Annotated in this window: 32 protein-coding genes and 1 pseudogene (1 of these 33 running past the window's edge); 19 read left to right on the forward strand and 14 right to left on the reverse strand. The window is 61.4% G+C overall.

Annotated features, from left to right (window positions below):
- Window positions 1-14: 14 nt before the first annotated feature.
- Window positions 15-482: a hypothetical protein gene (locus AC3A4Z_RS08535; protein ID WP_498711196.1), complete on the reverse strand. Its 468-nt coding sequence runs from the start codon at window positions 480-482 to the stop codon at window positions 15-17.
- 92 nt (window positions 483-574) lie between these two features.
- Complete coding sequence (locus tag AC3A4Z_RS08540) at window positions 575-1,333, reverse strand: FadR/GntR family transcriptional regulator (RefSeq protein WP_498711197.1); 759 nt, start codon at window positions 1,331-1,333, stop codon at window positions 575-577.
- A gap of 96 nt (window positions 1,334-1,429) precedes the next feature.
- On the opposite strand from AC3A4Z_RS08540, the gene AC3A4Z_RS08545 reads away from it, so the two are divergent.
- Genes AC3A4Z_RS08545 through AC3A4Z_RS08555 form a run of 3 tightly spaced genes read left to right on the forward strand, consistent with a single transcriptional unit; the run spans window position 1,430 to window position 4,493 of the window.
- A complete protein-coding gene (locus AC3A4Z_RS08545) occupies window positions 1,430-2,308 on the forward strand; it encodes a carbon-nitrogen hydrolase family protein (RefSeq protein ID WP_498711198.1) in 879 nt (292 codons plus the stop codon).
- Window positions 2,309-2,317: 9 nt separating this feature from the next.
- Window positions 2,318-3,667, forward strand: coding sequence for an APC family permease (locus tag AC3A4Z_RS08550; RefSeq protein WP_498711199.1), 1,350 nt, complete (start codon window positions 2,318-2,320; stop codon window positions 3,665-3,667).
- Window positions 3,668-3,713: 46 nt separating this feature from the next.
- A complete protein-coding gene (locus tag AC3A4Z_RS08555) occupies window positions 3,714-4,493 on the forward strand; it encodes a carbon-nitrogen hydrolase family protein (protein WP_498711200.1) in 780 nt (259 codons plus the stop codon).
- A 20-nt stretch (window positions 4,494-4,513) separates the two neighbouring features.
- Here the strand turns inward: AC3A4Z_RS08555 and AC3A4Z_RS08560 are convergent, their stop codons facing one another.
- From AC3A4Z_RS08560 to AC3A4Z_RS08570, 3 genes are all read right to left on the reverse strand, one after another.
- On the reverse strand, window positions 4,514-4,969 hold the full coding sequence (locus tag AC3A4Z_RS08560) for a GIY-YIG nuclease family protein (protein ID WP_498711202.1): 456 nt from the start codon (window positions 4,967-4,969) through the stop codon (window positions 4,514-4,516).
- Between the two features lie 247 nt (window positions 4,970-5,216).
- On the reverse strand, window positions 5,217-6,803 hold the full coding sequence (locus AC3A4Z_RS08565) for a GmrSD restriction endonuclease domain-containing protein (protein WP_498711203.1): 1,587 nt from the start codon (window positions 6,801-6,803) through the stop codon (window positions 5,217-5,219).
- Between the two features lies 1 nt (window position 6,804).
- Complete coding sequence (locus AC3A4Z_RS08570) at window positions 6,805-7,353, reverse strand: hypothetical protein (protein WP_498711204.1); 549 nt, start codon at window positions 7,351-7,353, stop codon at window positions 6,805-6,807.
- Window positions 7,354-7,813: 460 nt separating this feature from the next.
- Here AC3A4Z_RS08570 and AC3A4Z_RS08575 point away from each other — a divergent pair, with 460 nt between their 5' ends.
- The 8 genes from AC3A4Z_RS08575 (at window position 7,814) to AC3A4Z_RS08610 (ending at window position 38,100) form a co-directional block, all read left to right on the forward strand.
- Window positions 7,814-10,933 carry a DEAD/DEAH box helicase gene (locus AC3A4Z_RS08575; RefSeq protein WP_498711427.1) on the forward strand — a complete coding sequence of 1,040 codons (3,120 nt, stop codon included), beginning with the start codon at window positions 7,814-7,816 and terminating at the stop codon, window positions 10,931-10,933.
- 129 nt (window positions 10,934-11,062) lie between these two features.
- The gene (locus tag AC3A4Z_RS08580; protein WP_498711205.1) at window positions 11,063-13,984 is read left to right on the forward strand and encodes a helicase-related protein; all 2,922 of its coding nucleotides are present in this window, start codon (window positions 11,063-11,065) and stop codon (window positions 13,982-13,984) included.
- A gap of 1 nt (window position 13,985) precedes the next feature.
- On the forward strand, window positions 13,986-18,572 hold the full coding sequence (locus AC3A4Z_RS08585; RefSeq protein WP_498711206.1) for an Eco57I restriction-modification methylase domain-containing protein: 4,587 nt from the start codon (window positions 13,986-13,988) through the stop codon (window positions 18,570-18,572).
- Window positions 18,572-24,931: a DEAD/DEAH box helicase gene (locus AC3A4Z_RS08590; protein ID WP_498711207.1), complete on the forward strand. Its 6,360-nt coding sequence runs from the start codon at window positions 18,572-18,574 to the stop codon at window positions 24,929-24,931. The genes AC3A4Z_RS08585 and AC3A4Z_RS08590 overlap by 1 nt, the downstream gene beginning before the upstream one ends.
- Window positions 24,931-27,150, forward strand: a complete 2,220-nt coding sequence (locus AC3A4Z_RS08595; RefSeq protein WP_498711208.1) for a 3'-5' exonuclease — start codon at window positions 24,931-24,933, stop codon at window positions 27,148-27,150. The genes AC3A4Z_RS08590 and AC3A4Z_RS08595 overlap by 1 nt, the downstream gene beginning before the upstream one ends.
- A 160-nt stretch (window positions 27,151-27,310) precedes the next feature.
- Window positions 27,311-29,698 (forward strand): HelD family protein, encoded by a 2,388-nt coding sequence (locus tag AC3A4Z_RS08600; protein WP_498711209.1) that lies wholly within the window; start codon window positions 27,311-27,313, stop codon window positions 29,696-29,698.
- Window positions 29,699-29,865: 167 nt separating this feature from the next.
- Entirely contained in the window at window positions 29,866-35,343 is a 5,478-nt protein-coding gene (locus AC3A4Z_RS08605) for a DUF3320 domain-containing protein (protein WP_498711210.1), read from the forward strand.
- 174 nt (window positions 35,344-35,517) lie between these two features.
- Complete coding sequence (locus AC3A4Z_RS08610) at window positions 35,518-38,100, forward strand: DUF4268 domain-containing protein (protein WP_498711211.1); 2,583 nt, start codon at window positions 35,518-35,520, stop codon at window positions 38,098-38,100.
- Window positions 38,101-38,162: 62 nt separating this feature from the next.
- On the opposite strand, the gene AC3A4Z_RS08615 is transcribed toward AC3A4Z_RS08610, so the two are convergent.
- Window positions 38,163-38,390, reverse strand: a complete 228-nt coding sequence (locus AC3A4Z_RS08615; RefSeq protein WP_498711212.1) for a hypothetical protein — start codon at window positions 38,388-38,390, stop codon at window positions 38,163-38,165.
- A 79-nt stretch (window positions 38,391-38,469) separates the two neighbouring features.
- On the reverse strand, window positions 38,470-39,795 hold the full coding sequence (locus AC3A4Z_RS08620; protein ID WP_498711213.1) for a hypothetical protein: 1,326 nt from the start codon (window positions 39,793-39,795) through the stop codon (window positions 38,470-38,472).
- A gap of 252 nt (window positions 39,796-40,047) precedes the next feature.
- On the opposite strand from AC3A4Z_RS08620, the gene AC3A4Z_RS08625 reads away from it, so the two are divergent.
- The 5 genes from AC3A4Z_RS08625 (at window position 40,048) to AC3A4Z_RS08645 (ending at window position 46,881) form a co-directional block, all read left to right on the forward strand.
- Complete coding sequence (locus tag AC3A4Z_RS08625) at window positions 40,048-40,674, forward strand: DUF4230 domain-containing protein (RefSeq protein WP_498711214.1); 627 nt, start codon at window positions 40,048-40,050, stop codon at window positions 40,672-40,674.
- Window positions 40,675-40,956: 282 nt separating this feature from the next.
- Complete coding sequence (locus AC3A4Z_RS08630; RefSeq protein WP_498711215.1) at window positions 40,957-41,544, forward strand: hypothetical protein; 588 nt, start codon at window positions 40,957-40,959, stop codon at window positions 41,542-41,544.
- 470 nt (window positions 41,545-42,014) lie between these two features.
- Entirely contained in the window at window positions 42,015-42,821 is an 807-nt protein-coding gene (locus AC3A4Z_RS08635; protein WP_498711216.1) for a DUF2510 domain-containing protein, read from the forward strand.
- On the forward strand, window positions 42,818-44,614 hold the full coding sequence (locus AC3A4Z_RS08640) for a DUF262 domain-containing protein (protein ID WP_498711217.1): 1,797 nt from the start codon (window positions 42,818-42,820) through the stop codon (window positions 44,612-44,614). Before AC3A4Z_RS08635 ends, AC3A4Z_RS08640 begins: the two co-directional genes overlap by 4 nt.
- On the forward strand, window positions 44,611-46,881 hold the full coding sequence (locus tag AC3A4Z_RS08645; protein WP_498711218.1) for a DUF262 domain-containing protein: 2,271 nt from the start codon (window positions 44,611-44,613) through the stop codon (window positions 46,879-46,881). Before AC3A4Z_RS08640 ends, AC3A4Z_RS08645 begins: the two co-directional genes overlap by 4 nt.
- A gap of 651 nt (window positions 46,882-47,532) precedes the next feature.
- On the opposite strand, the gene AC3A4Z_RS08650 is transcribed toward AC3A4Z_RS08645, so the two are convergent.
- Entirely contained in the window at window positions 47,533-47,949 is a 417-nt protein-coding gene (locus AC3A4Z_RS08650; RefSeq protein WP_498711219.1) for a hypothetical protein, read from the reverse strand.
- On the opposite strand from AC3A4Z_RS08650, the gene AC3A4Z_RS08655 reads away from it, so the two are divergent.
- Entirely contained in the window at window positions 47,948-48,070 is a 123-nt protein-coding gene (locus AC3A4Z_RS08655; protein WP_498711220.1) for a hypothetical protein, read from the forward strand. The two genes, AC3A4Z_RS08650 and AC3A4Z_RS08655, sit on opposite strands and share 2 nt — an antisense overlap.
- 14 nt (window positions 48,071-48,084) lie before the next feature.
- Here the strand turns inward: AC3A4Z_RS08655 and AC3A4Z_RS08660 are convergent, their stop codons facing one another.
- The 4 genes from AC3A4Z_RS08660 to AC3A4Z_RS08675 are packed head-to-tail and all read right to left on the reverse strand — an operon-like array spanning window position 48,085 to window position 54,815.
- Window positions 48,085-49,323: a Wadjet anti-phage system protein JetD domain-containing protein gene (locus AC3A4Z_RS08660; RefSeq protein WP_498711221.1), complete on the reverse strand. Its 1,239-nt coding sequence runs from the start codon at window positions 49,321-49,323 to the stop codon at window positions 48,085-48,087.
- Window positions 49,313-52,720: an ATP-binding protein gene (locus AC3A4Z_RS08665; protein WP_498711222.1), complete on the reverse strand. Its 3,408-nt coding sequence runs from the start codon at window positions 52,718-52,720 to the stop codon at window positions 49,313-49,315. The genes AC3A4Z_RS08660 and AC3A4Z_RS08665 overlap by 11 nt, the downstream gene beginning before the upstream one ends.
- Window positions 52,717-53,376 carry a DUF4194 domain-containing protein gene (locus AC3A4Z_RS08670; RefSeq protein ID WP_498711223.1) on the reverse strand — a complete coding sequence of 220 codons (660 nt, stop codon included), beginning with the start codon at window positions 53,374-53,376 and terminating at the stop codon, window positions 52,717-52,719. Before AC3A4Z_RS08670 ends, AC3A4Z_RS08665 begins: the two co-directional genes overlap by 4 nt.
- Window positions 53,373-54,815 (reverse strand): DUF3375 domain-containing protein, encoded by a 1,443-nt coding sequence (locus AC3A4Z_RS08675; RefSeq protein ID WP_498711224.1) that lies wholly within the window; start codon window positions 54,813-54,815, stop codon window positions 53,373-53,375. Before AC3A4Z_RS08675 ends, AC3A4Z_RS08670 begins: the two co-directional genes overlap by 4 nt.
- A gap of 178 nt (window positions 54,816-54,993) precedes the next feature.
- Between AC3A4Z_RS08675 and AC3A4Z_RS08680 the strand changes: the two are divergent.
- Both AC3A4Z_RS08680 and AC3A4Z_RS08685 read left to right on the forward strand, forming a co-directional pair.
- Window positions 54,994-55,244 (forward strand): annotated as a pseudogene (locus AC3A4Z_RS08680) (2,3-butanediol dehydrogenase); the annotation flags it as partial.
- A gap of 150 nt (window positions 55,245-55,394) precedes the next feature.
- The gene (locus tag AC3A4Z_RS08685; protein WP_498711428.1) at window positions 55,395-56,639 is read left to right on the forward strand and encodes a S8 family serine peptidase; all 1,245 of its coding nucleotides are present in this window, start codon (window positions 55,395-55,397) and stop codon (window positions 56,637-56,639) included.
- 133 nt (window positions 56,640-56,772) lie between these two features.
- On the opposite strand, the gene AC3A4Z_RS08690 is transcribed toward AC3A4Z_RS08685, so the two are convergent.
- On the reverse strand, window positions 56,773-57,348 hold the full coding sequence (locus AC3A4Z_RS08690) for an HNH endonuclease (protein ID WP_498711225.1): 576 nt from the start codon (window positions 57,346-57,348) through the stop codon (window positions 56,773-56,775).
- A gap of 230 nt (window positions 57,349-57,578) precedes the next feature.
- Window positions 57,579-57,671: the 3' portion of a putative quinol monooxygenase gene (locus AC3A4Z_RS08695; protein WP_498711226.1), read on the reverse strand. It continues 225 nt past the right edge of the window; only the last 93 of its 318 coding nucleotides appear in the window; its start codon lies beyond the right edge, outside the window — the gene reads right to left on this strand; its stop codon occupies window positions 57,579-57,581.

Genomic DNA, 57,671 nt, shown 5'->3' on the forward strand with positions numbered 1-57,671 from the left:
GCATCACCGAAATCTCAATGGGTAACGGTGGGCGCAGGAGACTTGGACGTGTCGTCAGGTTGTGACTGCGCGCCGAGAATGCCAGCCCACCCACCGGAAAGCGCGCTCGCGGTGCCAAATACTGCCGCCCAAGCTGCGCGATGAAGGGAGCGGCGGGATAAGGTGACATGCTTCGCCACGTTCACTTCCTGAGGCTGCTGTAGCGATGCTTCCGACTCCCGGGCGCGCTTTAGAAGGGCGTCACGCTGATCAAATGCCTTCTTGGCCTCGGGCTGATTTCCTTGTATCGAGTATCTTTCACCTGCATCCTTGAGGGTGGCTGCGGCATCCCTTGACTCTTGCACTTCTTCGGTGGTGCGTTGGAAGCCGCTGAAGTCTTCGGTGGCTTGCGAGTGGTCGGAGTTGGCTGCCCAAAGGGCGAAGCCCAAAGCGGCGAGGGCGGCCGCCATGGAGAGGATTTCGAGAGCGATCATGATGCCCATGATGCCAGCCCGGCGAAAGCGGGTTCGCAGGTTGCACGATTTCGATCGGCTTCCGGGCACAGCAGCACCTGCGCTGGCACGTTAGCCAATATTCAGTGCGCTCCAGCTCTACCCTGCGCCAGCCCCATGAACATCGTCCGGTGCAGGATGTCCACGTGCTTCCGGGCCACCTCCACGGCGTCCTGAACGTCTCCGGCGCGGAGGGCGGCCAACAGGGCGATGTGGTCCTGGTTGGATTTGTGCAGCTTCTCGATGGGGTAGGGGATGAAGTAGTCGTAAAGCTCGGCGAGGGTCTCGTGATACACCTCGACGGCGGAGTCCAGGCACGATGCAGTGCCCACCAGTTGATGGAACTGCTCGTCCATCCGGTGGTAATAGGACCAGTCGGTCGCCTCAGCCATTTCGCGGGTCAGCCGCTCCAGCTCATCCAGCTGCTCCGCCGACGCATTGACCGCGGCATAGTGCGTCACCGCGCACTCGAACAACAGCCTTCGGTCCACCAGCCTGTTCACCGCCTGGGACTCAGCCGGCGAAGCCGAAAGTGACGCCAAAACCTCAGTAGGTGGCGCATCGGCAACGAACGTTCCGCCGGCCCGGCCGCGCCGGCGCACCACGACGCCCTGCTCCGCCAGGCTCGCCAAAGCACGCCTGGCAGTAATCGGGCTAACCGAAAGACCCAGGGCAACATCCTCCTGGTCGGGCAACCGCTCGCCGGGCTTCAGCAGCCCGAGCGAAATCGCCATCCCGATCCGCATTCGAACGGCGTCCATCGCACTGCGGCGCTCCATCCCGGACATCCTGCCGGCACTAAGGCGGGCGGGCTCGGCGGTGTCCTCCAGCTGACGGGTCATATCCGCTACTTTACGGCCCACCCCGGCCCCCTTCCCTTTATTGGATCATTCTGATCTAATATAACCCGGATCACACCCCAACGCGGAGAAAAACCCATGCAACGCATCCTTCCCCTCATCGCCGCCCAAGCCCGGCCTCGGCTCATTGGCGAACCCGTCTCGGGCTTCGCGGACGAAGTCAAAGCAGCCCTCGAAGCCCAGCCGCACAGTAAGCTCGTCGTCTTCCCCGAGCTGCACCTCTTCGGCGACGAAAACCCGGACCTGCAGCGCACGGAAATCCTTCAGGCGAGTGCCGAGCCCCTCGACGGCCCACGGGTCAAAGAGCTCAAGCGACTGGCGAAAGACCTCAACATCTGGCTGGTCCCCGGCAGCGTCTGCGAACGCGGCCCGGAAGGCCAGCTGTTCAACACCCAGCTGGTCCTGTCGCCGGAAGGGGAGCTCGCCGGCTACTACCGGAAGATCTTCCCCTGGCGCCCGTTCGAGCCGTACGACCCCGGCGACCGGTTCACCACCGTGGACCTGCCCGGCACCGGCAGGGTGGGCCTGAACATCTGCTACGACGCCTGGTACCCGGAGGTGTCCCGCCAGCTCGCCTGGATGGGCGCCGACGTGATCCTCAACGTCGTCAAAACCACCACCCCGGACCGCAAACAGGAACTGATCCTCGCCAAGGCCAACGCCATCGTCAACCAGGTCTTCATGGTCAGCGTCAACTGCGCCGGCCCCACCGGCCAAGGCAAAAGCATCATCGTGGACCCGGAGGGCAACACCCTCACAGAAGCAACAGACGATCAGCCGCAGCTGCTCACCGCGGAACTGAACCTGGCCGCCGTCGACCGCGTCCGCACACACGGCACGGAGAACCTCAACCGCCCCTGGTCGCAGTTCCGCGAGGGGGAGCCCGCCGTCGAACTTTCCGTCTACCAAGGCCGGATCAACCCGGCCACCTGGACACCGCCGTCCTACAAGCCCTAAGGAAACACCGTGACAACCACCCTCACCCGCACGCTGAAGCTGCCCTCACTGGTCCTGTTCGGGCTGGCGTACCTGACCCCCATCATCGTCCTGGGGATCTTCGGGATCATCGCCGAAACCACCGGCGGCGCCGCGCCCGCCGCGTACCTCGTGGCGCTCGTGGCCATGCTGTTCACCGCGCACAGCTACGGCCGGATGGCTGTCGCCCACCCCGTGGCCGGCTCCGCCTACACCTACGTCCGCCGCTCCATCGACCCCCGCGTCGGGTTCCTGGTGGGCTGGGCCGTCCTGCTCGACTACCTCTTCCTGCCCATGGTCATCTGGCTCATCGGCGGCTCCTACCTGACCGCCCAGTTCCCCGGCATCCCCATCGGCGTCTGGATCGTGGGCTTCATCGTGATCACCACGCTGCTCAACATCCTGGGCATCAAGGTGGCGGACAAGGCCAACTACGTGCTGATGGCGTTCCAGCTGCTGGTCCTCGTGTTCTTCGTGGCGCTGGCCGTCGGCAACGTAGTGTCCGCCAACGGTGCCGGGGGACTGGCCAGCGGGCAGCCATTCTTCAATGACACCGCCAGCTTCACCACCATCTCGGCCGGCGCCGCTATCGCCGCGTACTCGTTCCTGGGGTTCGACGCCGTCACCACCCTCACCGAGGAGACCATCAACCCGCGCCGCACCGTGCCCCGGGCCATCATGCTGGTGGCCCTGATCGGCGGCGGCATCTTCGTGGCGGTGTCCTACGTGACCCAGCTGGTCCACCCCGGCGGCGTGTTCGAGGACTCTGCGTCCGCGGCCAGCTCCATCGCCCTGCAGATCGGCGGGCAGCTGTTCGGCGCCGTGTTCCTGGCCGGCCTGGTGGTGGCGCAGTTCGCCTCCGGTCTCGCCGCCCAGGCCAGCGCCTCCCGCCTGCTGTACGCGATGGGCCGCGACTCCGTCCTGCCCAAGGCGGACTTTGGCAAGCTCAGCGAGAAGTTCCACACCCCGGTGGCGAACCTGGTCATCACCGGCGTCGTGGGCCTGATCGCGATCTTCCTGGACGTGGCCACGTCGACGTCGTTCATCAACTTTGGTGCCTTCACCGCCTTCACGCTGGTGAACGCCTCGGTGGTGTTCCACTATGTGCGCCAGCGCCGGGCCGGGCAGCAGCTGAACCCGGTGTCCTACGTGGTGGTCCCGGTGATCGGCGCGATTGTCTGCGCCTACCTGCTCTCCCAGCTGGACAGCAACGCCATTACGCTGGGACTGTCCTGGCTGGTGCTCGGCGTGCTGGTCCTGGCACTGATCACCCGCGGCTTCAAGGCCTCGCCGCCGGAAATGACGGCTACAGAGAAGGCTACGGTCGAGGCCGCCGCCTGACCCTGTCAGTTTGTAGTGTGGCCTGTTGGTTGAGGAAGGAACAGTCGTGAGGATTGCGCTGGGGCAGCTGGAGTCGGGCGCCGACATCCAGGCCAACCTCGCCGCGATCGACCGGTTCGCCGCCGAGGCAGCGGACGACGGCGCCGCGCTGGTCGCCTTCCCGGAGTACGCCACCTACGAGAAAAAGAAGGTGGACGCGACGTTCCCGGCAGTGGCCGAGCCGCTGGACGGTCCCGTCTGCCGGCAACTTGCCGACACCGCCCGCCGCCACCGCATCGCGCTGGTGGCGGGCGTGGTGGAAACCTCGGACGAGCCGGGCAGGGCGTACAACACTTTGGTGGCTTTCGCGCCCGACGGCGGGCGGCTGGCTTTCTACCGGAAGATCCATCTTTTCGACGCGCAGGGCTTCGGGGAGTCGACGTTCATCAAGCCGGGGCTGTCCACCGTGCCGGTGGTGTTCGGGCACGGGGGAGTGCGGTTCGGGCTGATGACCTGTTACGACCTGCGGTTCCCAGAGCTGGCGAGGTCGCTGGCCGACGCCGGCGCGGAGGTCCTGCTGGTCTGCTCGTCCTGGGTGCCGGGCGAGCACAAGACGGAGCAGTGGCTGGCGCTGAACGCGGCGCGGGCGATCGAGAACAGCGTGTACGTGGCGGGGGTGTGCCAGGCGCCGCCGGTCTCTGTGGGGCGGAGTGTGCTGGTGGATCCGATGGGGGTGGTGGAGGCGGACCTTGGGCTGGAGCCTGGGGTGCGGGCGGTGGAGGTTTCGCTGGAGACGGTGGACCGGGTGCGGGAGTCGTTCCCGATGTTCCGGCAGCGGCGGCTGTGACTCTTATCAGCTGACAACACTCATACGAGGTTTAGCGGTGGCAACCACTCAGCGCGCAGTGCGTTCTCCAAATTTTCAGCTTCTCTAGTGCTAGCGCACACAATCCATCCCACTTCACATTGAGCAAGCCACTGGTTCGCAACCGCGGTTTGGTCCGGTGTTATCACGCTTGGACGCTGACGTACGACGAATCGAGGGAGGCCTAGCTGGGCAGCTGCGATACTCGCCCTAAAAGTGCTGCGACTAAAATCGGTGCCTTGGGCGAAATGGGCTTTGAGGCGACCGCGCAGGCCATCGGCACCTAATGCTTTGCCTACATAAATAGGCTGCCCCTCCCTGAACCAGATGTACACCCCGGGCGCGACAGGAACCTCACGAGATGGCACGGGCAATTCGCGTGGTTTAATTCTTGATAAGGCATTTTCCCATTTATTCCCGGGGGCATTCTTCCCTGCCATACTGGTCTCCTTTGACATCTAGGTGAGTCCGGAACGGTCGTGCTGAATTTGTGCTTGAGGGGTCGAGCAGGCTAGTGCCTACTCATGACATACAAAGCGGTAAAACGCTCGCTGCGAGCACGGCGGAACCGGCGTGGGCGCCTTCCCCGATTACGGCACCTACGGCAAGAAAAAGCTGGATCAGATAAGCCGGGCCACCCACGAGCCGCTGACTTGTTAAGTGTGCTGGACGTCTGCGGCCACAGGCGGCCCCTATCGTAGTCCGTTAGTTCGTTTCGGCGGCTATCAGCTCGACGGGGACCTGCGCGCGTGATGACAGCTGCCGAGCAACCCTCTCAAGTCTTTGCTCTAGAAATTTAGCGGGATTCTTGAGAAGTTCCGGCGTCTCTATCAAATGCGAAGCCAAAGTAGCTGGTTGGAACTCGCCAAGGTCAGTTATCCCCGCTTTGGCAGTTTGACGCCCTACCAACAGCATTCCAAGAGTAAGAAGGTGAGCTGAGGAAATTTGTGACACATCCCTACCAAGGACGCTAACAGCCGCGATGTTACTGGCGTCGAAGAAGGCGGTGGGTACGCCCTCAACTGGGTCGATGGGTCCTGCGGTTGCTAAAAGGCAAAGTAGCCCCCGATGAAGAGAACCGAATTGACGCTTGTTGACAGAAAGCATTAGCTCCTTGTCCAGTTCAATCCGGTCGGGCAGCGGGTCACGGCCACCCAGGAGGGCCTGAAAATCCTCTACAGCCCGCGTATTGGACGCAACATCGTACCTTCCTTGGAAGACAGACTTCCAAAACCACGACTCTACAAACGACGTGTGACTGCCTAACTCTCCCTCCAGGGCCAGGCCCCCGAGGATGGACAACTGAACACGGAAAGGCATCCAGTCCGGATCTAGTACTCCGAGGCGTTGTTGGGCAAAAACGACAGCACGTGACATAGCTTCAACGCTCGGCTCCCACAAATCTCGAACGACGGTGCCTGGCAGCTCCAAGACGTCATGCTGACGAACGCTATGACGCGCCCGCAGCGCAATTAAGCTCAGAACCGGAAGCCCGTCACCCTCAAGGAAGGCGGCCAGTCCAGGGTGCTCACGTTGAGCGGTCTCCCAGCGGTGCCGGAGGTTGAAGTGTTGTGTGAAGGATTTAGCGACCATGAGATCGAAAGTCCCGAGCGCTTGACCCAGCCTGTTGACTCGTTCAAAGATCCTAGCAACGGCCTCAGGATGCACCTCATCATCAATTACAACGGCCGGTATCTCATATCGGTCCAAGCCAGAGAGAAAGTCGACGTATAGGTCGGTAATGCGCCGTTTCGTCTCGGTGTGAACCTCGTGCTCTAGGGCTTCATCCCGCCACGCGTAGAAAGCGGACGGACTTCTCAGTGCAGATACGGGCAGAAGATTGTGTTCATACTCCCGACGTGGATTGCCGTAGTAGCGCTCCCAACGCTTGCTTGGGACAGCGACGATAGCTTCTTCTAGGTCCTCGATGGTTTCCCTGTCGGATATAACGTCGAGACGTATGGCGTAGCGGAAGGAACCTCTCCCGTAGAGCGCTTGGTATAGAGAGGTCAGCCGTTGTTGCCCGTCCAGGACTACCATTTGGTAAGGAGGCGACGCTCGCGGCGCGCCTTCAATTTCGCGAACAGAAAAAAAGAACTGCGACTTGCCAGGGAGCAAGAGCAGACTGCCAATGGGCCATCCCGTTAAGCATGTGGCCAGTAACTGCTTGACTGCCCCATTGTCCCACTGAAAGTCGCGCTGAAATTCGGGTAGAACGATCCGGCCTTCATGTATTCCAGAAAGAATACGAGACAAATCGTAATTGCGACCATGAGTTTTTTCGAGTCCCACTTCACTCCTCGATCAAGTGATCGTCGTTTTCTTCGGCGCGGTCGGAATAGCGTGGAGCCTTTGAATTACTCTGGAACCTGTTTATCGAGTCATCTAGCCATTGAATGCTGGGATAGGTACCTCGGTCGGAGCGCAACAGAAGCACATAATTTTGACCGCGATGTCCGTCGAGGGGGTCAATAAACAAGGCGTAGCGTTGATCACACTTGAGATATGCGTGGCGCGCTGGGGCCTGAGTGGTGCGTATCACGAGACTGCTCTTCTTATGGCGTTTTGATTTTTTCCAGTCGTCCTCGACATCTTGAATGACTTCTTCGAGGATGCTTCTGTATGTTTTCGGCTCTTGACCCAGTTGGTTTGCGACGGTGTCAAGGTTGGAACTCGAAGGATCTAGAAAATGAAGCTCTACTTCCTTTGGTCTCTCAGTCGAGCGATCCAGTATGTGGTGCCAGATCAGAGTTCGAAACGATGAAGGATCATTCGTGTAGCACTGGATCGTTCTCGCAAACGGAACAAAACTTGCCCAGTCCACATTGTTGAGCGCTTGCATTCCATCGAGTCCAGATTCCACTAGTCGCCGATCGGAAGCCATGTATGACATCAAGTCTCGGGCTACTGTTTGCCGGAGAAAAAGATCGGAAACACCATTCACAAGGCCCACCGTTATTACAACAGCTCCAAATGTGGATACGAGGGCGCCCCAGGGAACAGGCAGTATCGTCGACCACCACATCAAGATCAGGCCAACTACGATACATGCGAGCACTATGAGCAGTACTCGTCCCGAAGTAGCCTTCATCGTTCCCCTTACCCTTGTGTCTTTGAACCGGGCACTTGTTCCTCCACGAGACGTTATTGGTTCTACACCGATGACGCCCTAGTGCGACACTAGCCGCAAGCGGTAGTAATCCAACAATTACGATCGGGGATTTCCTTTCGGTCTTCTTTGGCAAGAGTGCAGGAGCCCGTAGCCTAGCGAAGTGATCAACTTTGACGGCGAACAGGGACAGTTGCCTCCCGGCTTGTATGAATTGCTCAGTACAGATTCGCTCGCGCATCGTCTAAATAGCGATTTGGACCATGAGCCCACCTTCGTGCAGGTTGAAGATGAAGATGTCCCAGACATCCTGACCCGGCACGTTTGCGATGCCGTCCGGCAAGCCTTGGCAGCAGCTAAGCCAGCCCTCAGGGTCGGCCTAGCTAACCGGCTTCTTCGAGAACTGAGCACTACGGACCGAATCGTGGACGGCCCGGCCCAACTTCAGTCACTCCATCGCCCCGATGCACTCAAGCGCCGGCAGCTCCGCAGGCCCACGATAAGACTGAGCGACTCTGCACTTCTAACCAACAGCAAGGACGACCCGAACCTCGCGGCAGAACTCCGGGCCGAGATGGAGTCCGCCGACACAGTGGACCTTCTCTGTGCCTTTGTCCGCTGGACCGGACTCAGGCTCCTGGAGTCTGCCCTAGAGCAACTCAAGGAGCGCGGCGCCAAGCTCCGGGTCATTACCACCACATACATGGGTGCAACCGAACGCCGCGCCATTGACGAGCTCGTGAACAGGTACGGGGCCGAAGTCAAGATCAGTTATGAAACCCAGGCCACAAGGCTGCACGCCAAGGCCTGGCTGTTCCGCCGCAACACGGGCTTCGACACCGCCTATGTGGGAAGCTCCAACCTGAGTCAGGCTGCACTCCTGGACGGGCTGGAATGGAACGTCCGCCTCAGTTCCGTCGCGACGCCCGCCCTCCTGCAGAAGTTCGAGGTCACCTTCGACAGCTACTGGGAGCAGCGCGCCTTCCAAAGCTACGACCCGGAACGCGACGGCGAAAAGCTGGACGCTGCGTTGGAACGGAACGGCGGGCGTCGCACCGCGGCGCCGGATGCAACTACCGGTCTTGAGGTTCAGCCGTTCCTTCACCAGGAGGAGATGTTGGAGGACCTGGAAGCCGAGCGGCTCAAGGGCTTCAACCACAATCTCCTGGTCGCTGCCACGGGCACCGGCAAAACGGTTATCGCCGCTCTGGACTACAAACGGCTAAGCGAAACTGCCGGCAGAGACCTCAAACTACTCTTCGTCGCCCATCGTCAGGAGATCCTCAAGCAGGCAATGCGCACCTACCGCGACGTCATGCAGGACGGCGCCTTCGGTGAGCTCTACGTGGGGGACCACAAGCCGCAGAAGTGGAAGCACATCTTCGCGTCCGTCCAGTCACTGTCCTCCCTCGGCATCGAGCAGCTGGATCCGGACTCCTTCGACGTCGTCGTCATCGATGAATTCCACCACGCGATGGCGCCCACGTACCGCCGCCTGCTGGACCATCTGAAACCCCAGCAGCTCCTCGGACTCACGGCTACGCCTGAACGCGGTGACGGCGTCGACGTCGCCAAGCAGTTCTTCGATGGCCGGACCGCCAGCGAGCTGAGGCTCTGGGATGCATTGGACGCGGACCTGCTGGTGCCGTTCCACTACTTCGGTGTCTCGGACGACGTCGACCTGAGCCACTTGGAATGGAAACGCGGCAACTACGACACCACCCAGCTGAACGCCCTCTACACAGGGAACGACGCCCGCGCCGCCAAGGTCATCCGCGAACTCAGGGACAAGGTCACCAGCACGGACCAAATGCGGGCCATCGGCTTCTGCGTCTCCGTGCAGCACGCCCGCTACATGGCCGAGGTCTTCAACCGCGCGGGCATCGCCTCCGTCGCCGTCGACGGCAGCACTGACGACGCCGACCGCGCGGAAGCCCTGCGAAGCCTGGGCAAGCGGCAGATCAACTGCATCTTCGCCGTTGACCTCTTCAATGAAGGCCTGGACCTGCCGCAGGTGGACACCATCCTGCTGCTCCGGCCCACGCAGAGTGCCACGATCTTCCTCCAGCAGCTGGGACGCGGGCTGCGCCGTGCGGAGGGCAAAGCGGTGCTGACGGTCTTGGACTTCATCGGCCAGCAGCGCCGTGAGTTCCGCTTTGATCTGCGTTACAGGGCACTGACCGGCTACGGCCGAAAGGAGCTGGAGAAGGCTGTCGAGGATGAATTCCCGTACCTGCCGTCCGGCTCGCAGATCATGCTCGACCGGGTCGCGCAGAAGGTGGTCCTCGACAACATTAAGGCGCAGCTCCGGTTCAACCGGGCGCAGCTGGTCCGGGACATCGCATCGTACGCCGAGACCGAGCTGGAGGCCTATCTGGAGCGGTCGGGGAATGACCCGAAGACGATCTACCGGTCCACCAGGGACTCGTGGACCGGTTACCTCCGGCAGGCGGGGCTGATCGAAGGGCTCTCACCCCTGGAGACCGTGCTGCGCGGGAAGATCGAGGAGCTGTCGGACGCTGAGGAAAAGAATCTGCTGGGCCGCATGGCCGCGCTGATTCACGTGGACGATCCGGAACGTGCGGCCGCCTATTCCATGCTGGTCGCTCCCGACGCCCCCCGTTATGCGGAGCTTGGCATGCGCGAGCAGGCTTTTGCACGCATGCTTTTTTACACGCTGTGGGATGACGGCGGCGGGTTCAGAACGTACGACGACGGCCTGGACCACCTGCGCGGCTACCAGTTTGTTTGCCGCGAGATCCGCCAGGTGGCGAAGCTGGGGGTGGCGGCATCGAAACATGCAGCGAAGAGCCTTGGCGCAGGGTTGCAGCACATCCCGCTGCTGTCCCATGCCACCTACAGGCGGGAGGAGGTGTTGGCGGCGTTGCAGTACGGGTCACTGGAACAGGGCAAGAACGTCCAGCATCGTGAGGGCGTGGCGTGGTGTCCGGCGACTTCCACAGATGCCTTCTTTGTCACGCTGAACAAGGATGACAAGAAGCACTCGGCAACCACGATGTACAAGGACTACGCCATCAGCCCCGAACTGTTTCACTGGGAGTCGCAGAATGCGACATCGCCGACGAGCCCGACAGGACGCCGATATCTGGACCCGGCCTCCCACGGTTCGCGAATTCTGATCTTCACAAGGGACACGGCGGATGACGAGACTGGGCTGACAGTTCCCTACACATGCCTGGGGCAGGTGGATCACGTACAGCACTCCGGGGAAAAGCCCATCGCGATCACCTGGAAGCTCCATCGACCGATGCCCGCCGATGTGTATGCCTCAGCTGCTGCGGTTGCGCAATAACTGAAAATGTGAGGGATGGCCCGCTTTGTTCCCTTTGCCCGAGTAGATGGTTAGATGTGTCTTGACCCTTGGGTCACTGCTGCCTACGCCCTACCCGGCAGCTTTGGGGACAGAAGAAAGCAAGGATCAGTGTCAGCTCCAGTCAATGAGCAGGTCGAGTTCAACGTCGCACCAGGTTCCGTCGTTCACGTTCGAGACGAGGAGTGGCTCGTTACAGGCGTGGAGCAAACGGGTGACGGCCTCCTGATCAGAGTCCGTGGACTCAGTGAGCTTGTCCGCGACACAACAGCGGCCTTCTATAAGAGCCTGGACCAAATCGAAGTCGTCGATCCGGCAGAAGCCATCCCAGTTGCCGATGCGAGCCCAAACTACCGCCGCGCCCGCCTGTGGCTGGAGTCCACGTTACGTAAGACTCCCGTCCCGCAGGACCACGAGGGCCTCACCGTCTCCACCCGCATGCTCGCGGACAAACTCGAGTACCAGCGCATCGCAGTCGCCCGCGCTTTGGACCCACAGAACGTCCGCCCCAGGATCCTCATCGCAGACGCGGTCGGCCTCGGGAAGACGCTGGAGATTGGCATGATCCTGAGTGAGCTCGCCCGGCGCGGACGGGCGGAACGCGTCTTGGTGGTCACGCCCCGGCATGTCCTCGAGCAGATGCAGCACGAGCTCTGGTGCCGCTTCGCCCTCCCGTTCGTCCGCTTGGACTCGGCAGGCATCCAGAAGGTCCGCCAGACCCTCCCAGCAACGCGCAACCCCTTCACCTACTTCAAGCGCGCCATCATCTCGATCGACACCCTCAAGTCCGCCCGATACAAAGCGCACCTGCAGAAGATCCACTGGGACGCCGTCGTCATCGACGAGTCCCACAACCTCACCAACGCGGGAACGCTCAACAATGAGCTCGCGAGGATCCTCGCCCCCAACGCCGAGGCCCTGATCCTGGCGTCCGCAACCCCTCACAACGGCAAACAGGAATCCTTCGCCGAACTGATCCGTCTCCTCGACCCCACAGCCGTCCGCCCGGACGGCACCTTTGACGGAAACGACATCCAGCGACTCATCATCCGGCGTCACCGTCACAGTCCCGAGGTAGCCGCCGAGGTGGGCGCCAACTGGATGGAGCGCCTCGAACCGGACAACCGCCTGATCGCGGCAGGTCCTGCCGAGAATGCCGTCGCCCAGGAAATCGCAGATACCTGGCTCTACCCCCAAATCGGTTCCAGCCCCTACTCCGGCGCGAACAGCGCACTGTTCCCGTGGACACTCGCCAAAGCCTTCCTTTCAAGCCCGGCGGCGCTTCTCGAAACAGTCAAGGAGCGCCTCCGCAAGGTCGCAGACCGGAAGCTGCCAGCGGAACACCGGGAGCACGAAGCCCTTGAACGCCTTAGGGCCCTCACCGAGGAGTCGCTCAAGAGGCCCTCGGCCAAGTACCAGGAGCTCGCCCAGTACCTGAAGGGAATCGGCGTCGGTCCCAAGTCAAATATGCGCGCCGTCGTCTTTGCCGAGCGGGTCCCCACGCTCATGTGGCTCGAGCGCCACCTGCCAAAGGACCTCGGACTCAAGCCGGAGAATGTCCGCATCCTGCACGGCGGCCTCAGCGACGTTGATCAGCAGGAGATTGTCGAAAGCTTCAAGCAGGAGGCCTCACCCATCCGCGTGCTTGTCACGGGCGATGTCGCCTCCGAAGGGGTGAACCTTCACAGCCAGTGCCATCACCTCATTCACTTCGATATCCCGTGGTCGCTCATCCGCATCGAACAGCGGAACGGCCGTATCGACCGTTACGGCCAGAAGGAGAACCCCCAGATCACCACGCTCCTCCTGCACCCGGACCACGAGAAGTTCGCCGGAGATCTCAAGGTCATCACCCGCCTTATGGAACGCGAGCACGTGGCCCACGGCGCCCTGAATGATGTCGCTTCTCTTATGGGTCTGCACAGCGTAGAGGCAGAACAAAAAGCGATCCTTGCCGTCCTCGCGGGGAAGCAGGCAGAGGATCAGGTCGTGCGCACCGTCGAGGATGTCCTCGACCCAGCGCACACTGACGATGGTGCCTTCGGCGATTTCGACAGCTTCTTCGAGCAGCTCACCGCGGACGACGGCGGCGGCTCGCCCCGGGTGCCGACGGACGCCGGCGTAGGACTCTATTCGAGCGAGCTGGACTACCTCGACGACGCCCTCCACGAGGCCTTCGTTAACCCCGAAGAGCCACCCGGCAACGGCGCCGGGGGAGGAGTGAACTGGAGAGTGCACGCCCAGCACCAGATCGCAGAACTCGAGCCGCCCCGCGACCTTAAGCAACGGCTGGCGCACCTGCCGCAGGGCTATCTCAACGACCGCAAGGTCACCGAAAAGCTCAAGCTGGCCACATCCCTGGACAAGGGCCAGAACGAGCTCGACGCCGCCAAGAAGTCCGTTCCCGCGAAGGGGGAGAAAGCCACGACGTGGCCCGAAGCCCACTTCCTCGGCCCGCTACACCCCGTCCTCGAATGGGCCAGCGACCGCGCCCTCGCGTCGATGGCCGGCAACGAGGTTCCCGTGGTCCGCGCCGACGTAGAGGAGCCGAGGGTCCTCCTCATGGGCACACTGATGAACCGCCGCGGACAAGTCATCTCCCAGGCGTTCTTCGCGACGCAGGGCGGCGAGCTGGGCATCCCCGAGCAGATCGGAAGCCTCGCCGAGTACCTTCGGGAGATCGGCCTCACCGACAAGTCGATCAACACAGGGCCCGTCGCTGACGCCGCGTCGTACCGTCCGTACATCGCCCGCGCCGTCCAAAACACCACCGGCTCGCTCGACATCACGTTCGAGGCCGCTGCCCAGGCCGCCGACCATCGGCTCGGTGAATGGCACGACCGAGCGGACGCGTGGAGCGAAATCCATGGACAGCCACAGCTCCCCGGCATGAGTACACGGCGCCTCAAAGAGAACAAAGCGCGCGTTGAGCAGGAACAGGAGATCGTCTCCTCCCTTGCCCCAGACCGCCGCCTCGTGCGGCCGCTGCTCGTCGTTGTGCCCCTCAACACTCCTGCGGAAGGAGAGCGCTGAGATGCCCTCGTTCGATTCATTCGTCGTCGGCGAGGACTTCGTCAGCGAGCACTTCTTCACCACGGACACCACCAAAGCAGGCGAGTCCTTCCAGTCCGAGGTCATCAAGCTCCGCAAGCAATGGGACGATACGTCCAAAGAGGGACATGAGTCTCCGCTGGACCGCTTCCGGAAGGCCCGCGGCCAGCTCCAAATCGACCTCGGCACCCTCGCCGAGGAACCTGACAACGCCGCACGCATCTACCGGGACCTTCGCCAGTCGCTCGGTTTCCAAGGCCCAGGCACCATCTTCAAGGCCGAGCGCAGCGGTGCTGAGCTCGTCGCCCACGACGTCTGGTCCACCCCGAACAACGACGTCCTCTTCGTTGAAGCCCAGCCTGCCGACTCCCTCGAAGACGCCCTCGCCAAGGACCGCGGCGACCTCCTCCAGAAGCCTCTGGTGGACGACAAGGTAGCGAACTACTCGGCCAGCAAGCTCATCTCCGAGCTCTACCAGACTGATGAGCCGCCGCAATTCATCGTTCTCATGGCCGGCCGCTGGCTCATCCTGACCGAGCGGGAACGGTGGCCCGAGGGCCGGTACCTCGCCGCTGACGCACTGCTCGCCGTCGAACGCAACGACACCAAGCGCGGAGGCGAACTTGACCGCTTCCTTGCCGTCTTCGGGCGCGACTCACTCCACCCGGATGCGAGTGAGCAGATCTGGTGGAACGGCGTCATCGATTCCTCAGTCAAGCACACCGTGGGCGTCTCGAAGGACCTCCGCGAGGGTATCCGGCTCTCCATCGAAATCATCGCCAACAACGTTCTCACCCGCCGGACGGCAGCCGGACTCCCGAACGACGACGTCAATGGCCAGTCGCTCGCCAAGCAGTCCCTTCGCTTCTTGTACCGGATCTTGTTTCTCCTCTACGCGGAGGCGTCTCCGGAGATGGGAGTCATCCCCGTCGGCGACGAGCAGTACGACCAGGGCTACGGCCTGGACCGCATCCGTGAGCTCGTCCTCAATCCGATCACCTCGGAAAAGGCCAAGCGCGGGACCCATCTGTACGACTCCCTCAACCTCCTCTTCACCTTGGTGAACACGGGCCACCGGCCCAAGCAAGCGGACGACGCGCTCACCTTCGAAAACCTCGAGGCTGACCTCTTTTCGCCGTCCCGGACGGCGGACATCGACGGGGTTAAGCTCGGAAACGCCCCACTCCAGAAGGTCCTCGAGCACCTTCTGCTGAGCAAGGAGGCCCGCGGCAGGGATCGTGGCTTCATTTCTTATGCCGAGCTCGGCGTCAACCAACTTGGGGCGGTGTATGAAGGCCTCATGTCGTACACGGGCTCCATTGCGCAGGAGGACCTTCACGAAGTCGCCAAGGACGGTGACTCGTCCAAGGGCTCATGGGTTATTCCGGTAACTCGCTCCGCGGAGATTGATGCCAGGCATTTCGTCATGACGCAGGACGAGATCACTGGACAGCCCAAGGCCATCCTTCACCAGAAGGGCACCTTCGTCTTCCGGCTTGCGGGGCGCGAACGCCAGCAGTCGGCCTCCTACTATACACCCGAGGTACTGACGAAGTTCGTCGTCTCCCAGGCGCTCGAAGAGCTGCTCGACCAAGACGGTGGGACGACGCCCGCGGACGACATCCTCAAGCTCACCGTCTGCGAGCCCGCCCTAGGGTCGGGTGCGTTCGCTATTGAAGCTGTGCGCCAGCTCGCTGCAGAGTACCTCGAGCGCAAGCAGAAGGAGCTCGATGTCCGCATCCCCGCGGACGAGTACCCGCTCGAGCTGCAAAAGGTGAAGGCACAGATCGCCCTGCACCAAGTGCACGGCGTGGACCTCAACGCGACGGCGGTGGAGCTCGCCGAGGTGTCGCTGTGGCTGGACACCATGGTGGCGGGCTTGCAGGCGCCGTGGTTCGGCCTCCGGCTTCGCCGCGGCAACTCGCTGGTTGGGTCCCGGCGCGCGACCTATTCGGCTGCACAGGTCAGGGATAAGTCGTGGCTCACCTCTACGCCGCAGGATGCGCCCCTTAAAGGGCTGGTCGCCGGGTTGGAGGCGGACGACGACGATGCTGCCGTGGTTGGGCGGGTCCACCACTTCCTCCTCCCCGCCCAGGGGTGGGGCGCAGCTTCGGACGCTAAGGAGGTCAAGGACCTCGCTGGCGACGCGCAGAAGGTCCTCGGTGCGTGGCGCAAATCGGTGCGTGTGAAGCCAACGAAGCAGCAGGTCGACCGCATGCTCAACCTGTCGCGACGGGTCGAAACTCTGTGGAAGCTCACGCTGCGCCGCTTTGAGATCGCAGACCAGGAAGCCCGCCGGGACATCGACTACTTCGGCAAACCGCCGGTGCCTCAGCCTGACGAAAACACACGAGCGGTGACCCGAGGTGAAATCGAAGCGGCAATCAACGACCCAAACGGCGCCTACCAGCGACTCCGTCGCGTAATGGACGCCTGGAACGCGTTATGGTTCTGGCCGCTGACCCATCAAGCCACCAAGGGAGCCGTCCCGCCCAGTGTTGACCAGTGGCTCGAGGTGCTGGAAGCACTCCTCGGAAGGACCGGCAAGGAGTCCCGAATGGCGGGCCAGCGGGCCTTGAGCGCGGGTGCAAACTGGGATGAGCTGAACGACGCCGAGCACGCCGACCTCCAGCTCGCATTGGCGGGTGACGTAAAGAGTCTGCTCGCGGAGCATCAGTGGTTGTCTGTCTGCGACCGCGTCGCTCGGGACCAAGGGTTCTTCCACTGGGAGCTCGACTTCGCCTCCGTCTTCGGGCGTGGGGGTTTTGATCTGCAGGTGGGAAATCCGCCGTGGGTCAGGCCCGATTGGGACGAGAAGGCTACATTCGCTGAGTTCGATCCCTGGTGGCAGCTGGCAGAGAAACCGACTCAGTCGGAAGTGACTGCTAAGACGTTGCTCGCTCTGGCGGACTCCGATCAGTGCGAGTTCATGGTGTCTCAGGCAGCATCCATCATTTCGCTACGTGAGCATCTGACCGACATTGCAACGTACCCCGTCGTTTCCGGGCTACGGCCGGATCTCTACCGCTCATTCATGGAGAGAACGTGGGCATCCATGAGTAAGCACGGTGCTGTTGCATTGATCCACCCCGAATCTCATTTCACGGAAAAGAAGGCCGCAGGGCTCCGTGCAGAGACTTACAGACGGCTGCGGCGGCATTGGCAATTCATTAATGAGCTTTCCCTCTTCGAGATCCATCACCTGGTCTCATATGGCGTTCACGTCTATGGCCAGCGTCTAATGCGACCGCAGTTCCAGATGGCGTCGTCGCTCTACCACCCGGATACAGTTGCACGGTCGTTGGCACACGACGGCAACGGGCCGGTGCCGGGGCTCAAGGACGACGAGGGCAACTGGGATCTGCGGCCCCACCCGGAGCGCATTGTCGACGTCGATGAAACGGTGCTCGCTGTCTGGGCCGACATTCTCGACGAGCCTGGAACACCGCCAATGCAAGCTCGAATGGTCTATCCAGTAAACCGTGCCAGCGCGTCCGTGCTCGAGAAGCTGAGCAAGGCTCCTCGAGTTCGTGATTTGGGATTGCAGTATTCAAGCGGCTGGAACGAGACGACGGACCGCAAAAAGGGCTACTTCGAGGTCGGATCTGCGGTACCCGAGTCTTGGGACGACGTGATCTTGCAGGGCCCCCACTTCACTGTGGCTAACCCATTCGCAAAGCAGCCCAACCCGACGATGAAGAACAACCTCGACTGGACTGAGATCGACCTCGAAGCCCTCCCGGTAGACTTCATCCCCCGCACGAGTTATCAGCCAGACGGCGACCGGACTCGCTACAACTCGGACTATGGGTCTTGGGTGGGGCAAGACGGCCAGGTTCCGCAACGTTCGCTGTACCGTGCGGTTTGGCGTCGCATGGCAGCGATAACCGGATCCCGGACCCTGCATTCGAGTATCGTGCCGCCGGGGACAGCAGGGGTGGATAACGTGTACCAAGCCGCCATCATCAATGACGATGGCGAGGAGAAGCTCGTCTTTCTTGTCGGCGTGATGTCGTCCGTCGTTGCGGATTACTTGGTCAAGGTCAGTGGGGCGTCAAAGATCAACTTCGAGAACATCCAGAACCTCCCTTCAGTCGAGCCAGGAATAATTCGTCGAGAGATTGTTGACAGGACGTTGCGTCTCATCGCACTGACGGCGTCCTATGAGGATCTCGTTCGTTCGGTATTAGGTATCGATTGGGTGGCCGCCTGGCCAGCGCGAAAGGACCTCGACAGGAGGGAGTGCCTCGTTGAGATCGATGCACTGACTGCCCTCGCCGTCGGGATGGATAGTAACGAGCTCGAAATCATTTACCGCACTCAGTTCCCCGTCCTCGCGGGATACGAGCGTTCGGACCTGTACGACTCAAACGGCCGTAAGGTCCCCGGCGAGATGAACAAGCTGTACCGCCAACGCGGCGAGGACCTGACACTCGAGGAGAGGACTTGGACGCATCCACAGAGCCAAGTCAAGTACATCTTCGAGTTCCCGTTCGTCTCGTACGACCGTGAAGAGGACATGCGTAAGGCCTACGCCCACTTCGAGAAGCTCTTGGCGGAGAAGAGCTGATGGCAGTCCTCCTGCCCACACATCAAGTCGAGGGCCTCCAGGCTGGGCTGATCGACTACCTGTCCACAACGTTCGCCCTCACCGATCGGGATGCGCGCAACGGCCTGCAAGGGTTCCTTCAGGATCGGCAGGACGGGATATTCAAGGGTCCGTTCGTGCGGCTCAGGCTTCCGTTCGAGCCTGCTGCCGTTGGGTGGCGGGATAGCCTCGACTGGCACAAGGGATTCGCACCGTACGGCCATCAGGCGCTGGCTTTTCAGAGACTGACGTCAAAGCCAGAGGTTTCGGCAGGCTCAACTACCTTGGACAGCGTTTTTCGGCGGCCGGAACCAACCCTGGTCACCACCGGCACGGGGTCAGGCAAGACCGAGTCCTTCCTCTACCCGATCATCGACCACGTCCTCCGGGCCAAGGCCGCCGGCGTCACCGGGATGAAGGCGCTCATCCTCTACCCGATGAACGCCCTCGCCAACGACCAGGCGCAGCGCCTCGCCAGCCTGCTCACCGACAACCCCGAACTCGGCGGCATCACCGCCGGCATCTACACGGGACAGAAGGACGGCCAGAAGCACACGAAGGTTTCCGCCGCCGGGCTGATTAACACCCGTGAGATCTTACGCAGCGAAGCACCGGACATCCTCCTTACCAACTACAAGATGCTGGACATGCTCCTGCTCCGCAGCGAGGACTCGTCGATCTGGGAACAGTCCTCCACTTCCCTGCAGTACGTGGTCCTCGACGAATTCCACACCTACGACGGCGCCCAAGGCACCGACGTCGCCATGCTCCTGCGCCGCCTAGGACTCACCCTGAAGAGCCACTGGCCGGAGGATCTCAGCACCATCCCCCACGGACCAAGCGAGGAGGACAGGGCGCGCCCGCTCGGCCGCATCACACCCGTCGCCACCTCGGCGACCCTAGGCGCGAAGGGCGAGGCCGAGCCCATGCTCCGCTTCTCCAAGACCGTCTTCGGCGAGACCTTCCCTGACGAATCAGTCGTCACCGAATCCCGACTCAGCATCGATGCGTGGTGTAGGGACTGGGACTTAGACCCTGTGGATGAGATTGTCCGCGTCGCCGACGGCATTGAGGACACCGGCAAGGCCATCGAGGCGGTTCTCGGCGCGGGAGCCGATGACCCCAACGCCGTCATCGTTGAACACGTTTCCCAGCTCCTCTTTGGCGGACAGCCAGCGGATCTACTCGACGCCGTCCGCCGGCATCCGCTCACCCGCGCAGTGCTCAACGAGGCGGGCAACGCCGTCGTCCTCACCGACCTGGCCGATCGCGTCCTCGGCGGGTTCAACGCCTCAGGGGGGCCGCGCCGCCGCGCGACGCTTGCCGAGCGGCACACAGAGTTCATGGCCCATTTCCTGGCTCTGCTCAGTCACGTCCGCGCGGTCCCGGAACCGAACCGCGATGCCATCTCCGTTGAGACACACCTCTGGGTCCGTGAGCTGTCCCGCCTCGACAAGTCCGTGGACGGTGAACACCGCTACCGCTGGGGGGACGACGGCCCCCACACCGACAGGAGCCTCTACCTGCCGGCTGTCTATTGCCGGCACTGCGGCCGCTCCGGCTGGGGCGCCGTCCTCGGTCCCACCGGAACGGACCTCGAGAACGACGATTCGAAGATCCGCCGCGAGCAGGCCACCGGGAACCCCCGCTTCCGCGCCCTCATTCACGCCCCCAACGAGGACGCCCTCCGAGCCGAGAAGGGCGAGATCGCGGACAGCCTCGTCTGGCTCGACACGGTCAACCGCGCCGTCCTTCACGAGCCGCCGGCCGAGGACACCGCCGAGGCGCACGAGGGCCGCATCGTCCCCGTACTCATGCTCCGCGGCCTGGACGCCGACGACGACTCCAAGCGCGAGGTCTGCCCAGCCTGCCAGACTGCGGACGGCATCCGATTCCTGGGCAGCGCCATCGCCACCATGTTGTCTGTGAGCATCTCCAACCTCTTCGGTGCCGACGGCCTCGACTCGGGCGAGAAGAAGGCCCTCGTCTTCACAGACAGCGTCCAGGACGCCGCCCACCGCGCCGGCTTCGTCCAGGCTCGCTCACACATCCTGACCCTGCGCTCCGCCTTCCGCCGGGCGCTCGAGGTCGCCGCAGCGGACGGGGGAGTTGCCACACTCAAGCAGCTGGTCGACGTGGCGATCGCGGACGCCGTCACCCCCGTCCGCAAGTACCAGCTCATCGCCCCCGACTTCGCCGATAGGCCGCAGTTCCGCGCCTTCTGGGATCCCGAGGCCAGCGCCCAGGAGAAGCGCAACGCGACACGCAACGCGGAGAAGCGCGTCCTTTTCGACGCCTCCCTCGAGTTCGGCCTCCAGTCCCGCCTCGGCCGCACCCTCGAGCTCACCGGCAGCATTGTCGCCGAGACCGACGCCGGGACACCCCCCGCGATGCTCGCGGCCGCCCGTACTGCGCTCGAGGCGGTGCCCGGCATCCTTGGTCTCGAAGACCAGCTCACCGACGACGGTGCGCTGCTCGCGTGGGTGCGCGGCGTCGTCGAACGCGTCCGCACCCAAGGCGGCATCCGCCACCAGTGGCTTAACGACTACATGGTCGAGGCGGGGGAGAAGGCCCAGCGCTGGAAGGTGTGGGGCGGCCGGCGCCGCAGCGAGGGTATGCCCGCCTTCCCTGCCGGGCGGTCCAAGCCAGCCTTCCCGCGGCTCGGCGGCGGCGACTCCGGCTACATGGACCCGATAGCCCAAGCCCAAAGCTGGTACACGCGCTGGACCGCGCTGTGCCTCAACATCCCGAAGACGGACGCCACCTTTGTGGCCAAGGCCCTCTTCAGTCAGCTCGCTTGCCAAGGCGTGCTCGAGACCGTGCAGGCCAAGGACGGTGCCACGGTCTTTGCACTTCCCACCGACCGGATCCTCCTTCAGGCACCCACAGGCGAGGGCCTCGGCGCGGGCCGCCACTTCCTCGCGTGCTCCGTGTGCCGCGCAGTTACACCGGGTTCCGCGACTGTGGTGGACCAGCTCGACGGTGCGCACTGTCTATATGTTCGGTGTCCCGGCCGGCTCGCGCGCCAGCCTGAGGAGGAGAACTTCTATCTCAAGCTGTACGGAGCGCGGGAGCCGAAGCGCGTCGTCGCCAAGGAGCACACGTCACTGCTGCCTGATGAGGAGCGGGTGCGCGCTGAGAATGAGTTCAAAGCCTCAGTCCAGACGCCGCAGGCACCTAACGTACTGGTCGCGACACCCACTCTGGAGATGGGCATCGACATCGGTGACCTTTCCTGCGTCATGCTCGCCTCCCTCCCCACCTCCGTCTCGTCGTACTTACAGCGGGTGGGGCGCGCCGGCCGCCTCACTGGAAACTCACTCGTCCTCGCCTACGCACGTGGACGTGGAGAGCACCTGCCCAAGCTTCACGACCCGCTGTCTGTGATCAACGGGCAAGTCCGCCCGCCTGCCACCTTTCTCGACGCCGAGGAGATCCTGCAGAGGCAGTACCTCGCCCACCTCGTCGACAGGTTCGCGCGCGACGCCGGCCGACCCCACCCGCGCAAGGCCGCCGGCGCACTCGCCGGCGACGGACCGGGAACCTTCCTGGGCGACCTCATCGAGACAGCTCACTCCAACGCAGAGGAATATATCGAGGAGTTCCTCGGGCAATTCGGGGATCTGCTCGCTCCCGCCAGCGCCGCTAGGCTCCGGGAATGGGCTGCCCCCGGTGCTGACGGTTCGAGCGAGCTCGCCGAGCACGTTGTCCGGGCCGCCAGGCTGTGGGCCGACGACTGCGCCGAACTCAAGGCCCGCATCGACGACATCGAGAAGGCGATGCCCGAGCTCAAGGCCATGGCGGAGTCCAACGCGGCCACGGACGAGGACAGGCGTGCCCCTAAATCCGCCGAGGCCACACAGCGCATGCTGCGGGGACAGCTCTTCAGCCTGCGCGACGAATATTGGATCTCCGTACTCGAAAAGTACGGTCTGCTGCCAAACTACACGCTCCTCGACGACTCGGTTAACCTGGATATCGGCGTGACCTGGCAGGAAGTCGAAACCCAGGACTACGTCACCGAGACGATCTCGCTGCAGCGCGGCGCTGCTATCGCAATCAACGAGCTTGCCCCGGGTGCCACGTTCTACTCGCGTGGCCTCGAGGTAAAGATCGACGCCGTGGACCTCGGCCCACAGCAGAGCCACACCCAGCGCTGGCAGGCATGCCCGGAGTGCGGGTGGATACACACCGACGTGGACGCCGCAGGTCCGGTCAAGTCGTGTGGCCGGTGCCATCTCGGCGGTATCGCCGACGTAAGCCAGCGATTCGACGTTGTGGTCATGAAGAACGTCTCAGCGGAGGTGCGCCGCGACGAGGTAGCCATCGGCGACCGCAGTGACCAGCGCGTCAAAGAACGCTTCAATACGCTCCTCGCAGCGGACATCGATCCCGAGCACCTCACCGACGAATGGTTCCTCGAGGACTTCGAGTTCGGCGCCAAATACGCGAACCGGGTACAGCTCAGGTGGCTCAACCTGGGACGTGCCTCTGCCAACGCCGCGCCCCGGATTATCGCTGGCAACGAGTCCAAGGCACCGCTATTCCGGGTCTGTTCGTACTGCGGCAAACTGGACTCCGCCGGGCGTGCGAACAACCCTGATGAGCACCGCTTCTGGTGTAAGTACCGGAAATCCGGCGACGAGCACGTGGCAGAGGTGGCGCTCGCACGTGTCCTCGCCACGCAGGGGGTTGCCCTCCGCCTCCCGGCCGGTCGCGTCCTGGGGGATGACTTTGCCCTCCCCAGTCTGACCGCTGCGTTACTCCTCGGCCTCCGTGAAGTGATCGGTGGCTCCCCGGACCACATCGCCGCAGTGCCAATCAACGAGCCTGCCGACGGGGGCACCGCCGTCACTCTGCTCCTGCACGACAAAGTTCCCGGCGGCACTGGCTACCTCGCCGAATTCGCCAAACCGGAGAAGGTCTGGAACCTCCTGCGGGCCGCATGGGACGTGGTGCGGAACTGCGATTGCCGCGACGAGGAGCGCCTCGCCTGCCATCGCTGCCTCCTTCCCTTCGCGTCCCCCTGGAACGTGGACAAGGTGGCCCGCGTGACCGCTGAGCGTCTCCTGCGCAGCATCCTGGCCGGGCAAGACGTAGTTCCCGACGATGATCCCACCTTCGAGGACTGGACGGTCACGAAGGTTCCGCCGCCTGCGCCAGCCCTGGAATCACACCTCGAGGTCAAGTTCCGTAAGGCACTCGTGGACAGGCTGTCCGCTGTCGGCGCCAACGTTAAGGTCACCCCCGGTCTTCGCGCGGACAAGGTCGAGTTCCGCCTACCGGGCGCCAAACACATCTGGTGGCTGGAACCCCAGGTCGACATTCACGGTACGCGACCTGACTTCGTCCTCTCGACGGCGGACCCGAACATCCCGAAGGTTGCGATCTACACCGACGGCTACGTATTCCACGCGTCGCCTGAGCACAACCGCGTCGCCGACGATGCGGCCAAGCGGGAGGCTCTTCGGGCTGCTGGTGTGGTCCCCTGGGCAGTCACGTGGGAGGATATCGATACCTTTTCCGGCGACGGGCAGTCGGTGCCCCCGTGGTTCACCGACAAGGCTGCGAGCATGGTGCAAAACGGGACGACGCCGCTTCAGCCCGCGCTGCTTGCCGCCGTCAAGTCCGACGCCATGAGCCAGCTGTGGCAGTGGATCCGGGAGCCAAACAGGGACGCCTGGGCGGACCTGTCCGATGCCATCCCTCTGCTCATGCTGGGCAAGTGCAGCCCGTTCAAGAAATCCATTGTGGACCTTCCGGCCTTCGTGCAGGCCACCCTTGATGACCCGGACGCGGCGCCTGAGCTGGGGGAGGGGCGCGCATGGATGTATGCGGAAGGTCCACTCCGGTGTGCCGCAAACCTAACCTCGCCGCTCATGGTGAGCGCCGACGTCGTGCTCGTCCTTGATGGACGGGACGAAGCAGTAGCGCAGCCGGGATACAAAAAGGTGTGGCGCGAATGGCTGCGCCTGAGCAACCTGCTCGGATTCAGGCGGACAGCCCCGGCTATCGGCGCGGTTACTCTGGCTATGCCCTCGGTCCCGGTCATTGTGGAACCTGGAGCACTGGGTAAGCACCTCCGGCCGGAATGGCAGGACCTCATCGACATGGCGACGCCTGCAGAGCACAAACTGTTGGAAGTGCTCGCCGAAGTCGACGAGTTGCCGCTGCCGGAGCTCGGTTACGAGCTTGACGATGGGACACCGCTGGACATTGCATGGCCGGAGCACAAACTGGCTGTCGTCTTCGATCCGGCGGGCGAGTATGAAGGCTGGACCCTTGTGGCCGGCGATGCTGCACAAGTTTTGAAGGCATTTAAGTTGAAGGAGAACGACTGATGGCATCGGTAACCCTGATGAAGGGGGCCAACAAGGTCGACGGATCGCTCAAGGGCAAGGTCCTGGACTTCCTCTACAAGCTTCAGGAAGACGACACTTCGCCTGGCCTCCACATCGAGCCGATGAAGACCTGCAAGGACTCCCGGGCGCGGACAGGCCGCGTTGACCAGCAGTTCCGGGCGGTGCTTTTTAAGCTGAATGCCGGGACTGAACCGCATTACGTCTATGCGGGCACCTTTAACCACGATGAGGCGATCAAGAAGGCGCAGACGAGCATTCTGACTGTCAACCCTGTTAGTGGTATTGCGGAACTCATCAGCGCACCTGCCGAGGGCTCAGCGCCCCCTCAGCCGGCCGCCGTTGTTCCCCCTGCAGCGACGGGTCCCGCATATGAGAACGGCCTCCAAAAAGCCGGGTACACGCCGTCGTACCTTTTCGAGGAGCTGGGCATCCCCGAATGGACAGGTGCAGCTGCGATTGGCGCAGCTTCTGTGGAAGCGTTCGAACTGGTGGTCACGGACGACGCAGTCCCGGAATGGCAGGGTCTTGCCCTTATTGACCTTGAAGCAGGGAAGTCCCTCCAGGAAGTCAAAGAAGGCCTGGGGATTGGCGACTACGTCGATGACCCTACGAAGTCTGATGATGAGAAGCTTGCCGAGGCGCTCAAGCACCCTGCCTCGAAGCTTGAATTCACGTATGCCGAGGGGTTCGAAGACCTCGAGTACGTCATCAACAACGAGAGTTTTCAGGACTGGCTGGTATTCCTGCACCCGGCCCAAGCCCAGTACGCGGTCAAGGACCGCAACGGGGCCTTCCGGCTTGCCGGCGGGGCGGGTACGGGCAAAACTGTGGTGGCGATCCACCGTGCAAAGCACTTGGCGGACCAGGACCCGGGCTCGCGCATCCTGCTGACCACATTCACGAAGACGCTGGCCGATAGTCTTGCTCAAAACGTGGGGCGTCTGGATCCGGCGCTGAAACAGAGCGACAAGCTCGGTGAAGCCCCGGTGACTGTAGCCGGCATCGACTCCGTCGCTGCCCAGGTCTGGTCAAAGGCATCGCCTGAGGAACAAGCCGGCGCCTTTAGTGCGGTGCTTGGGACTCCCGATGCCGCGGCGACGAGCCGCTCGAGTGACAAGGAATGGGGTGAGGCCCTTGAGCAAGTGGAGCACAAGCTCGAGCCCGCTCTGGCGAACCCCACATTCCTGGGGCAGGAGTACCTGTCTATCGTCCTTGCGAATTCGGTGACTGACAGGGACGGGTACCTGACCGTTCCGCGAGGAGGTCGCGGCACGGCCTTGAACCGGATGAAACGGATCGAGGTTTGGAAGGTCATTGAGGCTTATCGGCGGATCTGCCGGAGCAAGGGAGCCGTAAGTTATCCCGAACTCGCAGCACTGGCTGCTGGTGTCCTTGAGCAGCGGGCCGCTGGGGGAGGGGTTCGCCCCTTCGACCACGTGATTGTTGATGAGGCTCAAGATTTTCACGCTGGCCACTGGCTCCTGCTGCGTGCACTGGTGGCGCCTGGGGCGAACGACTTGTTCATTGCGGAGGACTCCCACCAGCGGATCTATGGGCAGAAAGTTCCCCTCAGCAGGTTCGGCATCCAGATCGTGGGGCGCTCACGGCGTCTGACGCTCAACTACCGGACGACGGCCCAGAACCTTGCTTTCGCCGTCGGCCTCCTCTCCGGGATTCCGTTCACTGACATTGAGGACACCGCGGAGGAATCCTCAGACTACCGGTCCGCTAGAAGCGGGCCGCACCCCCAGCTCGAGGGTAAGGAGTCGCTCTCCAAGGAGCTCGATAACGCCGCTGATTGGGTCAAGGCGTGGACAGCCGATCCAGAATTCGCGCCGGAGACTATCGGCGTACTCGTGCGCTCAGGCAAGCAGGTGGACTTCGTCGTCAGCGGACTGCTTGAGCGCGGAGTCTCTGCCCAGAAAGTTTCCGGTGACAAAGAGGCCCATTCTGGCGAACCGGTCGTGATGACCATGCACCGGGCGAAGGGCATGGAGTTTTCCAAAATCATCCTCTTCGGAGTGGGCGAGGCGAACATGCCTCTGCAATGGGCGCTCAAGGATCTCGGCGACGCCGAGAAATCCGATGCCCTGTTGCAGGAGCGTTCATTGTTGTACGTGGCGGCGACACGGGCGCGGGATGAACTGGTGGTCTCGTGGAACGGGAAACCGTCGGAACTGCTCGGAGTTAGTTCCTAGCCGGGACGCTACTGAACCGGGGCGGGCAGACTTGGGGCGTTTACGTTGCGAATTTACCTGCTCACAACGCATGGCTTTTCTACAATTGTCGGCCGCTCCAGCTACATTATTGTGACTGAGCTACAACGGCCCATTGGGGCCGACAAAACTGGGGGCAATAGTGGGTGTAGACGCCGGCGTCGGATCTCTCTCTAAGGCGGCTGAACTTCAACGGGAGCAATCCTACTTCGATCGGGCGAAGCAATACCGTGACAGCCAGGACGCAGCGTGGTCCCTGTCTACGGCTTCGGCGGGTTCAGCCGTTGAACGGCGCGCCTATAAGCAAGCCATGGAGAAACGCAGGGTTGCCTCCCCTGGTGACCCGATTGCGCTGTCGCGCATTGACTTCGAAGATGGGGACAAGCTGTACATCGGCAAGGTTGCCATCTTCGATGAGGACAAGAATCTCCTGGTCGTCAACTGGCAGGCCCCAGCCGCGGCGGTAGCTAACCAGGCCTCTATACAAGATCCCATGGGGCTGCGCAGCAAGCGGGTCTTCGACGCGCCAGCGAACAAGATTCTCGATTTCGAAGACATAGTCTTCAAAGCATTGGCTGAAGCCGTTAGCGAGCTCGACGAGCACACCTATACGGGGGATGCCCTCCTGCAGGCGTTAAGCCGCAAGCGCGGCTCAGAGATGACGGATATCGTCAAGACGATCCAGGCGGCTCAAGACAAGCTCGTGCGCGCGGACCCGGACCAGCTCCTTGTCATACAGGGCGGCCCTGGCACTGGCAAGACAGCTGTGGCCCTTCATCGTGTTTCCTGGCTCCTCTTCAACTATCAGGACGACTTGCCGCCAGAGGATGTCTTGGTCGTCGGACCCAACCCGACTTTCACCAAGTACATTCGAAGGGTTTTGCCCGATCTTGGAGACGACGATGTCGTCCAGCAAGCACTGCAGAACCTCTTGTCCAACGACGTGCGTGTCAGCGGGGAAGACTCAACTGATACGGCGAAGGTCAAGGGCTCGGCACGAATGAGCCAGGTCTTGAAAAACGGGCTGAAGCAACGCATCCGAGTTCCGGCCACGGATGTGCGCATTCAACGGCGAAATACGGTCCTTACGGTCTCTATCCCTGCAAACTCCGTCGCGGACGTCTTGAGTAACATGCAGTTCGAGACATTTGCTGACGGCCGCCGCCGCTTCAGGCAGCGGCTCGTCGAGCTGTGCGCCCCTTTGCTGGGCAATATCCGTCAGGTTGCTCCGGAACAATTTCTCGACGTCCGAGCTCTTGAAGCGGAAGTCGAAAAGATCTGGCCACAGATAACCCCTCAGCAGTACCTTCGGGAACTCCTTGGCTCTAAGGAACGGCTCAAGCGAGCTGCCTACGGTCACCTGACGATTGAAGAGATCGAGCTGCTGTACCGGCAGCAATCAGACAAAGTAGGAGATGAGCCTTGGACCATCTCCGACCTTGCCCTGCTCGATGAGGCACAGGCGCTAATGCGCGAGTCACCCCGCACATACGGACACATTGTCGTGGACGAAGCACAAGACCTGTCTAAGATGCAGCTCCGCGCCGTCCGCAGACGTTCCAAAAACGGATCGATGACCGTAGTCGGTGACATAGCCCAATCGACCGGGCCGTACTCACGCGACTCTTGGGACGACGTAGCGCAGATTCTCAGTGAGGCCACTGCAGACAGCACGGGCACCCGCGTGGTGGAGCTCGAGCACGGCTACCGGGTACCGAAGCAGGTCTTTGACGTCGCGCTGCCGGTGCTCAAGTCAGCCGCACCTTCCATAACCCCTCCGCGGATCTTGAGGGATGTTGACTATGAGCCCCGATTCGTTGGGGCCTACCAGGAGGACCTGGCCCGCGAGGTATCGCGCTGCGTATTCACCCACAGCGGACGGGGCCGCTTTGTTGGCGTGATAGCCCCGACAAAGTTGTGGCCGGAACTCAGAACCGCATTCCGAAGTGATGATCTGCAATGGAGCGAATCCACCGAAGGTGAGCTGTCCACCGCCATCAATCTTGTTACGCCTGAGGATGCCAAGGGGCTCGAGTTTGACGCCGTCCTGGTGGTTGATCCGGCGGGAATCCTGGCAATGCCGCATGGCGAACGCATGCTGTACATCGCACTGACCCGAACAACTACCCATCTGGACGTGATCTATCCCGCCGGCTCGTTGCCGCCGATTCTTGGCGGTCCCGACGAACCTCAGCCACCAAGAGCGCTTGCTGAACAACCGCGACTGCCATCGGAATCCGGCTTAACCATACTTAGCGATCCAGCTCCTGGAGCCGACTCAGCTTTCCCTGATGTCGCATCTAGTGTCACGCCGGTAGACAACCCAGTTTCCGACGTCGTCCCATCCTTGGCAGTTGGCGGTGCCCCGGATAGTTTTGCGGGCACGGAGCTGTCCCGCCTGGATGGAATGCAGCAGGCGATGGCTGAGCATTGGGCCAAGTTTTTCGCGTCCCAGCTGCGGGATAACGTGCCTCCCAAGTTGGTTCCAGCTGTCGTCGAAGAGCTGGCCCGGCTTGCTTCGGAAAAGTGATAACTCGGGAGAACTTGACTCAAAATTGAGGCTGCAGCCGTAGTTTGGACTGGAAACTCAGCAGACCAATTAGACAGATATCCTTCATTGGACTATCCGCTCGAAAAGACCGAGACGTTGAGTGAAATGCATCAATTCTCCGCATGGGTCGGAAAGATAGGAGAACCGTGTCGACAGGCAATGGTGTCTTGGACAAGAAGCTGGCGCTGCAGATGCAACGCTGGCGGGACGACCTGTTGTCGATCGACAGACGTCAGAGGCTTGTCTATTTCCAGCACCCCAAGAGTGGGACTTTCGAAATCCTTGAACCTGGCTGCTCAGGGGTAGAAGCCCTGGTGGGGGAGGGCGACGTCATGCTCGTCAGCAGTGAACCTGCAGACGAGGTATCGGGTGAATCGGCACAAGCCCTGAGGCTTCCCACGAAAGGTTCACGAACCCTACGCGTCACTGGCAAAACCGCTGCCCAAATCCTGAGCACGTCAAAGCGGCTGCATCAACGCTCGGAACAAGAATATGCGGACCGTGGGGTGTGGACCCTTTATCTGGGCCACGGCATGCTCAATTGGATAGATCCCGCTGACGGAAAGAAAATCGCAAGTCCGTTGCTGCTGGTGCCCGTCCGTCTGGCCAAGGAGGGAAAGCAGTATGTGCTGAGGCGAACGGAAGATGAACCGGCGCTGAACACGGCCCTTGGCCTCAAGCTCAGCAGGGACTTCGGCCTGGATCTCCCCGAGTTCGACGTAGACGACCTGAATGTTGCGAAGGTACTGCCCGCCGTGCGCAAGGCCATCGCCCAGTACCCAGACTGGACTGTTGACGAGCGGGTTGTGATGTCCATCTTCAGCTTCCATAAGGAAGCTATGTACCGTGACCTTGAGCAGAACGAAGCCAAGATTGTCGCCAATGGCATGATTCAACTCATGGCACTGGGCCCCGAGGCGCCGAAGTCGGAGGCGTTCGCCTTTGACCCTGTTTCTGACGAAGAGCTGGACTTCCGCCTGCCGCCCGAAAAGCTCCACAGCATTCTTGATGCCGATGGAAGTCAACGAAAGTGCATTCTTGCGGCAAGAGAAGGTCGCAGCTTTATCATGGACGGGCCCCCAGGCACCGGCAAAAGCCAGACGATCGCCAACATTATCGCTGAGCTCATCGCAACAGGGAAAACTGTGCTGTTCGTCAGCGAAAAGGCCGCGGCTTTGGACGTGGTGAGGGATCGACTGACAAGCAGGCAGTTGGATCCGTTCCTGCTTGAACTGCATAGCCACAAGGCGACCCGCAAGCAAGTGGTCCAGACGCTTCACGCTGAGCTGACCCGCCGCCCGGTAGTAAAGAGCCCTTTTTCAGAAACGGACCGATCTCAACTCATCAAAAGCCGGACCAGGCTAAGCGACCATGCTGATGCAATGAACGAGGTCCGAAGCCCGTTAGGGCGCAGCCTCTTCGATGTCTTGGGACGGCTGGCCCAGCTAGCAAACGTGGGCGAATACCCTTCTGGAGACCTCAGTAAACTTGGTCTGCTGTCTGCGGACGCACTAGCAGACATCTTGCTTGCCGCTACATCACTATCGAAAGTGTGGCGCCCGGCTGCAGAAGGAGAATCTTTCGCCTGGCGAGGTCTGGCCGGATCGAGCCTCACACAAGCACAAATCAAGGAGGTCGAAAAGTGTGTGGACGTTCTGGCCTTGGCAACAGAACGCCTCCTGAGAACAGCGAGGCTCTTTGACGCACAGATTCCATTTTGGCCTGTTGCCCTGGACGTTGCCGGCGTCCGGTCTCGAGCGGATTTATCCGCCCATCTTCGTGCAAGAAGGAACGTTCCCCGGCACTGGTATTCCGAGTCCAAATTCACTGATGTTCTTCGGAGGATCGAAAACCTTCAAGCAGAGGACGTTGAATATCACGCCAAGAAAGCTGAGATTGACAGTATTTGCGGGGATAGATGGGACAAGAATGACAAAAGTCTTGTAGCCCCGCTTGAAACTTTCCTCGAGCACGACCCGGCAATTTTCAGTCGTCCTCTCAGCCAATTTCCGTTCGGCCAGCTTAGCGGCATCGAGCTGGGAACTTCGGGGGCTGCCTCCCTGCTCGAAGCTCTACTCGACAAGGCCCAGCAACTAGGTGTGCTTTTCGACGTTGAACCGCAATCACTGACCCTAAACAAATGCCTAGCCCTCTCATCACTCGCAGAGCTCAGCCAACAGGGCAGCCTGCCGGAACCACATTGGATCAACCCGAGTGTCCAAGGGGCTTTGGACGAGAGTGCGCGGATCCTTGGGGAGCTGGCTGCGATCGTACGTGACCGTCAGTCGGCAATGGAGTCAACCTTCAGCCCTGAAATCCTCGCACTTGACCTGAAGGGCCTTAAGGCTCGCTTTGAATTGCAGCACCGAGGACTGAAAGCCTGGAGTAAACAAGCCCGGGCGGACAAGAAAACGCTTCGCGAGGTTACAGTTGCCGGGGTCGTCAACAAAGAGATAATTGCCATGCTTGGTGATGCCATCTCTTGGCAGACAGCACAGGAGAATCTCGCTAATAGCGAGCCCGAATATGGGCCTCGGCTCGGTAGTTATTACCGTGGCACCGCGACCGACTTTGCGAGGATCGCTCAGGCACTTGAAGTTGCTAGAACGGCCTTGAAGCTGGCCGGAGACGACATAGCGTCATCCGCGCTGGCGCGGCAGCTGAGTAAAGCCAACCCGCCAGACGCAGCGCTGATCCCCCTGGCGAGAGACGTTGCCAACATGGTGGAGCGCTTCGGGGCCGACACGCATGCACTCTTCAGCGCTGTTTTCCACGAACAGGTCAGTGATCTGCCACTTACTCACATGTTGGGAATTCTCAAGGCAGCTCAAGAGAACTTTTCGGCCGCGCAACCTTTGCGGGACCGGCTTTCGGAGATGCTGGGCGAGACGGCAACACCGCTTGCCGCAAATGCGGTTCTCCGGCAGATCGAGGTCTTGGACGAGATGGATAAGAAAACCGCCGGATGTTCGCGGCACGATTCCGAGGTATTGGGCAAGCGATACAGTCCACGGAAAACAGACTGGGCAGCGGTGCGAGCCGACTACGACTGGACCGCAGCCTTGCGCAGAATCGTCGGAGGACCAATTGAGGATGATGATGTCCGGTTCATCGAGGATTTCGACGCCTCCGACCTCGATTTGGCCGAAGGCCATTCTTCCTGGTTGGAAGCCAGCGACAAGCTGGTCGGCTTCTTCGATGCCGAGCGCTCGACCGAGCTCAGCGCGGAACTGAACCAGGACCTTGAATATGCAGAGGAGCTCCTTGCGGCCCTCGGTTCTAATCCGGCTGCTGATATCGATGTTTGGTTTGAGTACAAAAGGCTTTTTGCAGCTCTTTCCGCTGCCGGAATGCCCGAGACGCTGACAGCCCTGAGAGATAGCCATGCGGCGGCGGACCAAGTAGTGCCGGCAATTGAAAGGGCTGCAATGGAACCTTGGGCAGAAAGCATTATTGAAGACGATGACCGGTTGTCAGAGCACCGTGCGTCCGGCCGTGAAAGCCTGCTGAAACAGTTCAAGGAATTGGATGGAAACCTAATCGCCAATGCTTACGCCGACGTCGTAACCGCCTGTGTTGCCCGACGTCCACGCAGCATGGCCGGGCCTGCGGCAGTGATCGCCCACGAGGCCAACAAGAAGTCCCGTCATAAACCGATTAGGCGCTTGCTGGAAGAAACTGGCTCTGTAGTTCAGGGGCTGAAGCCCTGCTTCATGATGAGTCCTCTTTCCGTGTCGCAGTATCTCCCCGCGGGGTTCGTCTTCGATGTCGTTATCTTCGACGAGGCCTCCCAGGTCATGCCCGCCGATTCCGTCAATTGCATCTACAGGGGCAAACAGCTGATCGTGGCTGGCGACCAGCGACAGCTCCCGCCAACGTCCTTCTTCTCGGCAGCAGATGTCGAAAGCGACGACGAAGATGAACCGGACAACTTCGACAGCGTGTTGGATCTCTGCAAGGCTTCGGGCGCGATGGTGTCGCTGCCGCTCTCATGGCACTACCGCAGCCTCCATGAAGATCTCATTACCTATTCGAACTACCGGATATACGAGGGGAAACTCAATACTTTCCCCGGGGCCACCCAGGAAGCTGACGACCTCGGGGTACATCACGAATTCGTTCAGGGTATCTACCAGCGAGGGGCAGGTAGCAAGAATCCCATTGAAGCAGAGCGCGTCGTGGACCGTGTCCTTGAACACCGCCGCGTTAATCCGGACCTCTCGCTCGGAGTTGTAACATTCTCTACACAACAAGCCGAGGCTGTTTCCGAAGCTATTGAACGACGCGCAGAGCTAGAGCCGCTGCTTAGTGGTCTTATGGAGGACCATGACCGACTTCGCGGGTTTTTTGTGAAGAACCTTGAGTCCGTCCAGGGCGACGAGCGAGACATCATCATTTTCAGTATTGGCTACGGACCTGATGAAGCGGGCAAGCTGGCAATGAACTTCGGACCCCTGACTCGGAAAGGCGGCGAACGGCGACTTAACGTGGCAATCACTCGCGCACGCCGAAGGGTCGAAGTAGTCAGCTCATTCCATGCTGGAGACATGTCTGACGGCGCGTCCGCAGGAAATCGTCACCTGAAGAATTATTTAGACTTCGCTGCCCGGGGCCGAGCGGCCTTGGCCTCTGATATATCCGGGTCTGTGGGGGATGCCGAGAGCCCCTTTGAAGAGGAAGTCCTTCGCGTCATCAGGGCATGGGGCTACGATGCAGTATCTCAGGTCGGGGCTGGCGGCTACCGGATAGATATAGGGGTTCGTCACCCTGACATGCCGGGAAGCTTCATGCTGGGCATCGAGTGCGACGGTGCCGCTTATCATTCGGCAAAGAGCGCGCGTGACAGAGACCGTCTGAGGGAATCCGTGCTGCGGGGGCTCGGGTGGGACATATACCGGATCTGGGGTTTGAGCTGGTACAGAGACCGGTCCACACAAGAGATCGCTCTCAAGCAGGCACTTGAGGACGCTGTGAGTGGGAACCACGGCGTTCCTGCTATTGCTCAGTCGGCGGAAAGTGCCGGGCTCGTGGAGTATGAAGAGATAGACCTGTCCGCCCCGCCCGCTTGGACGGTGCCATACACCTCTGCCTCAAAGCCACCGCACCGGTATTGGTACCAACCGGGAGATGCCGACGCACTTACAGACCTCATCCAATATGCGGCTCACGTTGTTAGCGTCGAAGCACCACTGCACGTAGATACCTTTCACACTCGGTTGCGGGAGCACTGGGGAGCCGGCGCCATTGGTCCGCGCGCCAAAGTCAACATTGAAAGAGCACTGTCACTTGCCAAAGTTAGCGGCATGAAAGTGAAGCTCGATAAAGAAGGCTTTATCCGAGTAGATGGCGCAGACGCAGTGAACGTCCGGCGACCAACGGGACAAAGTGACATCCGTAAAGCAGGTGGAATTCCGCCTGAGGAGTTCGATGAGGCCGTACGTCTCGTAGTTGCTGACTCAATAGTCATTACAGAGGAAGAGCTACTTGTCGCGGTCCGTAACGTTTTTGGGTGGGCACGACGAGGCCCCGACATCCAAAATGCACTTCAGCGGAGCCTTCGGAGAGCAGTGAAGAAGGGTTATTGCCTGCGCCGGCCGGACGGCTCATACGAGACTGCGCAATAAGGTGTGTGTGAAGCGCCCGCTAGGAGCGATCCTGGCGGGCGCTTCATGTTCATATCTGGGCAGGTTGTGAGCAAGTTAGGCTTAGCGAACCTTCCTCCAGACGCACCGGACGCGGTGTGAATAGTCGATCGCTGTATTCTCATCCGTAAGCACTAAAACCCTAAGGAGATGCTTGTGGTTCGAGCGGAGAATGGGACGCTCGCGGGTGTTCTGGAAGGCAAGAAGCAGTACCAGGTTCCTCTGTATCAACGGGTGTACTCGTGGGGGAAGAAGCAGCTCGACCAGTTGTGGTCGGACGTCGTGGAGCTGGAGCGATCCCTTGGCGAGGATGCGAAGGCCTCCCACTTCATCGGATCGCTCGTGCTGGCGAGCAGTCCTGATTTCGGCGCGATCGGCGTCAATAAGTTCCTGGTCGTTGACGGCCAGCAGCGCCTGACCACTCTGACTCTTCTCCTGGCTGCACTCCGGGATCACTTGCTCGAAACCGGGGAAACTGAACGAGCTCGCGGTATCGATGCCCAGTACCTCATCAACGTCTACGACCACGACAAGCCACTAAAGGTGATGCCCACACAGACAGACCGACCCGCCTATATGGCTGTTCTCAACCGTGCGCCTCAGGCCGGCGGTGAGGACTCTATAGGCGACGCTTACCGATTCTTCCGCTCGAAGATCGCAGCGGCTGACGATCCCGACGACCCACACGACCTCTATCTGCTCGAGGCCGCCGTCGTCCGCGGACTGGCGCTCGTCGTGGTCACGGCCGAACCGTCAGACAACGCACACCGCATCTTCGAGTCCTTGAACAATACCGGCCTTCGCTTGACACAAAGCGATCTGCTCAAGAACTACCTATTCATGCGGCTCGGTGACCGCGCAGAAACCGTCTACGACAACATATGGCTTCCACTAGAGAAAAAGCTTGACTCTGAAAACCTCGAGTTGTTGTTCTGGCTCGACCTCGCTCAGCGCGACGAACGGGCAAAACAGTCTGATACTTACGTAGGACAGCAAAAGCGGCTCGAGAAACTCAAGACCGTCGACCAGGTTGAGGCCGAGGTAATCCGTATAGCCGGACTGGGCGAGGTGCTCGCCACGATTCTCAACCCTGCTGAGGAGAAACACACCGAAATTCGCAGGCGCCTCACCAGGATAAAAGCGTGGGGCTCGACAACTGCATATCCCGTGGTGATGCAGATCCTCGCCCGACGCGCTGCCGGCACCGCCGCCGATGATCAAGTGATCCGCGCTCTTACATGCCTTGAGTCGTACTTCGTGCGGCGGATCGTCATCGGCCGCGCCACCGCCAGCTTGAACCGGACACTGCTCCAGGCTGTCGGCGCGATCAGTGGTGCTGAGGAGATCGACGTGGCTCTACGCGACTACCTGTCCCGGGGCCGGAAGTACTTTGCAACCGATCAGCAGGTTCGAGAGGCAGTTCAGACTGTTGCGTTTTACTGGCAGGGCCGCGGACCTCAGAAAAAGCTCATCCTGCAGTGGCTCGAAGAGGCCTACCGTCCGAAGGAGGTCCTAGACCTCGACCCACGGCACTTGACTATCGAGCATGTTTTGCCCCAATCTATGACTGAGTCGGTACGGGAAGCGTTCGCAAAGGGTTTCGACTCAGACGCAGACATCGATTATGAGCATGAGCGCGTCGTGCACACCCTGGGCAATCTGACTCTCAGCGGGTACAACAGCGAGCTCAGCAACAAGCCGTTCCACGAGAAACGGGAGTTGCTGGCTAAGAGCGGGGTTTCGATGAATCGAGCGATCGCTGCCCACGCCACCTGGGGTGCCAATGAGATCAACTCGCGCAGCGTTGAGTTGGCAGAGAAGATCATCGATTTGTGGCCTGGACCCGACGAAAGCATTATTGCTCTGGGCGAGGAGCCGTCTGCTCTGCGCAGCCAAATTGCTGTGGTCGTAGCCGAGATCCCGGCTGGCCGATGGAGCTCCTACGGGGATGTCGCCATCGTGGCGAATACGTGGCCACAGCCACTGGCTGCGGTGCTCGCCAACTACCCAATAGCGAACGCTTGGCGAGTCCTGCAAAGTGGCGGAACCATCTCGCCTGGTTTCCGCTGGCTCGAGTCCGGCCGCGATGATGACCCACGGGCCGTTCTCGAGGAGGAAGGAATTAGCTTCGATGCCGAAGGACGTGCGGACCGCGGCCAATTCATTGGTGCAGAGGAGCTTGCTAACGCCGCCGGTCTCGACGTCGACGAGGACGTGATCTCCGCACGGCGCAACAGGGTGAGCAGTCAAGCTCGGGTGGGAAACAACGTGGCCCTGAAGAACGCACAGCTGGACTTCTTCGAGCGGGTACGCAACTACGGGCTGAGAAATGCGACCAACATTGGAACTTGGCGCAAACCCTTACCACAAAACTGGTACGACGTGAGCCTCGGAGATTCCCGTGCGGTAATCTCACTCTCGGCCAACTCCCAAAAGAAGCTCGTCACCGCGCAGTTTTGGATCAATGACGACAAAGGTCTCTTCGCGAAGTTGCTGGCCCAGCGCACTGCCATCGAAGCCGACCTAGGGTTCGAGGTGGAGTGGGACGACAAACCCGACCGCAAGGCGTCCAAGCTTGTCAGCAGACGGCCCGGCGACTTCCTTGATGAGGCCCAGTCTCAAGAACTTGTGGAATGGCTCGTGGCTAGGGCCGACACTTTTGCGCGAGTCTTGTTGAAGTACCTGCAAGACGGAGGTTTGCATGGAGTCTTGGGAGACCAACCTGTTTTAGAGTGGTGACCGGACGGGGCACACCGGTCCCCGGCAGAACGGGCATGAGCTAGGAGGACTCGAGCCCCTTGCTACTTCTTCCGCACCTTGTTTATTACTGCCGCTACTTTGCGGTATGCCTCTTTGGCTTCGGGGCTTGTTGCTGCACGATAGATCTTCTTGCCGTCCGCAAGTAGTTTCCCTGCCTTAGCTTGCGTCTCAGGGTCCTTGGCAACAACGTAAACTTTGGTGGCGGCAGCTTTTGCCTTCTGTCCGCCGTCCCTAATTAAGGCTGCGGCTTTGTCTGCCTTTCCGGCCATAATCTGCTCCGTATCAGTGGTGGCTTGTCTAATGAGATGAACATGCGCAAAGCCCGTGGACGCTTTGCGCACAGGCAGCTTAGGCGGCGACGGCTGGGAAAACGACGAGTGATCCGCTGCTGTTCCGTTCGATCTCAATTGCTACGTCGTCCTGGTGGCCAGTTACCTGTAGGCCGTCGCCCAGAGCACGAAGGCGGTATGCGGCCTGGAGTAAGTGGTCTACCTCGCCCGGCGTGAATGCCGGAAGACGGAAACCACCGTCGCGCTTCACTTCGAGCGCGGAGAGCCGAAGCAAAACCAGGTTGACCCCTGACTCCAACTCGTCGGTGCCACGCCCGTCGTTATGAAGCGTCCCGATGAAACTCTTGAAGGAATTGCCAGTGTCCTGCTGGGCGTGCTCGACTGCTTGAAGAACAAGCACCCGGCGCTTAAGTGCTATGGCCAGACGTGCAATTTCCAGGTGGGCCCGAAAAGTGCCACCTTCTTCGGTGATGCCGAGGAAGGACTTTTTCAGTTCACTCACTTCGACTGCTCCCTCGGGCAGCGCATCCAGCGCCGCCTCCCACTTCTTCAGCCGCCGGCGAGTGGCAGCGATCGCCGTATTGATGGCGTGCACGGAGGAATCCAAGCCGAGCGAGAAGCCGATCCGGCCCTTGTCAAGAAGGATGGAGGTTGCTTTGTCGATTGCTTCACGACAACCGTCCAATTCGTTGCGTTCCTTATCGAGGTTGTCCTCGTGTAACTGCTCCAGGAGGTCGGTGATGCGCTCGATTGCTTGCTGCCGCTGGTATTCAGCGTGAGCACTGACGCTGACTGCTACAGCCATAAGCACAAGTGGCGCGGCCACTGTTAGAGCTCCGGTACCGGCAACCGCTACACCTGCTGCCCCTGCACCCGCCGCTGCAGGTGCAACACCCGCTGCACCTGCAGCGGCGGCCTTACCAGCAACAGGTACAAACGTGGCCGCACCTACGATTCCGGAGGAGTCAACCAAGGCGCCATGGATACCTCCTGCAACTCCTTTGGCCGCCATGGGTCGAACAAGTCCTTTGCCGACCTGCGCGGCAACCTTTGCCGGTACGACCATCCGATAAAGCACGTCTGCCGTATCCGCAACGTCTAACTTCTCGGGAGCTGACTTTGCAGTCTTGTTTACCAGCTCGGCTAGCTGCCTTGCGAGCGGGCTTGCTGCATCAAGCGGGAGCCCGCCCTTCCGATTGCGGGTCGGTGGCATAGAGTGCATCTCGAGTGTGGCGATGGGGGAATCCGCAAGTGCTGCCAGGGCTGTTCTTAGTTCTGCAAGGCGAGCCGATGTCATGCCCTCGTGCCCCAGCACGTCCGCTACGCTTACGGCCTCAGTAGCTAGTGTCCACACCGGCACGAGTGCCCTGTTGTCAGTACTCACGTTTGGTCCCCTCATGACATTGCAGTCCGCCTTAGGCGGTCGTGCGACGCCGCTTGCGTATCGAGAACGTAGTCCTTGCTCGATTCTCACCCGGTCGCTATCGTCCCACATTGAGGTAAGGATTTATGAAAGTGTCGTCGGCATAACCTTGGGCGAGTCCCGCTACACTGATCCTGAATCGACCAGACATCGCTTTCTGGAAGGCAACCAACAGGAACGGAACCCGAGCCGTTTCAAGGCAAAAGAGGTCCAGTGTCCGAAGCTAAATCATTTAAGCCCGTAGCGCTCATTGCATCAGTAGTGGCCGTGCTACTGGCTGGACTGCTTGTTGCGACCGTCCTTGGATACGGCCCGCTTTCGACCAAAAGCGAGCGGAGCCAGACGGTGCTGTTGAAATCAGTCAAGGAGGTGAGCCAGCTCCATAGTGCGATCGGTACCTATGAGCTGGTTGTCGACACCGGGGACGACGATACGAGTATGCCCGACTTTATCTCCGGACGGCGGGCGCTCTTTGTCGCCGGCGGCACGGTCAATGCTCATATCGATCTCACAGGTTTGGCCGAGGAGGATCTGACGTTGTCTGCGGACGGCAAGTCGGTGAAGGTGCGACTCCCGGAGGTGCAGCTGGACAAGCCCAACATCGACCACAACAAGTTTCGCGTGTACAGCCAGGATCGCGGCGTGGTTGACCGGATTGTTGATGTGTTTGAGGCGCCGCAGCAAGTGGAACTGCTCAGGCTTAGCGAAACCAAAATTGCTGCCGCTGCCGAGTACTCCGAGTTGCGTGCGCGAGCTGCGGAGAATGCCAAGGCGACGCTTACCAGCCTGTTCGGTTCGCTCGGATACCAGGTCACCTTTGAGGGCGGCACAGGTGGCTAGGTAGTGCCGCTGGGTCCTTTGATCCAAGCCACGCCACGCGCAACTAACCGCTATTGGGGACGGCTCGGTTGGGGGGGCTGAACGACCGAGAGCGGATGAAGCACGGAAGGCCAGATACCGCGGATCGCCGTGTCCCAGCAGCCGGCGCAGGGCGTCCACGGCCGCAAAATCCCCGCCGCTCATATCGGTATACAGCCAGCGAATAATTAGCCCGGCGTCCCCGCTGGACCTAACCGCGGATGCGACGGCCAGGTCCAGCTGATCCCGCAGCAGCTGCACGGCATGAACGCCAGACCGACTGAGCAGGGGAGCGTTGTACGCCTCCAGCTCTTCCGGCGCATCGTCAGCGGCACCCACGTCCCGTCAGCAAACACCGCGGCAGGCCGGTCTCCCAGCAGCTCTAGGGACGTAAACGGCAACACCAGGCCAGGGGCACCCCGCCTGGAGGCATGCACGGCAGACGAGGCACCCAAGGCGGCGCCGCCGTCGGGCATTCCCAGCAGCGACTCCGCCACCCGCACCGCGCGCCGCACCATCCTCAGCATGTCCGCGCTGATGGTGTCCAGGGGTCCCGACACGTCCAGCACGCCCAGCAGCCGGCCGGTGGCCGGGTCTGTGATGGCGCAGGTCCTGCAGCGCCGGCATCACCTGCTGCAGCCGGTGCTCCCGCCGCAGCTGCAGCACCTCGGACGGATCGTGCAGGTGCCGCGGGCTGTGCTGGTCGGGGCGGATGCCCAGCGCCATGGACCGGCGCCACGACTCCGCCAGCGGTGTAGGGATCTCCGGGCGAGTGACACCGGAGATGACCAGTTCGTGGGCGCGGCGCAGCGCACGCGGGTACTCGCCGGATCCGAAAACCTCAGGCCGTAGTCCACAGTCTCCTCCTCACCGCTGGCATCCTTGCCGGCAATGCGACGATTTCTCTGAGCTTTACCGCAGCATTAGATCAAGACCGTATTCGCGCGTGAAATCCCGTGAAAAGATTCATGCAACTTACGCTTCAAAGACAGTTGGGGGTCTCAACATGAACATGCTCGTCGGTCTGAATTGGCAAATACCAGAACTACAAAATGTGCGCATCGAGCACAAGGTGTGCTGAAGACCCTCGATTTCCACTCAGCCACTCCAGCTGCCTAGGACCCTCACTCCTTCAGCCGGGCCCTGCGCAGGAGGTCTAACCGCGCTCTGCGGTAAGGCGGGTCGGTCCCGACGCTGCGCAGTGACGGGCCCAGCGGCGGGTGATGGAGGGTCGGCTTTATTAGCTATTGATGACTTGCCGTCAACATTGGGTCTGCGGACCGTAGCGTCGCCAAGAAGCTCAGAATCCACAAAGGAAAAGAATGAACACACCCCCTGGATGGTATCCGCAATCAGACAACCCAAACTGGCTTCGATGGTGGGATGGTCGACAATGGACAGACCAGGTTCGCCCCGCGGAACCACCTCAAGCTTTTGATCCACCCGCGGCCGGTAAAGCTCAGTCTCCTCCTGCTCCGCTTGCTTATCGACGCAAGTCTGGTTTTGCCATCACAGCGGGAATCTTGGTTCTGTGTGGTTTCCTTTTCTTCTCCAACTTGGTTCTTGCCGTCCCCAGCTTCGTGGGAGCCGTCGTCTTTGCTGTACTCGCCCTCAACAAGCAACAGGGGCGCCGCAGGCTATCCGTCACCAGCCTCTGCGTGGCTCCGCTGGCGCTCATAGCTACCCTGATTTGGGCTATCGCGGGGGGAGGCCCCCGCACTTCTGAGGCCGTGAGTGCATCCTCGAAACCGACGGTGGTTATTGCTTCGGATTATTCTGCAATTGGTGAACGTGATTTAGCCCTGATGGCTAAGGAACCTAACTCGTATGAGGGCAAGCGCGTGGTGGTCTTTGCCCGTGTGACGCAATTCGATTCTGCTACTGGCAGCTGCAAATTTCTGGCCAGTAGCGCAGCAACGCAGGAAGAAATCATCAGGTCGTTCGGAAATAATGCTGTTTTTAGCGGTGGGGCCGGGGGTGTCAATTGTGACCAACTAAAGGATGTAGTGGAGAAAGACGAAGTCAGAGTCTTGGCAACGGTACGAGGTTCGTATACCTATGATGCCCGCATAGGTGGCAGCCTGACAGTTCCCGAACTCCGTATTGATCAGATCGAACTTATGAAATGACGGACGCATGGCTTTTGGAGGACCCGGACACAATCATCGCGAAACGCTGTCGGGACCTGCATCCAATGTCTGAGGCTATGGATACAGTTGCGTTCATGGGGACGTCAGGGTTGCTGGAAGAGCGGTTCGTCGGCGACATTGAAGGCAAGTTCTTCATCCCGGCGTATCAGCGAGGATATCGGTGGGGCGTTGACGAGGTTACTCGTCTCCTTGACGATGTTGCGGAAAGCCGTGCGCAATCGTCCTACTATCTGCAGCCCATCGTTGTGAAACGTATGGCCGACGGTCGCTGGGAACTGGTGGACGGCCAGCAGCGACTCACCACGCTGTTCCTGATCCTGCAGGACATCCGCCGGTCCTTACCATCAGTGATCGCGCGATACGAGCTTGAATATGAGACTCGCTTCGGAAGCCCGGATTACCTGAAGGACCCGGATGAGGCCGGAAGCAGGCGGAACATTGACTTCTTCCACATACACCAGGCTGCTTCGACGATCAGGTCGTGGTTCGCGGCGAGGGGAACAGGCGAGATTCAAGCGGCCATCGACTTCTACACCGATCTTTCGCGTCGTGTGAAAGTGATCTGGTATGAAGCCCCCGAGACGACGAATTCGACTGATTTGTTTACACGCCTCAACATCGGTCGCATCCCGCTTACGGACGCTGAACTCGTCAAAGCGCTGCTGCTGACCCGTGCCAAGGCGTCTCCGGGTCGGGCCGATCGGTCGCAGGAGGTCGCCGCGCAGTGGGACACATTCGAGCGCGATCTCCGCACCCCCGAGGTCTGGGCTTTCGTCACCGGCCACGCGAACAGTCAGGCGACTCACATGAGCCTGCTACTCGACACGCTTGCAGGCGGCCCGACAGGACGGGAGCGTCCGCTTTTTCACACGTTTGTGACGCTGCGAGCCGAGATCGACACAGAGCACAGATCGTTCTGGAACCGAGTCGTTGACCTCCACTCTCTGATCCTCGGTTGGTTTGAGGACCGAAACCTGTTCCATAAAGTCGGGTACTTGGTCGCTACGGGAACCCCCTTCAATTCGCTCGTCCGGGCTTCGAAGGGTGCAACCAGGAGCAGCTTCGAAAAGACGCTCGACGATATGATCAAGTCGAAACTGGCCCTGACGGATACAGCTCTATCCGGCCTGTCCTACGAGAGCGCGGTGGGACGGGAAAAGGCTTCGCAGGCGCTGCTCCTGATGAACGTCGAAACAATACGCAAAATGAAGCATTCCTCGGAGCGCTATTCATTCCGTGCGCATGCTGCTGGCACGTGGTCATTGGAGCACATCCATGCACAGAATGCCGAGGCCTTGAATACGGCCGAGCAATGGTCGAGCTGGCTCCGTCTGCATCGTGACGCTTTAGTCGGCTTGCCGGTCGACGAGAAACTTCGTCGCGACATTATCCATCGGATCGACGACGCGATCCCGACGATTAACAGGGAAACGTTCCGGAAGCTGGAGCGCGAGGTCAACTCGATTTTCTCGTCTGGTGATGAGGGAGCGGAGGGTGATGTGCACGTCATTGACAACCTTGCTCTTCTTGACAGCCGGGACAACAGCGCACTGAGTAATGCCGTATTCGAAGTAAAGCGGCTCGAAATACTTCGCAGGGACCGCGTGGGCTCCTATATCCCCGTCTGTACACGGAACGTGTTCCTGAAGTACTACACAGACGAGAGTGCGCAGCAGGTCCATTTTTGGGGGGCATCGGATCGTCGCGCGTACCTCGACGCATTCCGCGCCGAAATCGGCGCGTATCTGACGGAAGAATCGAGCGAAGCATGAGTACCCCAAGTCGGTTTACGACATTCACCGGCCTCTTCTCGCCCGACGAATCGAATGAGATTCAAGCGATCGAGATCCCGATGATTCAGCGGGATTACGCGCAGGGCCGCGAAAGCCTTGCTGTCGAGGAGATCCGTAATAACTTCATCGACGTTCTGCACTTGGCTGTCTCCGGCGAGGAACCAGTTCCAGTCCACCTCGACTTCATTTACGGTGAAGTGAAGTCTGGTGTGCTGGAGCCGCTCGATGGTCAGCAGCGGCTCACAACGTTGTTTTTGCTGCACTGGTATCTCGCATCTCGAGCGGGAGAGCTCTGTTCCACCCAGTCCTGGGCGAAGTTTACGTATGCAACTAGGCCGAGTGCCCGGCTGTTCTGCGAACGGCTTGTGATGTCGCCGCTGCCAGACACCGTTAACCAGCCTTCTGCATGGATTATTGATCAGCCGTGGTACCTTTTCGTCTGGCGCCACGATCCGACCATCCAGTCCATGCTTGTCATGGTCGACGCAATTCACAAGCAATTTCGGACGACGGATGCCAAGGTGGCCTGGGACAGGCTCATAGACCCAATAAAACCGGCGGTTTCCTTTCTCTTGCTCGCACCGCCTGACATGGGCTCTGCTGCGGATCTCTATATCAAGATGAACTCACGGGGGAAGCCTCTGACTGAGTTCGAGAACTTCAAAGCCCATTTTGAGAGATCCATAGAGTCCACCGACCGCGCCGAGGAGTTTGCGCTCAAGGTTGATGGCGCGTGGTCAGATCTGCTCTGGGGGTTCCGCGGCGACGACGACCTGGTCGACGACGAATTCGTCCGCTACATCGACTTCACTACCGAGTTGTGCGAGTGGCGCGATCTTGACATCGACGTTCGTGAGCACCGTGAACCTCTCAGCCGTCGTACTGAGCGGGTGTTCGGCGCCGTCAATGCCAAGCGGACAGAGTCCTTGGACTTCTTGTTTAAGGCGTTCGACGTCTGGGCCGGCCGCGATGTTACCGACGTATTTAGTGGGCTCTTCAGGGATCCCACCGACCGCCAGGTCGGGTTTGAAGAGGATCGCGTGGCGCTCTTCTTTCGTGACCAGCGGACAAACTTGTTTGATGCCTGCTGTCGCACCTTTGGAGATACAAGCGGCAGAACAAGGGTCTTCACATTCGGGCAGAGCCTCCTGCTCTTTGCGGTACTCCGCCATTTGATGTCTGGAACAGACGCCATTCAGGCCCGGATTCGCGCCCTGCGTAATCTCATCGAAGCTTCCACGAATGAGCTGCGCGCCGACCGGATGCCTAGGTTGCTCCAGGACGTCGAACGACTTGTGCAGGACGGTGCCCTCGACGGAATTGACAGCTTCAACAAACAGCAGGTCGAGGACGAGGTGCTGAAGCGAGAGTTTCTGGCAGCAAACCCAGAGCTGACTCAGTCGCTGCATCGCTTGGAAGATCACCACTTGTTACGCGGGTCGATCGGCGCGTTCGAGCTAGAGCCGACGAAGTTCGATGCTCGGACCGACGCCTTCTATCGCCTGGCGGCTGAGCCTGAGTCCTGGCTCGATGCAACTGGTGCCCTCCTGGCGGTAGATGAGTATCAACAGACGACAAATAACAGAAAGTTTCAATTCGGAACAGGATCAAAGCGTTTCGAAAATGCATGGCGAGAATTGCTAACCGGCGCAGACCGTGAAGCACTTTCCCCAACACGATCCGCTCTTGCCAAGCTCCTGGATGCCATCAATGACGGTGACGACTTGAAGCTGACGCTAGCGGAAGTGCAATCCGAATGGCTCGCCCAGCGTGAATCGGAGCTCTACTTCGACTGGCGTTATTACATGGTGAAATATTCGGCCATGCGTGAGGGCGGCTCGGGAATCTACTACGCCCAAGGCGGACTTGGCTACTCGCTGTGCATGCTTCGTGGTGGTACGAGCACGCTCAATAGCAGGTACCGGGATCCATACCTCCTCGCTATTTGGCGTAATCTCGGTAACCTGGACGACGTCGATGACCCATGGTTCTCGGGACATGAGACAACTCCGCGATGGCTGCGACTCAGGCGCAGTCGGGTGGGGATTCGCTCAGTCTCAAGAGGGTTTGAACTGTCACGGCCAGAACCGGGTGAATTCGCGGAGCTTTACGATTCCCTCCGGCAAGAGCTCGGCGCGTCGGGGGCCGGCATCCTCGAGATCAAACAGATGGATGGGATCGATACGGTTGACCGAATCGCGATCGGAACTGAAATTGTGCGTCGGCTTCTTGACGCGGGACTCTGACCGGCAGGTCCATCGTGCATTTGAGTCGCGACCCGAGGTGTAGCTTGATGCTGCACCAGATGGCTTGCGCACTTCTGGACCTATCTGTGCTCGGGGCCGTGGTCCCCAAGGCTCGTCCATGAACGCAAACTGCTAGCAACGGCCGAGGTCTCGCTGCCCACGTCGCGTCACAGGCTTCGCCTGAAGGAATTCCTGTCCGCACTTGCGTGGGTAACGGTACAGCGTAGCGAACTGCTGGTTCGCGGGGCCGACCGTCAGCGCTTTCGCGGCACGTTGGCGCGAACATCAGCCGCTTGGGCGTCGTCTACCACCCATCTCTGGTATCTAGGATGGTCCGGGTATTTCTTCCGGAGATAATTTCGGACAACCAGTCCGGGGCGCTGCTCATCTGTGTAGCCCAGTTCGCGAGCGAGTTCGACGGGTGTGAATGTAGACATAAGTCATTCTAGGCACCCTGACAATTGACCTCTTCAGCAGACGCCAGGCCGGTGGTCACGCTAGTTGATGGTTTACAAACGGAGACCCCGGCGTATGAACTGCAGGCCAGCCAGCACATTCGCTGACCCTTATTGGTGAAGCCCTGTGGTTTGGCCTTGCCAGGGTTGGCGCGGTCGACGCCGCACTCGACCGCGGCAGGCCGCCGGCGTCCCTTCAGCTGGCGCTTGGGGCAGGAGGGGCCGCACCCGTGCGGCCGCCGCCTGACACCATGAAATAGCCCGCCGTCATCATGGCGAGCCCAAAGGGTATGGCCAGCAGGACGGCGGGGGTTTGCTCATTGGCGGCCAGCAAGGCGACGGTGCTGACCAGGAAGAGGATCCCGAGCCAGCGAGGAAAAATGCCTGAACGAAGAATAAGGACCCCGATCATCAGAAAACCTGCGATGACGGCCAGCATTCCGGGGACGACGAAGAATGCGCTTTGGATGATCTCGCCGGCAAACAACAGGACGAAGCCGGCAGCGGCGGTGATCAGGCCGGTGGTCGCGAGCTTCCGGCGTTGGCCGGACCGCCTGGCCAGCAGCGTCATTCCGGCGATACCGAACGGTCTGGATCGCGTATGCCAAATCATGGTCGATAAGCTCACAACCGTACGCCGAGCTAATCTCGGACACAGGATAGGGCGGATTGATTCAGAAACGATGGTGGCTGTTGAGCAGTCGTTCGCTGTCTTTCTCGGCCTGGCCCGGTAGCTGGGATACGGACTTCAGGCCTCCAGCTCTTCGAGCGCCCAGCCCCAGTTGATCAGTTCCTGCTCCAGACGAATATTCGAGCCATAGGTGCTGTTCCCCAGCGACTCGTATAGCGCCGCTTCTGCCGCCGTCAGCCTCGCGAGCGCCGCCCGCGAGGGCAATTCTTCCTTACCCCAAGCACCCCTGTGTGCAAGTAGGGTTCTCTCGTCCATCAGGACACTCTCCACGTGCGGATGGACGGCCCGGAGCTGATCGAGGATTCGGAAGCCGTGGGTGTCAATATCGCCCCAGTAGAGGACGCGGCAGCCCCGGAGCCAGGCGGCGCCCCGCAGGGAAGAGAACCCGTACCCGCCCCCATAAAGTGCGAGCGTCCGCGGGCGGTCAGGAAGCGCCAGGAAGTTCACCTGGTTTTCCGTTGCTATGACGGTATCCACTGCCAGCCGCAACCTACTGAACGCTTCGGCCGTCAAGGTGATGTCCCGGGCCCCGCAGAACTGGTCACTCTCAGGATCCAACAGACGAAACCTCACTAACTCCGGAGGGTGCAGGAATCCGTGCCGTCGAGCGAATCTCGCCGCAGGTGTCCTTCCTGCGCCGTTTTCGAGCCCCGCATCATAATTCGAGGACTCCAGCTCGTCCTCACCTGCGGACATTTCCTGGTCGCAGGGAGAAGACTCGACGGAGGCCAGCATCTGGTCAATAACCTGCCGGTGCCGCTCGACGAACTTCGTGTGCACCCCGGGCAGACCCAACTGGCGGACGTAGATGGCCGGCGCCGGGTTGTCCCGCAGCCACAACGCTACGCGCGCCGCAGTCACGGCGGCCGGTCCCAGTTCCAGGAGCTTCAGCGGCCGCCTCGCCGCCCAGTCCACCAGCTGGGGATCCAGTCCGGCAAGGCCCTCGGCCAGAGACTGAAGAGCGCCGCCCTCCCGTGACTTCCCAACAAAGGAGATCTCGTCCTCAACAGTGGCGAATACAGCCGCGGCGGGAACGGAATTGGCCCCCACAGTCCGCCGCCCGGTCTCTACCGTCTCCAAAGAGTAGGCACCTGCCCCCGAAAAAAGCTCGGACGCCCACGCGTGGACCGCCGCGTAATCGCTGAGCAGTTCTGCCGCCGTCGGACGCTTCAACGGACGGCGCCGGGGGTAAAGTCCGGTGGGCTCCAGCAGCTCCCGGAGGAGCGAACCGCTGCTCCACGCCTTCAGCGACAAGGCCCTGAGGTCCGCCATCGTGGTCCAGGATTCAGCGGGCATACTGCTCCTTCTCCGCGCGGTACTGCTGGATGGTCATGTTGCGCAGCTGGGAATCGTCACCGTTGATGTTCGCCACGAACCCCACATGCGAGACGAACGGCTCGATGACGTGGATCTTCTGCAGGGGAGTGACGATCAGCAGCTGCAGCTTCATCCGCTGGAACAGCTCCAACCCATACCGGGCGGACTCGTCCGAACCACGGCCGAACGCCTCGTCAATCACCACGAACCGGAAGCTCCTGCCGCTGCCGGCATTCCTGCCCGCTCCCTTGCCGGACCCCAACCCGAACTGGAACGCCAGGGCCGCCGCCAGGATGGTGTACGCTAGCTTCTCCTTCTGACCGCCGGACTTACCGCCCGAATCCGTGAAGTGCTCGTATTCCTCGCCGGTCTCCGTCCACTTCTCCGACGCCGAGAATGTGAACCAGTTCCGCACGTCGGTCACCTTCGCCGTCCATTTCCGGTCGAGGTCAGTCAGTCCTTCCCGGCCGCGGAACCTGTCAATCAGCCGCTCCACCTGCAGGTACTTCTGCTCGGAGTACTGATCGGTCCCGCCGATGGTCCCCTCCGAGCACGCCCGCAGGTCGCTGCCGAACTCCCGCACGTCCTGGTCCGTCGTGGCCTGGTGCTCCAGCTGGATGTGCCGGCCCGTGTTGTACGGAATACCGGCCAGGGACTGGTTGATCTCGCCGATCCGGTCAATGATGTTCTGCCGACGGCTGTCCAGGAACGCATTGAACGCCACCACCTCGCGGATGGTGTTTTGGTTCAGCAGGTCCTTGAACTGCTTCTCGAACCGGGGCAGGTCGTTGCCCACCAGCTGCTCCAGCAGCCGGTTGTAGTCCGCCGCGGCCTCCAAAGAGGCGTCGACGTCCGTGGTTTCGTTCGGGTACTTGTTGCGGAAGTCTGCCATCTTGGTGACGGTGCTCTCCCCTGCACGGGCGATCCTCTTCGACAGCGCGTCGATGGTGTCCGTCAACCCGTTCCGCACAGTGCTTTCTACAGCGGCAGTGTTCTTGTAGGTGAGCGGTTTGTCGCCGAGTGCTGCGTCGGTGAGGCGTCCAACGGCGGCCAGCACCCCCGCGTCGTCAATCACCGGCGTATCGACAAGGATGGCCCGGCACTCCTCAATTGCCTCGGCGATGTCTTTAGCGGCGCCCTGGTTAGTCCCGATGTTGCGTTGGTTCTTTTCGGCCCGAGATTCAGTTTGTTCGAGTCGCCGGGAGATTTCTTCCTTCGTGCCCATGAGCTGTTGCAGGACGTCGCTGGTGGTTTCCAAGGCCCGCTTTTCCGCCTTCAGATCCTCGATGGTGCGGGCCGTCGCCTGCCAGCTGATCTCACCGAATTCCGTGACGGAACCCACCACACCGAGCTGCCGGTTGTGCCGGCCCAGAGACCCCATCTCACCGTTGACACGGTCAAGCTGCCCGGCCACAACCTTCAGCTGGCCCTGTACCCCATCCAGATCGGCGCGGAACCCGGCGATCTTGTCATGGTTGTCCCAGCCCAGCACGTAGTTGCGCCGGTCCGCCAGGTCCTTGCGGTCGTCCTTCTCATGCCGGCCGCGCCCGCCTTTGAGCTGACCGTTGGCAGTCAACGCCTTGGGGTACCGGCGGAAGTCGGCCAGGTTCTCGCAACAGAAGTAGTCAAACCGGCTGCTGAGCTCGTCCTGTAGGAAGTCCCGGAACGGGGTGCCCTGCTTGATGGCGATCTTCGCCGCCAGCGTCCCCGGCTCGGCGGCCCTGGGCGTGTAGGACTCGCCGACCCTCAGGTACACCAGCCGGCCGCGAAGGTTGTTCGCATCCACCCAGCTGCTGACCGCGGCATAGTGCTCTGCGGGGACCAGGAGCGAGAGGGCAAACCCGTGGAGGATCCGCTCAGCAGCGCCCTCCCATGCGGCCTCGCCTTCGCGGACCTTGAGCAGCTCGCCCACGTAGGGCAGATCGCTGTCCGTGATCCCGATGCCTTCGCAGAGCCTGCGGCGGATATCCAGCTGGGGGAGCGGAATCAGGTTGCGCCGGGCCTGCAGGCTGGTGAGCTCGGCTTTGATCTCCCCGGACCTGGCCTCGAGCCCTGCCTGCTGGATGGACAGCGTGGTGCGCGTTTCATGCAGCGCCTCGGAGCGCGCCGCCAAGTCCCGTTCCACCCCGGCGAGCCCCGCCCGGTTCGCGTCGAAGAGGACACGGTCCTCGGGGGCCTGCAGGCCAAGGTCCGATGCCGCGGCCGAGTAGGCCTCGAACCGCTGTTTCTGCTCGGCCGACTTGGCAGCCAAAGCGGCAAGTTCGGCGTCAATCGCGGCGAGCCGTCCGCCGCCGTTGGTGCGGATGTCATCCTCCACCCCGGCCAGGACCAGGCGCAGCTGCTTGATCTCACGGGTCAGCCGGTCCGAATCCTCCTGCAGCCGCACCCCGGTGCGATCCAGCTCGGCCTGGTGCTCCAGGCTTAGCTGCAGTTTTCGGTCCGTGAACCACGGATGCAGCTGGTCGCGTTGTTTGCGCGCCAGCTCATCGTCGGCTGTCAGCGCGGCATGGAGTGCGGCGCCCTCCGTGATGGGTGTCAGCAGGGCGATCTGGTCCTTGGCCCGGAGGACGGCGTCGTGGGCTTTTTTCAGGTCGTCGAAGTGGTGGATCAGGTTGGTGATGCGGGTGGCGACGTCATCCTCCTCCAGCATGTTGCCGCGGACGAACGAGGTGATGTTCTCCACCTGCTTCATGGACACCGTGCGGTGGAACAGCTCCATGGCCTGGTTGCCGCTGATCCCGAACTGGCGCTTGAAGGCCGCTGCGTACGGATCGAAGGAATCCTGGACCGACACACCGGCGGCGCGTAGCTTCTTCTTCAGCTTCAGCGGGTCCTGGCCGAAATTGCTGAAGTCGGCAGCGATGGACTGGTCCGCTTCCGCGAGCGAGTAGAACCGGTTGGGCTGCCCCGCCTCCTGAGTAGCCCACAACGTGATGCCCAGCGTGACCCACTTGCCGAGCACGGCGTTGTGGAAGACGCCCAGCACCACCGTCAGCTGGCCGGTGGCGCGCAAAGGTACCGGCTTGGAGTACTCTCCACCGGCGCTCCGGGCGCTCTTGTGGAACCCCCGGACGTACGACATGAGGGAGCGCTCCTTCTTCTGCGCCCCTGCGGCCTTGTTGTACTCGATTTTGTGCGCCGGAAGCAGCAGTGTGGTGATCGCATCCACCACCGTGGACTTCCCCGAACCGATGTCGCCGGTGAGCAGGCTGTTCGCCCCGTCCAGTCGGAACGTGCGCACCCCCTGATGGAAGGTGCCCCAGTTGAGCAACTCCAGGCGGTGCAGCCGGAAGCCCGGGGGAGTGCCGCCGTCGGCAGCTGTTTCATCCAGACTGAAGAGGCTGTCCTGCAAGTCCGTGGCCGGTTCCGCCGTCACAGGTCCTCCCCGATTTCTGATGCCGTCCCGTGCCCTGGTTCGCGTGGGCCGGCGGCCGGCTCACCGGCGAGCGTGGCGCGGTAGTCAGCCAGCCGCGCGTCGAACTCTTCCAGCCACTGTGCATCCACGTACGCCTTCAGGATCCGTGCCACCTCGTACGTATCTGCCTGCCCCCTGAGCTTGCGCAGGAAACCGAGCTCCACCACTTTCTTGATGGCAGCCCCCAGCCGGTCAATGATTCGGGCCTCGTTGCTGGATTCGGGCAGGAACACCGAGACCATGTCCGCGATTTCCTGCTCGCTCATGATGAGCCGGATCTCGCTGCTGTTGATGTCGAACTCCATCATGCGCCGGCGGAGCAGTGCCAGGAGCAGGCTGACGTTGAAGGTCAGGGAGCGGCGGGCGATGAGCCGGGGGAGTGTGCCGTCCGGATCATCCTTGGACCGCAGGAACGCGTAGCCTTCGGACTCGTCCAGGACCAGGTCCAGGCCCAGCACCGCCACGTAGTCGCGCACGTGCGAGGTCAGCCCGAGCAGGGACTGCCACAGCTTTTCGTCGTTCTCCGCGTAGAGCACGCCTTTGAAGAGCCGGGTGACGACGGCGGGAAGCTCCTCGGGCGTGCGGGTTTCAGTGTCAGCTGTGGCTGGGACGTTCATGCCGGCCTTCCGAAGATGATCTGTTCGAGGGTGGCTTCGCGGATGGAGCCGTCCGGCAGCTGCCAGGACAGGCGCTGGGACTGTTCCGGGTTGATGGTGGCCCAGTCCGATTCGGTGGCCAGCTGGTAGTACGCCACCACCTCCGCCAAGCCCTGGGAGAGGGGGTACGCTGCCGTGACTTCGGCGAGGGTGGCCTGCTCCGCCTCGGCCAGAATGGCGTCAATGTTGGCCTGCAGGCGTTCCTTGTCCACGAAGAACTGGCCGAACAGGGCCGAGGCGTCCACGTCGGCGTCGTCGGCCGTTTCGACGGCGTCGTCCACCAGCACTTTGCGGGTGGGCTCATAAAGGGGCCGTTCAAAGGGCAGCACCACGTCCACGGATGGTGCGTCAATTTCCATGAAAGCGCCCGACGGCGGTGCCTCCCGGGTGCCCAATGCACCGGATTCAATGCGGCGGATCAGCTGCATGATGCGTTTATTCTCAAGGAACACCTTGTCGTCCAGGAGTCGGCGCATTTGCTGAGAGAGCTGGCGGACCGTGGCCTGAGTCTGTTCAACGGCGGGAAGCCAGTCCTGGTGGAGGTTGGCCAGCGCGTTCAGACTGTCCGTTTTGGCCAGGGCTTCGATCCGGGTAGCGCGCTGAAGCAGATCCTGCAGTTCGGTGCGGAGCTGGGGCGACATCAGGTAGTCCCAAAACCCCTGGAAGGTGCGCCCCTGGAGGGAGCTGCTGATGTCCTGCTGGTTGTCGAAAATCGACTCCAACAGTTCACCCTGCGTACCGTCCCACGTAGCGATCTGCTCGCGGACTTGCCGATCCAGCTTGCGGAAGTTCTGCTCCACCTCGCGGAAATCGGAGAGCAGGTCCTTGGCCAGGGCCGTGAGCTGCTGGAAGTGGTCCAACGCTTCCGGGCCGGTCATAACGCGGATGTTGCCCTCGCGGATCCGCTGCATCTCGGCGTCGATCCCGTCCCGCTGGCGCTGCAGCTCTGCGAGCCGCACCTCCGGGTCCGTCTCGGACTGCTGCACCAGCTGCTTCAGTACCGCGAAGATGCTGGTGAGCCTGGATTGGGTTGCGACGAAGTCCCGCCCGCGAAGGTTCTCCACCCAGCGGACCACGTCCTCCGCTGCCGCGGTGAGATCGTAATGGGGTTCGTCCTCGCCGGGGACGTAGTACTTCCGTAGCCATTGGCGCTCGTCGGCCGCCCAGTCATCAAGGTATTCACCTGCGGGACGGGGAAACCTGTCCCCGCCTTCTCTGTCCCTGAGTCCGAACAGCACGTCATCCAGGACGTCGATCAGCTCCTGCCGGCCCAGGTTGCGCTGGTTTGGACCCGTGAACGCGGCCATGAAAAACGTCAGTGCCAGGGGCGCGTTCTGGGCACGGAGCAGTGACCAACCTGCATGGTTTTCCCGCAGGGAATTGATGGCGTAGAAGTCCATTGGGGTCCCATGTTTGGTGCATCTCGTCGTCGAAATCACTCTAGGCGATGGCTACGACATAGTTCACGCACCGTTCCAGCTCAGACGCTCTATCACTTAAAGGCAGGTTTCGACGAAGGCTCTCGCACTTTGCAGTGCCCGGTAGCCGCCGCTATTCCTTCGTATCGTCTGGTTCAATGTGATCAACGTGTCCAGATGGGGCGCGCCCGCCACTGTGGACATGCAGAAGCTGGTGCTCAAGGAGATCGACCTGCGCGGCACCATCGCCTATGTCCGCGACCACCCCGCGGTGATCAGGATGATGCAGGAGGGCAAGGTGGACCTCAAGCCGTTCATCACCGGCCGGATGCGCTGGAGGACCTGGTGCAGCAGGGCTTCGACACCCTCATCAACCACAAGGACACCGCGGTGAAGGTGCTGGTGCACCCGTACGGGCGGGACGACGGCGGGAGGAGCTCCCGCCGTCGTCCGCCCTGCCGCATGGAAGTACGGGCGGCGGCGCTCGCCCCGGATGGCAGCTGCGGGACATTAGGGTCTTTCCCCCTATCCAGCAGGTGCCCGGGCGCGGAAGATGACCCTATGAAAAAACTCGTGCTGGCCGGTCTCACCGCTCTTGTCATGGTTGTTGGCACCCTGCTGGGCGCCGTGGTCCCGGGCAATGCCGCGCCCGGCCCCTCGATCACGGCGGGGCAGATCCTCGTAAAGTTCCGCGACAACACTGCGGCCCCGGGAGTCCTCCGCCCGCACGGGCTCAGTGACGGGCCCGGCGTCGGCAGCACGGGCGCGCACCTCATCACGGTGCCGGCCGGAAAGGAACTGCAGCTCATTGAAGCACTTAGCCGGAACCCGGCGGTTGAATATGCGGAACCGGACTATGTTGTCACTCCTGCCACAAACGACACCTACTTCCCGAGCCAGTACGCCTTGGAAAACACTGCACAACAGTTCACGAACACTGACGGCAATATCCCGATATCCGCAGGCACGGAGGACGCCGATGTGGACGCCGTGGAAGCTTGGACCGTCACGAAGGGCGGCGGGATCAAAGTTGCTGTCCTCGATTCCGGCGTCGCCACCGACAACCCGGACATCAATCCCCAGGTGGTTGCACGGGCCAACTTCACCACATCGAGAAACAACGAGGACAACTACGGCCACGGCACACACGTCGCCGGCATCGTGGCTGCCTTCGCCGACAACGGCATTGGCGTCGCCGGCGTGTGCCCCGGCTGCACCATCCTGGCTGGGAAGGTCCTCAGCGATACGGGGATGGGGTCCAGCTCAGGCCTCGCCAACGGCATCAACTGGGCCGTCAAGAGTGGCGCGAAGATCATCAACATGAGCCTCGCTGTAGGGGCCTCCACCACATTGCAGACTGCGGTCAATAACGCCTGGAACGCCAACGTGCTGCTCGTTGCTGCAGCCGGCAACGGAAACAGCACCACCATGATGTACCCGGGGGCCTACCCCAACGTCATTGCCGTGGGGGCAACCAACAACAGGGACGAGAAGGCATCGTTTTCCACCTATGGCACGTGGGTGGATGTCGCAGCGCCAGGGGTCAGCGTCTACTCCACCTTCCCCAACCACAAATTTGTCCTGGCGAGGGAATACAACCGCTCCCAGGGCTACGACATCGGCAGCGGCACGTCCATGGCTTCACCGATTGTTGCTGCAGTGGCCGCGCTCGCCTGGAGTGCCAACCCCGGCGCGAGCAATTCGACAGTCCGCGCCAAGGTGGAATCGAGCACAGACACCATTGAGGGCATCGGGACTTTTTGGAGCCACGGCCGGGTGAACGCAGACCTCGCCGTACATTGGTGACAACGCCAAGTAGGTTCGTCCTCCTCACGGAAGGCACGCCACTAGGACCTCAAGGTTCACTTCCGCCGTTCCGTAGCGGTGGTACAACGGGTTTCAAGAATGAACCAAGCAGACTCGTCGGCAGAACACCTGCCTAGGGAAGCGGCTGCCGTTCGCCGACACTGACGGAGGACGACGGCAGAACGTAGTCCCGACGTCGTCGTTCCAGACGTTGCTGCTGGGCCGGCGACGGAATCCTGGCACGCTTGGCGCGGTTGCACCGGGCGCACGCAGCGACGAAGTTCTGCAGGCTCGTGGAGCCACCTTTGGACCACGGATAGAAGTGGTCCCCGTGCTCGGCGGGGCGGCCGCACCGTCGGCCGAATCCGCTTTCCATCTCACACTGGCCACCTGCCCGGGCCATCCCCTCGCGGCGCTGCTGGCGGGTGAAGCGGCGTACCGGGTCCCGGCGTCGGACGTCCCGGGCGTTCATGACGGCGCCCACAATGCCCAGCACGACGACGGCCACGCCGGGGAGAGCGACCGCGGCGACGACGCTGTCCACCAGGCCGCGCAGAACCTCGGCGGCCGAGGACGGTGCCGTTCCGGCGACAAACGTTCCCTTCGGCATGAGCGCCGTCATCACGGCGCTGGCCAGCCACACCATCAAGGCTGAGTAGGCCAGGCGAAGGCTCTGTCGTGTCCAATAGATGCGGCCCAGTTCCTGCATCGTTCCCCCCATTTTCAGCTCGCGGAAGCCCCCGGTCCCGGATGTCTCGGAAATCGTATATCCAGGGCGGAGGCCGGTGTCCCAGGTTTAGCTCAGTTTTTGCCGAGGTTCCGCGTCCCCCTTGGGATTCTGCCCGTGACTCGTCAAACTTCCGCCACCTCAATCGGGTCCACGGATGCCCCGCCGCGGCAGCGCTGCCCCGGCGGCATCACTGCAGTCGGGGCCAGCCGTTACTCCACCGCGAGCTCCCCGAGCTTTGACCACCCGTCCACCTTGACGTTGACGATGTCCGGAGTCCGGGCCAGGTACGCCGGCAGCTCAGC

Source organism: Arthrobacter sp. Soil_C_49 (assembly GCF_057656635.1).

Coding starts and splice junctions, on each gene's coding strand:
- AC3A4Z_RS08535 (WP_498711196.1), bottom strand. CDS start 482: ATGGGCATCATGATCGCTCTCGAAATCCTCTCCATGGCGGCCGCCCTC.
- AC3A4Z_RS08540 (WP_498711197.1), bottom strand. CDS start 1,333: ATGACCCGTCAGCTGGAGGACACCGCCGAGCCCGCCCGCCTTAGTGCC.
- AC3A4Z_RS08545 (WP_498711198.1), top strand. CDS start 1,430: ATGCAACGCATCCTTCCCCTCATCGCCGCCCAAGCCCGGCCTCGGCTC.
- AC3A4Z_RS08560 (WP_498711202.1), bottom strand. CDS start 4,969: ATGTCAAAGGAGACCAGTATGGCAGGGAAGAATGCCCCCGGGAATAAA.
- AC3A4Z_RS08570 (WP_498711204.1), bottom strand. CDS start 7,353: ATGCAAGCGCTCAACAATGTGGACTGGGCAAGTTTTGTTCCGTTTGCG.
- AC3A4Z_RS08585 (WP_498711206.1), top strand. CDS start 13,986: ATGCCCTCGTTCGATTCATTCGTCGTCGGCGAGGACTTCGTCAGCGAG.
- AC3A4Z_RS08590 (WP_498711207.1), top strand. CDS start 18,572: ATGGCAGTCCTCCTGCCCACACATCAAGTCGAGGGCCTCCAGGCTGGG.
- AC3A4Z_RS08595 (WP_498711208.1), top strand. CDS start 24,931: ATGGCATCGGTAACCCTGATGAAGGGGGCCAACAAGGTCGACGGATCG.
- AC3A4Z_RS08615 (WP_498711212.1), bottom strand. CDS start 38,390: ATGGCCGGAAAGGCAGACAAAGCCGCAGCCTTAATTAGGGACGGCGGA.
- AC3A4Z_RS08630 (WP_498711215.1), top strand. CDS start 40,957: ATGAACGCCAGACCGACTGAGCAGGGGAGCGTTGTACGCCTCCAGCTC.
- AC3A4Z_RS08635 (WP_498711216.1), top strand. CDS start 42,015: ATGAACACACCCCCTGGATGGTATCCGCAATCAGACAACCCAAACTGG.
- AC3A4Z_RS08640 (WP_498711217.1), top strand. CDS start 42,818: ATGACGGACGCATGGCTTTTGGAGGACCCGGACACAATCATCGCGAAA.
- AC3A4Z_RS08645 (WP_498711218.1), top strand. CDS start 44,611: ATGAGTACCCCAAGTCGGTTTACGACATTCACCGGCCTCTTCTCGCCC.
- AC3A4Z_RS08655 (WP_498711220.1), top strand. CDS start 47,948: ATGGTCGATAAGCTCACAACCGTACGCCGAGCTAATCTCGGACACAGG.
- AC3A4Z_RS08650 (WP_498711219.1), bottom strand. CDS start 47,949: ATGATTTGGCATACGCGATCCAGACCGTTCGGTATCGCCGGAATGACG.
- AC3A4Z_RS08660 (WP_498711221.1), bottom strand. CDS start 49,323: ATGCCCGCTGAATCCTGGACCACGATGGCGGACCTCAGGGCCTTGTCG.
- AC3A4Z_RS08670 (WP_498711223.1), bottom strand. CDS start 53,376: ATGAACGTCCCAGCCACAGCTGACACTGAAACCCGCACGCCCGAGGAG.
- AC3A4Z_RS08675 (WP_498711224.1), bottom strand. CDS start 54,815: ATGGACTTCTACGCCATCAATTCCCTGCGGGAAAACCATGCAGGTTGG.
- AC3A4Z_RS08685 (WP_498711428.1), top strand. CDS start 55,395: ATGAAAAAACTCGTGCTGGCCGGTCTCACCGCTCTTGTCATGGTTGTT.
- AC3A4Z_RS08690 (WP_498711225.1), bottom strand. CDS start 57,348: ATGCAGGAACTGGGCCGCATCTATTGGACACGACAGAGCCTTCGCCTG.